The organism is Mucilaginibacter lacusdianchii (genome assembly GCF_009770985.1).
Lineage (GTDB): Bacteria > Bacteroidota > Bacteroidia > Sphingobacteriales > Sphingobacteriaceae > Mucilaginibacter > Mucilaginibacter lacusdianchii.
In genome coordinates, this window is the sequence record NZ_WSRW01000008.1 from 1 (window position 1) to 57671 (window position 57671).

At 41.7% G+C, this 57671-nt stretch carries 46 protein-coding genes (1 of these 46 running past the window's edge); 24 read left to right on the forward strand and 22 right to left on the reverse strand.

The features are described 5' to 3' along the window. The first annotated feature begins 529 nt into the window (after positions 1-529). The 7 genes from GPM24_RS20760 to GPM24_RS20790 all read left to right on the forward strand — a co-directional run bounded on the left by GPM24_RS20760 (position 530) and on the right by GPM24_RS20790 (position 8044). Positions 530-1465 carry an outer membrane protein assembly factor BamD gene (locus GPM24_RS20760; protein ID WP_158829419.1) on the forward strand — a complete coding sequence of 312 codons (936 nt, stop codon included), beginning with the start codon at positions 530-532 and terminating at the stop codon, positions 1463-1465. A 15-nt stretch (positions 1466-1480) separates the two neighbouring features. Beyond that, entirely contained in the window at positions 1481-1816 is a 336-nt protein-coding gene (locus GPM24_RS20765; RefSeq protein WP_158829421.1) for a DNA-directed RNA polymerase subunit omega, read from the forward strand. Positions 1817-1907: 91 nt separating this feature from the next. Continuing rightward, positions 1908-3107 carry a bifunctional phosphopantothenoylcysteine decarboxylase/phosphopantothenate--cysteine ligase CoaBC gene (coaBC, locus tag GPM24_RS20770; protein WP_158829423.1) on the forward strand — a complete coding sequence of 400 codons (1200 nt, stop codon included), beginning with the start codon at positions 1908-1910 and terminating at the stop codon, positions 3105-3107. Beyond that, complete coding sequence (gene porD / locus GPM24_RS20775; protein WP_233268922.1) at positions 3104-4000, forward strand: type IX secretion system protein PorD; 897 nt, start codon at positions 3104-3106, stop codon at positions 3998-4000. Before coaBC ends, porD begins: the two co-directional genes overlap by 4 nt. Before the next feature lie 190 nt (positions 4001-4190). Beyond that, positions 4191-5852, forward strand: coding sequence for a DNA repair protein RecN (gene recN / locus GPM24_RS20780; RefSeq protein WP_158829425.1), 1662 nt, complete (start codon positions 4191-4193; stop codon positions 5850-5852). Positions 5853-5931: 79 nt separating this feature from the next. Next, positions 5932-6747: an enoyl-ACP reductase FabI gene (locus GPM24_RS20785; protein ID WP_158829427.1), complete on the forward strand. Its 816-nt coding sequence runs from the start codon at positions 5932-5934 to the stop codon at positions 6745-6747. A 97-nt stretch (positions 6748-6844) separates the two neighbouring features. Beyond that, the gene (locus GPM24_RS20790; protein WP_158829429.1) at positions 6845-8044 is read left to right on the forward strand and encodes a carboxypeptidase-like regulatory domain-containing protein; all 1200 of its coding nucleotides are present in this window, start codon (positions 6845-6847) and stop codon (positions 8042-8044) included. Positions 8045-8090: 46 nt separating this feature from the next. Here GPM24_RS20790 and GPM24_RS20795 read toward each other — a convergent pair whose 3' ends face one another. After that, a complete protein-coding gene (locus GPM24_RS20795; protein WP_158829431.1) occupies positions 8091-10625 on the reverse strand; it encodes an ATP-dependent Clp protease ATP-binding subunit in 2535 nt (844 codons plus the stop codon). Positions 10626-11289: 664 nt separating this feature from the next. Between GPM24_RS20795 and GPM24_RS20800 the strand changes: the two genes are divergently transcribed. Then, entirely contained in the window at positions 11290-12489 is a 1200-nt protein-coding gene (locus tag GPM24_RS20800; protein ID WP_158829433.1) for a family 1 glycosylhydrolase, read from the forward strand. Positions 12490-12585: 96 nt separating this feature from the next. After that, positions 12586-14268 (forward strand): energy-dependent translational throttle protein EttA, encoded by a 1683-nt coding sequence (ettA, locus tag GPM24_RS20805; RefSeq protein ID WP_158829435.1) that lies wholly within the window; start codon positions 12586-12588, stop codon positions 14266-14268. A gap of 121 nt (positions 14269-14389) precedes the next feature. Here the strand turns inward: ettA and GPM24_RS20810 are convergent, their stop codons facing one another. Beyond that, positions 14390-16666, reverse strand: coding sequence for a M60 family metallopeptidase (locus tag GPM24_RS20810; protein WP_158829437.1), 2277 nt, complete (start codon positions 16664-16666; stop codon positions 14390-14392). A gap of 265 nt (positions 16667-16931) precedes the next feature. Here GPM24_RS20810 and GPM24_RS20815 point away from each other — a divergent pair, with 265 nt between their 5' ends. Beyond that, a complete protein-coding gene (locus tag GPM24_RS20815) occupies positions 16932-18140 on the forward strand; it encodes a peroxiredoxin family protein (protein WP_158829439.1) in 1209 nt (402 codons plus the stop codon). 164 nt (positions 18141-18304) lie between these two features. Here GPM24_RS20815 and GPM24_RS20820 read toward each other — a convergent pair whose 3' ends face one another. The 3 genes from GPM24_RS20820 to GPM24_RS20830 form a co-directional block, all read right to left on the reverse strand. After that, positions 18305-19117 (reverse strand): alpha/beta hydrolase, encoded by an 813-nt coding sequence (locus tag GPM24_RS20820; protein WP_158829441.1) that lies wholly within the window; start codon positions 19115-19117, stop codon positions 18305-18307. Positions 19118-19162: 45 nt separating this feature from the next. Next, positions 19163-20938: an amidohydrolase family protein gene (locus GPM24_RS20825; protein WP_158829443.1), complete on the reverse strand. Its 1776-nt coding sequence runs from the start codon at positions 20936-20938 to the stop codon at positions 19163-19165. A 153-nt stretch (positions 20939-21091) separates the two neighbouring features. Further along, positions 21092-23137: a M13 family metallopeptidase gene (locus tag GPM24_RS20830; protein WP_158829445.1), complete on the reverse strand. Its 2046-nt coding sequence runs from the start codon at positions 23135-23137 to the stop codon at positions 21092-21094. A gap of 218 nt (positions 23138-23355) precedes the next feature. On the opposite strand from GPM24_RS20830, the gene GPM24_RS20835 reads away from it, so the two are divergent. Both GPM24_RS20835 and GPM24_RS20840 read left to right on the forward strand, forming a co-directional pair. Next, positions 23356-23829, forward strand: a complete 474-nt coding sequence (locus GPM24_RS20835) for a ribonuclease H-like YkuK family protein (protein WP_158829447.1) — start codon at positions 23356-23358, stop codon at positions 23827-23829. A gap of 68 nt (positions 23830-23897) precedes the next feature. Then, positions 23898-24362 carry an SRPBCC family protein gene (locus GPM24_RS20840; RefSeq protein ID WP_233268923.1) on the forward strand — a complete coding sequence of 155 codons (465 nt, stop codon included), beginning with the start codon at positions 23898-23900 and terminating at the stop codon, positions 24360-24362. Here the strand turns inward: GPM24_RS20840 and GPM24_RS20845 are convergent. The 7 genes from GPM24_RS20845 to GPM24_RS20875 form a co-directional block, all read right to left on the reverse strand. Next, complete coding sequence (locus GPM24_RS20845) at positions 24352-25209, reverse strand: hypothetical protein (protein WP_158829449.1); 858 nt, start codon at positions 25207-25209, stop codon at positions 24352-24354. The genes GPM24_RS20840 and GPM24_RS20845 overlap by 11 nt on opposite strands. 26 nt (positions 25210-25235) lie before the next feature. Beyond that, the gene (locus tag GPM24_RS20850; protein ID WP_158829451.1) at positions 25236-26501 is read right to left on the reverse strand and encodes an acetylxylan esterase; all 1266 of its coding nucleotides are present in this window, start codon (positions 26499-26501) and stop codon (positions 25236-25238) included. 181 nt (positions 26502-26682) lie between these two features. Beyond that, positions 26683-28026: an acetylxylan esterase gene (locus tag GPM24_RS20855; RefSeq protein WP_158829453.1), complete on the reverse strand. Its 1344-nt coding sequence runs from the start codon at positions 28024-28026 to the stop codon at positions 26683-26685. Positions 28027-28048: 22 nt separating this feature from the next. After that, positions 28049-28870: a hypothetical protein gene (locus GPM24_RS20860; RefSeq protein WP_158829455.1), complete on the reverse strand. Its 822-nt coding sequence runs from the start codon at positions 28868-28870 to the stop codon at positions 28049-28051. A gap of 35 nt (positions 28871-28905) precedes the next feature. Beyond that, the gene (locus tag GPM24_RS20865) at positions 28906-30138 is read right to left on the reverse strand and encodes an acyltransferase family protein (RefSeq protein ID WP_158829457.1); all 1233 of its coding nucleotides are present in this window, start codon (positions 30136-30138) and stop codon (positions 28906-28908) included. Positions 30139-30201: 63 nt separating this feature from the next. Then, positions 30202-31155: a tRNA modification radical SAM protein MnmL/YtqA gene (gene mnmL, locus GPM24_RS20870; RefSeq protein ID WP_158829459.1), complete on the reverse strand. Its 954-nt coding sequence runs from the start codon at positions 31153-31155 to the stop codon at positions 30202-30204. 370 nt (positions 31156-31525) lie between these two features. Further along, entirely contained in the window at positions 31526-32545 is a 1020-nt protein-coding gene (locus tag GPM24_RS20875; RefSeq protein ID WP_158829461.1) for an aldo/keto reductase, read from the reverse strand. Between the two features lie 127 nt (positions 32546-32672). Between GPM24_RS20875 and GPM24_RS20880 the strand changes: the two genes are divergently transcribed. After that, positions 32673-33002: a hypothetical protein gene (locus GPM24_RS20880; RefSeq protein ID WP_158829463.1), complete on the forward strand. Its 330-nt coding sequence runs from the start codon at positions 32673-32675 to the stop codon at positions 33000-33002. Positions 33003-33112: 110 nt separating this feature from the next. Here GPM24_RS20880 and GPM24_RS20885 read toward each other — a convergent pair whose 3' ends face one another. Continuing rightward, the gene (locus GPM24_RS20885; protein ID WP_158829465.1) at positions 33113-34093 is read right to left on the reverse strand and encodes an acyl-ACP desaturase; all 981 of its coding nucleotides are present in this window, start codon (positions 34091-34093) and stop codon (positions 33113-33115) included. Positions 34094-34876: 783 nt separating this feature from the next. Between GPM24_RS20885 and GPM24_RS20890 the strand changes: the two genes are divergently transcribed. The 8 genes from GPM24_RS20890 (at position 34877) to GPM24_RS20925 (ending at position 46017) form a co-directional block, all read left to right on the forward strand. Further along, entirely contained in the window at positions 34877-36226 is a 1350-nt protein-coding gene (locus GPM24_RS20890; protein ID WP_158829467.1) for a sensor histidine kinase, read from the forward strand. A 21-nt stretch (positions 36227-36247) separates the two neighbouring features. Then, positions 36248-38332 (forward strand): cellulose biosynthesis cyclic di-GMP-binding regulatory protein BcsB, encoded by a 2085-nt coding sequence (locus GPM24_RS20895; protein ID WP_158829469.1) that lies wholly within the window; start codon positions 36248-36250, stop codon positions 38330-38332. Between the two features lie 94 nt (positions 38333-38426). Then, a complete protein-coding gene (locus GPM24_RS20900) occupies positions 38427-40334 on the forward strand; it encodes a glycosyltransferase (protein WP_233268924.1) in 1908 nt (635 codons plus the stop codon). Next, the gene (locus GPM24_RS20905) at positions 40331-41890 is read left to right on the forward strand and encodes a hypothetical protein (protein ID WP_158829471.1); all 1560 of its coding nucleotides are present in this window, start codon (positions 40331-40333) and stop codon (positions 41888-41890) included. Before GPM24_RS20900 ends, GPM24_RS20905 begins: the two co-directional genes overlap by 4 nt. Positions 41891-42014: 124 nt before the next feature. Beyond that, positions 42015-42596 carry a chemotaxis protein CheB gene (locus tag GPM24_RS20910; protein ID WP_158829473.1) on the forward strand — a complete coding sequence of 194 codons (582 nt, stop codon included), beginning with the start codon at positions 42015-42017 and terminating at the stop codon, positions 42594-42596. 113 nt (positions 42597-42709) lie between these two features. Next, complete coding sequence (locus GPM24_RS20915; RefSeq protein ID WP_158829475.1) at positions 42710-44065, forward strand: glutamine synthetase family protein; 1356 nt, start codon at positions 42710-42712, stop codon at positions 44063-44065. Between the two features lie 29 nt (positions 44066-44094). Further along, the gene (locus tag GPM24_RS20920; RefSeq protein ID WP_158829477.1) at positions 44095-45144 is read left to right on the forward strand and encodes a hypothetical protein; all 1050 of its coding nucleotides are present in this window, start codon (positions 44095-44097) and stop codon (positions 45142-45144) included. 21 nt (positions 45145-45165) lie between these two features. Then, a complete protein-coding gene (locus tag GPM24_RS20925) occupies positions 45166-46017 on the forward strand; it encodes a TIGR01459 family HAD-type hydrolase (protein WP_158829479.1) in 852 nt (283 codons plus the stop codon). Between the two features lie 64 nt (positions 46018-46081). On the opposite strand, the gene GPM24_RS20930 is transcribed toward GPM24_RS20925, so the two are convergent. After that, positions 46082-46642, reverse strand: coding sequence for a hypothetical protein (locus tag GPM24_RS20930; RefSeq protein WP_158829481.1), 561 nt, complete (start codon positions 46640-46642; stop codon positions 46082-46084). A 195-nt stretch (positions 46643-46837) separates the two neighbouring features. Here GPM24_RS20930 and GPM24_RS20935 point away from each other — a divergent pair, with 195 nt between their 5' ends. The 3 genes from GPM24_RS20935 (at position 46838) to GPM24_RS20945 (ending at position 51147) form a co-directional block, all read left to right on the forward strand. Next, positions 46838-47662, forward strand: a complete 825-nt coding sequence (locus tag GPM24_RS20935; RefSeq protein WP_158829483.1) for a phosphatase PAP2 family protein — start codon at positions 46838-46840, stop codon at positions 47660-47662. Positions 47663-47710: 48 nt separating this feature from the next. Next, positions 47711-50311: an MGH1-like glycoside hydrolase domain-containing protein gene (locus tag GPM24_RS20940; RefSeq protein WP_158829485.1), complete on the forward strand. Its 2601-nt coding sequence runs from the start codon at positions 47711-47713 to the stop codon at positions 50309-50311. A gap of 62 nt (positions 50312-50373) precedes the next feature. Then, entirely contained in the window at positions 50374-51147 is a 774-nt protein-coding gene (locus tag GPM24_RS20945; RefSeq protein WP_158829487.1) for an SDR family NAD(P)-dependent oxidoreductase, read from the forward strand. A 43-nt stretch (positions 51148-51190) separates the two neighbouring features. Here GPM24_RS20945 and GPM24_RS20950 read toward each other — a convergent pair whose 3' ends face one another. The 8 genes from GPM24_RS20950 to GPM24_RS20985 all read right to left on the reverse strand — a co-directional run. Next, positions 51191-51775, reverse strand: a complete 585-nt coding sequence (locus tag GPM24_RS20950) for a nucleotidyltransferase family protein (RefSeq protein ID WP_158829489.1) — start codon at positions 51773-51775, stop codon at positions 51191-51193. Further along, positions 51775-52938: an XdhC family protein gene (locus GPM24_RS20955; protein WP_158829491.1), complete on the reverse strand. Its 1164-nt coding sequence runs from the start codon at positions 52936-52938 to the stop codon at positions 51775-51777. The genes GPM24_RS20950 and GPM24_RS20955 overlap by 1 nt, the downstream gene beginning before the upstream one ends. 92 nt (positions 52939-53030) lie before the next feature. Continuing rightward, complete coding sequence (locus GPM24_RS20960) at positions 53031-54218, reverse strand: molybdopterin molybdotransferase MoeA (protein WP_158829493.1); 1188 nt, start codon at positions 54216-54218, stop codon at positions 53031-53033. 45 nt (positions 54219-54263) lie between these two features. Then, complete coding sequence (locus GPM24_RS20965) at positions 54264-55349, reverse strand: HesA/MoeB/ThiF family protein (RefSeq protein WP_158829495.1); 1086 nt, start codon at positions 55347-55349, stop codon at positions 54264-54266. 39 nt (positions 55350-55388) lie between these two features. Then, a complete protein-coding gene (gene moaA / locus GPM24_RS20970) occupies positions 55389-56384 on the reverse strand; it encodes a GTP 3',8-cyclase MoaA (protein ID WP_158829497.1) in 996 nt (331 codons plus the stop codon). A 6-nt stretch (positions 56385-56390) separates the two neighbouring features. Further along, entirely contained in the window at positions 56391-56801 is a 411-nt protein-coding gene (locus GPM24_RS20975; protein WP_158829499.1) for a molybdenum cofactor biosynthesis protein MoaE, read from the reverse strand. Between the two features lie 5 nt (positions 56802-56806). Continuing rightward, complete coding sequence (gene moaD, locus GPM24_RS20980; RefSeq protein ID WP_158829501.1) at positions 56807-57046, reverse strand: molybdopterin converting factor subunit 1; 240 nt, start codon at positions 57044-57046, stop codon at positions 56807-56809. Positions 57047-57123: 77 nt separating this feature from the next. Beyond that, a protein-coding gene (locus tag GPM24_RS20985; protein ID WP_158829503.1) for an ATP-binding cassette domain-containing protein crosses the window boundary here: on the reverse strand, positions 57124-57671 show its 3' portion. The gene runs 304 nt beyond the window's last position; the window shows 548 of its 852 coding nt (coding positions 305-852); the start codon falls outside the window, past its right edge — the gene reads right to left on this strand; it ends in the stop codon at positions 57124-57126.

Consider the following 57671-nt stretch of genomic DNA (forward strand, 5'->3'; position numbering starts at 1 on the left):
AATATTATTCATCATCCCAAACTATTTTCCCAATCGTTTGTATCAATACCCCTAACCCGCTTATAACTAGATACAAACCTTTTCTTAGTGTATTGCTTGAAGACTTCAAAGGCTCAAACACGTTGGCAACGTGGCCAATCTTCTGCATGATACGTTACTTTGGCAACCGGAGACCCACATTTAACAAATGTTATTTGTGGTAAGCGTATATATTAGAACTACACCTTTTCATGTCATTCAGTTATTGTCTACGACGGCAGAAAGGAATTTATAGGAGCCTATCTTTCAAATGAAACACTATCAAAATGATTTGCGGTAGCTAGGCGGTTATTTGTCTTCATTATTATATATATAAATGGATTTTTCACCTACATTACCAATGTGACATTTAACCCCATTCTAACATTAGATATCTTAATATACTTTAATAACATTTAACGCTATTTAACACTTACCTATATAATAACACTTTATTTTCGCGGTTAAATAAATAATTGATTGATTTACATTATATAATTATCTTTGCAGGATGTTTAAAAAGCACCGAACTGTTATTGCCGGTACATTAGTTAGCGTATTATTGATTGCGGGTGGCTGCAAAAGCAATTACGAAAAACTAAAAGCCAGCAATGATAATGCTAAAAAATACCAGGAAGGTATCAAATACTATAATAAAAAGGATTACTCCAAAGCTATTGAGTTATTTGACGACCTTACCCAGCGTTACCGTGGCCGGGAAGGAGCTGAGGATTTGTTTTATTACTACGCATACGCTAACTATAAACTAAAAGACTACACATCGGCTCGTTATCACTTTAAAAACTTTGCCGATATGTACCCTACCAGCCAGCGCGCTGAAGAGTGCCGGTATATGACAGCATATTGCTATTACCTGGACTCGCCGAACGCCACGCTTGATCAGGACAATACCACAAAAGCCATTGATGCGCTACAATTGTTCATTAACCTTTATCCTAAAAGCGAACGTGTAGCCGATGCCAGCAAGCTGATTCAAAATCTGCGCGACAAGTTGGAAACAAAGGCTTATCTGAATGCCAAGTTGTATCTGGATATTGGTGATTACTTGTCGGCAGTAATGGCTTTCAACAACGCACTGCGTGATTACCCGGACACTAAGTATGCTGAAGAGATGGAGTACCAGATTATTGAGGCACAATACTTGTACTCACATAACAGTACCGAATTGCGTCAGGATGAGCGGTATACACAAGCTGTTAGTTATGCAGATCAGTTTATCGAAAAGTATCCTAAAAGCAAATATCTTAGAGATGCAGAACGCCTGCGTAAAAACAGCCTGGACGGTGTTGAACATGCCAAAAGAGTGTTAGCAGCAGCAGCAAATGATAATAAGCTAGCTAAAAAATTAGCAAAAAAAGATACAACAGTTAACCAGCAACAATCAGAAGCTGGAAAACATGGAGAAAGAAGTCCGCAAAATCAATAAATATTAAGTAAAGACATGAGCAATAATAATACAAATAAACCGACAGTAGCCGGCAGCACTGTTACCCGTGACCTGCGCGAGCTGGACAAAACAACCGACAACATTTATGAGTCGCTGGTAATTATGGGGAAACGTGCCAACCAGGTATCAAATAATATCAAAGAAGAGCTGCACCAAAAACTTTCGGAGTTTGCTTCATCTAACGATAACCTGGAAGAGGTTTTTGAAAACCGCGAGCAGATTGAAATTTCTAAACATTATGAAAAGTTACCAAAACCGGTTTTAGTAGCTATTCAGGAGTTTTTAGATGGCAAGGTATATTACCGCAACCCATCTAAAGAACAACAATAATTTGCTAAAGATTAACAGATAATATAAAAAGGCCTTTCTTGCATAAAGAAGGGCCTTTTTATTGATGGCTCAAATTTGATACTTTTGCTAAATGCTTAATGGCAAAAAAATTATTTTAGGCGTATGCGGTAGCATTGCCGCTTACAAAACGGCCCCCTTGGTACGCTTACTCATCAAAGCAGGTGCCGAGGTGCAGGTATTGATGACCGCCGATGCGACCAACTTTATTACACCGCTTACACTGGCTACCTTATCTAAAAAGCCGGTATTGGTTCACTACTTCGAACCAACAACCGGTAGCTGGAATAACCATGTTGAATTAGGACTGTGGGCTGATTTAATGCTGATAGCACCGGCTAGCGCAAATACACTAGCCAAAATGGCAAACGGTTTATGTGATAACTTACTTTTGGCTACCTATCTTTCGGCCAAATGCCCGGTGTATTTTGCGCCGGCTATGGATTTAGATATGTGGAAACATCCGGCTACGCTAAATAATGTACATAAACTGCAAAGCTATGGCAATACGCTCATTCAACCTGGCAGCGGCGAACTGGCCAGCGGTTTGCACGGCGAGGGGCGGCTGGCAGAACCAGAGGAGATAGTAGATATATTAGAAAAAGCATTTGCTACTGGCTATCCGCTTAAAGGCCGCAAGGCTTTGGTTACTGCCGGGCCAACTTACGAGGCGATAGATCCGGTTCGGTTTATTGGCAACCACTCGTCGGGAAAAATGGGATTTGCTGTTGCTGACAGGTTAGCCGCCCTGGGTGCTGATGTTACCCTGATAACCGGCCCCACCGCACAAATTACTGTACAAGCAGCAATAAAGCGGGTTGATGCAACATCGGCTCAAGATATGTTGGATGCCTGTCTGCAAGTATTTGACACAGTTGATATTTGCGTAATGAGCGCCGCCGTGGCTGATTATACGCCTGTAACAGTAGCACCGCAGAAAATAAAGAAGCAAGCCACCGATTTAAATATTGAGCTAAAAAAAACGACTGATATTTTAAAAACTTTAGGCGAACGCAAACGTAAAAGCCAGCTATTGGTAGGCTTTGCGCTGGAAACAGAGAATGAGGAACAGAATGCCATTGAAAAGATCAGGAAAAAGAACCTTGATTTTATTGTACTAAATTCCTTAAACGACGCTGGCGCCGGTTTTAAAACCGATACCAACAAGATTACCATCATCGACCATAACCTGCAAAAAACTGTATTTACGTTAAAAAGCAAAACCGAGGCAGCTGCCGACATTTGCCAAAAAATTACTGAACTGATTGAATGATGAAAAAGTTGTGCCTTTACCTGGTATTTTGTTTATGCAGCTGTGCGGCCGTAGCGCAGGATTTGAATGCACGTGTACAGGTACTGTCGCCCAAAATACAAACTACCAACAAGCGCGTTTTCAAATCATTGGAAACGGCTATGCGCGATTTTTTGAACGGCAGAAAGTGGAGTGCCGATGCAATCCAGCCATCTGAAAAAATTGATTGCAGCTTTATTTTAAACATTACTGCCTGGGATAATGGCACCACATTTAGTGGCGAATTACAGGTGCAATCAACCCGGCCGGTTTATAATGCAGCTTATAATACCACCTTACTAAGCGTAAACGACCGCGACTTTGATTTTACTTATACCGAAGGACAAACCATCGATTTTAATAATCAAACTTTTCAGAGCAACCTGGCATCGGTAATGGCTTTTTATGCCTATATGATATTGGCGATGGATTATGACAGTTTTTCACGTTATGGCGGCACTGCATATTATGCCAATGCCCAAACCGTAGTTATTAACGCGCAAAGCAGCTCATACAAAGGCTGGAAAGCTTTTGACAATAACACCAACCGCTACTGGCTGTCAGAAAATACGATGAACAAAACCTACATTCCGCTACGTGGCTTTTTGTATGACTATCACCGCAACGGATTAGACGTTATGGCAGATAATGCTAATCAAGGTCGCAAAGCCATAACTGCTATTTTGCCTACCCTAACGCAATTAGACCGCCAGCGCGTGGGTGCCACTTGGCCTACCCTTTTCTTTTTGGCCAAACGTAATGAATTAGTGGCTTTATATAGTAAAGCCGATCCGCAGGAGAAACTACAAGCTATGAACATTTTAAGCCAGGCGGACCCAGCTAACGGAAACCTGTATCAAACCTTGCAACAGTAGTAAGTGTAGATCTTCTTATTTTAAGCAGACCCTTATTTGCAACGCCATTCTGACAAGGAGCACTGCTCAGATACTGCATTCTAAAAATATTAGCAAAAATTTGAGCTTTTTACACCTGACAGATGGTTAGATGATAAAGCTAGGCATTGATTTTGTAACTTAGTATCCTTAATAAAAAGGATACTTTTTCATGCTGCAACAGCTCACCATAAACAATTATACACTGATAGACAACCTGGATATCAGTTTTGATTCGGGTTTAAACATCATGACCGGCGAAACCGGTGCCGGTAAATCCATTATTCTGGGTGCCTTATCACTTATTTTAGGTCAAAGGGCCGAGAGTAAGTATTTTTTTAATCAGCAAAAGAAATGTGTGATTGAGGGTAGCTTTAAAATAGCTGGCTTTCACTTGAAATCTTTTTTTGAAGATAACGACCTGGATTATGAAGCCGATACCGTTTTACGACGTGAAATTTCGGCAGATGGTAAATCTCGTGCTTTTGTGAATGATACTCCAGTAAACCTGGCAACACTTAAGTTGTTGGGCGAGCAGTTAATTGACATCCACTCGCAGCATGCTACCCGTGAGCTGGCCGATCCGGAATTTCAATTGCTGATTGTTGATTCGGTAGCCAAGCATCAACCTTTGCTCAACGAATATCAAACCAACTATCGCGCCTACAAAAAGGCCACTAACCGTTTGCAGCAGCTAATTGCCGATAGTGACAAAGCAAAAGCTGATCTGGATTATTTTCAGTTTCAGTTTGACGAACTGGAAAAAGCCAACCTGGATGCTGATGAGCAAGAACTGTTAGAGCAGGAACTGTTTGCCTTAAACAACGCAGAAGAAATAAAGCGCCACTTAACCGGTGCTGTATACCTGTTGCAAGACAGCGAAACCGCCATTACCTTACAGTTGAAGGAAGCCGGTCAGCAATTAGCGGCAATTGAAAAGTACAATCCAGAAGTATCCGACCTACATCAGCGACTAAACAGTACATTGATTGAACTGAAAGATATTGCCTCGGAAATTGAACAACTGGAGCAGCGCACCCAAACTAACGAGGCTCGTGCCGATGAGGTAAATACGCGTTTAAGCCTGATTTATAATCTACAGAAAAAACACCGGGTAAGCAGCAATGCTGAATTGTTGCAAATTCAGGAAGATTTATCGAACAAGATACAGCAGGCACTATCAAGCGATGACGAGATTGAAGAATTGCGGCAGCAAATAGGGCTACAAAAAGAAGACTTGGAACGTTTGGCTGCACAACTGTCCGCAAACCGGCTAAAAGCTATTCCAGATATTGAGCAACAAGTGTTGGATACGCTATCTGAAATGGCAATGGGTAATTCACAGTTGAAGATAGAGCATCAACCAACGGCCAATAACGAATTGACCAAAAATGGTACTGACCAGATTCGTTTCTTGTTTACTGCAAACAAAGGCCATAACCTGGCCGAGATGAGTAAGGTAGCATCGGGAGGTGAGTTATCACGTTTGATGTTGAGTATTAAATCCATCATTGCTCGCTACACAGCCTTGCCTACCATTGTTTTTGACGAGATTGATACCGGTATTTCTGGCGAGGTAGCCAACAAGGCAGGCATTGTCATGGAACGCTTATCTAAAAACTTGCAGGTAATTACCATTACGCACTTACCGCAAATTGCCAGCAAAGGTGAAAACCATTATTTTGTGTATAAAAATAATGAGAAAGAAGTAACTTATACGCAAATACGCCAGCTTACAAATGATGAACGTGTAATAGAAATTGCCAAGATGCTGAGCGGCGATAAGCCTGGTGAAAGTGCGCTTCAGAATGCCAGAGAGTTATTGAATAGCTAACTTCACTGCATTTCAGTTGGATTCAAACTAACTGATAAATAATTTTTACCTTTACCACCCGATAAACAATTCGAATAGTATGGCTTATAATTTATTACAAGGTAAAAAGGGTATCATTTTTGGCGCCCTGGATGAAAAATCAATTGCCTGGAAAACTGCCCAGCGCTGTGCTGCCGAAGGCGCCCAACTGGTTTTAACCAATGCTCCTATTGCCCTGCGTATGGGTACTATCAATAAACTGGCCGAAGAAGTAAATGCTCCGGTTATCCCGGCCGACGTTACCAGCGAGGCTGACGTTGACAACCTGTTTGCCAAAACCATGGAACATTTTGGCGGCGGTGTTGATTTTGTGTTGCACTCAATCGGTATGAGCATCAACGTACGCAAAAACATTCCTTACACCGAAAACAACCTGGAATTTACCCACAAAGGTTTAGATATATCTGCTGTTAGTTTACACCGCGTACTGCAATCGGCCATGAAACACGATGCCATCAATGAATGGGGATCGGTAGTGGCTCTAACTTACATTGCCGCACAACGCGTGTTCCCTAACTATAATGATATGGCCGATGGTAAAGCTATGCTGGAAAGTATTGCCCGCAACTTTGGTTACTACTATGGCGTTAAGAAAAAAGTTCGTGTAAATACCATTTCGCAATCGCCTACCCTAACCACTGCGGGTTCGGGCGTTAAAGGTATCGACGGCTTTATCAATTTTGCCGAGAAGATGAGTCCGCTGGGCAATGCTACTGCCGACAATTGTGCTGATTACTGCGTAAGCTTGTTTTCAGATTATACCAAAATGGTAACTATGCAAAACCTTTTCCACGATGGCGGTTTCTCTTTCACTGGTGTTACGCAAGAAGTGATTGAGCAAATGACTAAAGAATAACATTCTTGTAAAAAAATAAAAGGAGACCATAACTTAATAAGTTATGGTTTTTTTATGCACCTCTTTTAATAACTAAATTATTAGTTATATTTGGTTCATGCTTAAGTATGTGCTTTTTTTATTACTATTTCCTTTATCAGCTATAGCTCAGTTCACCGTATCAGGCAATGTAATCAACTTATCCGATAAAAAACCCATTGCTAAGGCTAGCATATTTTTAAGCAACACCACAGTAGGCACCGCATCTGGAGATGATGGCAGCTACACCTTACGTAATGTAAAAATGGGGCAATACCAGTTAGTAGTAACCGCCGTAGGATACGAGTCTTACTATGCAACTATAACTGTGAGCCAAAACCTAAGCTTGCCAAATATAGAGATGGTTGTTAAAAGCATTGCTTTAAATGATGTAGTTATAAAGCCGGATGCTGATTGGGATAATAATTATGCAGCTTTTAAACAGGAGTTTTTTGGTCCTTCAGAGTTCGCTGCACAATGTAAAATCTTGAATCCCGAGATGCTGGACATCAGCTATAACAAAGCACAAAGAGTATTGTCGGCCACTTCTTATGATGATTTGATTATTGAGAACAAAGCATTAGGATATCGTTTACGCTATCATTTAAATCAATTTCAAAAAGAGTACCAGGCCGGCTACCTGTATTATGAAGGAACCGTACTGTTTGAGAATTTATCCGGTAGTAAATCACAATTAAAGCGGTGGCACAAAAATCGGCGCGAAGCATACTTTGGCTCTACGGAACACTATCTACGTTCAGTTATCAGCAAGCGAACAGAAGCAGACGGCTTTAAAACTTTGACACTCATTCGTAAACCAAATCCTAACCGACCGCCCGACAGTTTAATTAAGGCTAAGATAAAGCAGTTTACACCACGGTTAACAGCTAACCGAATGGTTATCAAAAAGAATGATTCGCTAGATTATTGGTTAGCTAAATCCAGATTACCTCAAATGGCTTCCTACCTGGTAAAGCAGCCACTCAAAGTAGACAGTTTGGTTAAAAAGACTGATCAGAAAGGAATACTTGCACTGGGCTACAATTATTACTTATATGTAATGTACACCAAGAAGCATGGTAACAATATAGCTAATTCAACATTAGATGCCCCAGATTATGCAACTACTATTGTAGGCATTACAGCACCATATGCTTTTTTTGATTACAACGGTGTAATTCTGAATCCGGCGGGCGTAATTTTTGAAGGCGAGTGGGGTATGCATCGTATTGCTAAACTACTACCGGTAGATTATGAACCAGACAATGAAAAGCCATAAAAAAAGCCCCTGATTACTCAGAGGCTTTATAATATCCGGTTAAAACTTATTCCTTCTCTTCAGTTTCAGGAGTTTTGTTTTCGCCTTTATGCTTGGCCGTAATTTTAATTTCGTTAGCTTCTTTGTCAAAGTCAACTTCCATTACGTCACCATCCTGCAATTCGCCCTTCAAAATTTCTTCTGCAATCGGATCTTCCAGATATTTCTGTATCGCACGTTTTAACGGACGGGCACCAAAGTTTTGGTCGTAACCGCGGTCGGCAATTACTTCCTTAGCATTATCAGTCAGCTCGATGTTATAACCCAAGCCGTTGATTCTGCCGAACAGAGAAGCCAATTCAATGTCGATGATTTTGAAGATGTCTTCTTTAGTTAAAGAGTTGAACACAATCACATCATCAATACGGTTTAGGAACTCAGGTGCAAAAGCACGTTTTAAAGCGTTTTCAATTACACCTCTTGAGTGAGCGTCAGCTTGATTTTGTTTAGCAGCCGTGCTGAAACCTACACCCTGACCGAAGTCTTTCAACTGACGGGCGCCAATGTTCGAGGTCATGATGATGATAGTGTTTCTAAAGTCTACCTTACGACCCAGTGAGTCGGTCAGCTGACCTTCATCCAACACTTGTAACAAGATGTTGAATACATCAGGGTGAGCTTTTTCAATCTCATCCAGTAACACTACTGCATATGGTTTACGACGAACTTTTTCAGTTAACTGTCCACCTTCTTCGTAACCTACGTAGCCCGGAGGCGCACCCACCAAACGAGACACGGCAAATTTTTCCATGTATTCGCTCATATCAATCTGAATCAAAGCATCCTCAGAGTCGAACATGAAACGGGCAAGCTCTTTAGCCAATTCGGTTTTACCTACACCAGTTGGACCTAAGAAGATAAAAGAACCGATTGGTTTTTTAGGATCTTTTAAACCGGCACGGGTACGCTGGATGGCTTTGGTTAATTTCTTAACCGCATCATCCTGACCAATGATTTTGCCCTGAATACTTGTAGTCATGTTCAACAGTTTTTGGCTGTCGCCCTGACCTACTTTCTGTACCGGGATACCGGTCATCATCGCTACAACTTCAGCAACGTTTTCTTCGCTTACAGTGTAACGTTTAGATTTGGTTTCAGCTTCCCAAGCTGCTTTAGCCTGATCCAGTTCTTCCAGTAAGTGTTTTTCAGTATCGCGCAGTTTAGCCGCCTCTTCATACTTTTGGCTGCGAACCACACGGTTCTTTTCAACTTTAATTTGCTCTATTTTCTGCTCAATATCCAGAATGTTTTGAGGCACGTGGATATTGGTTAAGTGCACGCGTGAACCGGCTTCATCTAAAGCATCAATAGCTTTATCTGGTAAAAAGCGGTCGGTAATATACCTTGAGGTCAACGCAACGCAGGCATTGATTGCCTCTGGCGTGTAAGTTACACCGTGGTGCTCTTCGTATTTGTCTTTGATACGGGTCAAAATTTCGATGGTCTCGTCAACCGAAGCCGGTTCAACCATTACTTTCTGAAAACGACGGTCTAACGCACCGTCCTTCTCAATGTATTGACGGTATTCATCCAGCGTGGTAGCACCGATGCATTGAATTTCGCCGCGGGCCAAAGCTGGTTTAAACATGTTTGAGGCATCCAGTGAACCAGAAGCGCCACCAGCACCCACAATGGTATGAATCTCGTCGATAAACAGAATTACATCTGGTGATTTTTCCAGCTCGTTCATCACCGCTTTCATACGCTCTTCAAACTGGCCGCGATACTTAGTACCAGCAACCAACGAAGCCAAGTCTAACGTAACTACACGTTTGTTGAATAACACACGTGATACTTTGCGTTGCACAATGCGCAAAGCCAAGCCTTCCGCAATGGCAGATTTACCTACACCAGGCTCACCAATTAAAATTGGGTTGTTCTTTTTACGGCGTGACAAAATTTGAGACACACGCTCAATCTCTTTTTCACGACCCACAATCGGATCCAAACGACCTTCTTCGGCAGCTTTAGTTAAATCACGGCCAAAGTTGTCTAATACTGGTGTTTTTGATTTAATGTCTGATACCTTTTTAGGTTGACTGAATGATTCTTCTTCTTTGAAATCATCATCGCCACCGGTAGATGAACCAGGCATTTCATCAGTAATGTTTTTGTGAGATTCTACTTCATTCTTGAAAATTTCGTAGTTCACATTAAACTGCATAAGCAGTTGTGAGGCAATATTATCTTCATCACGTAGAATAGATAACAGCAAATGTTCTGTACCTATAATATCGCTCTTAAATATTTTTGCTTCCAGATAAGTGATTTTTAATACTTTTTCTGCTTGTTTGGTTAACGGAATACTGCCGATATGCACATTAGTTCCGGTTGTACCTTTAACAGCATCTTCAACAGCGCGGCGTAATTTTGCTGTATCAACATTTAAGCCTTTCAGCAATTTTATGGCTATGCCGTCGCCGTCGCGAATTAGCCCAAGTAAAAGATGTTCTGTACCTATATAGTCATGCCCAAGGCGTAAGGCCTCTTCTCTGCTATAAGAGATAACATCTTTAACCCGCGGCGAAAATTTAGCTTCCATATAGTACCTTTCTATAGTTTTATTTGAATGTCCGGATGAATAGGTTTGTTACGCATACGGAGTTACCTATCATTATCAACAATGCTGCCAATGTTAATGCTTGGCATACTTAAATTGTTAATTAAATGTAATGTGTATAACTCATAAAACCCCGTCCGGGTTTTAGATGTGTTAAAGTAGATATAACGCTTAGTTTACGGTAAATTTCACTTGCAAGTTAGTATTTGATTTATTTAATGCAACTAGTATTAACATTTAATTTTTTGTACAATCTACTCCTTTTTTGCGAACGGCAATTCCGTCATAAACATGCCTAATTGACATGCTCTTATTCATCTGTAAGTATCTGTCACTTAAATAAAAAGCTAACATTGAGTTCAAGTTAAAAACACATTACAGCATCCTTTGGTTAATAAGCTAACTATGCAACTGACAAATAAAGTAGTACCGGCGCATATAGTTAATACACCTGTTAACGTTTTGCTAAAGCAACAAAGCATTTGGCCAGCTACTTATGTAACAGATTTATATAATAATGATAGCAAATTAACCATCGCTACACTCGCCTACAAATATGCGCAATGCTTAACCAAGCATAAAACTAATCTGCCTTATTACTGTAACATACAAAATTGATTTACCTGAAATGTATAATAGTTCGCTTATGAAAAGCAAGTTCATGTTCAGCACCGGGATAGAAAACAGCTACCCTACTATATTCGAAAACGGCAAAAAAATACGGATTGATGAAATGGAAAAATGCGGTCATTATGAGCGCTGGAAAGAAGATTTTGCTTTAGTGAAAGAAATGGGCATAGAGTTTTTGCGCTATGGCCCGCCTTATTATAAAGTACATGAAGGCCCCGGTAAATACGACTGGAGCTTTGTTGACGAAACCTTCCGGGAACTAAAACGCCTGGACATTACCCCCATAGTTGACTTATGCCACTTTGGTGTACCCGACTGGATAGGTGATTTTCAGAATGCAGACTGGCCTCATTATTTTGCTGAATTTGCCGGTGCCTTTGCACGTCGCTTTCCCGACCTGCATTTATATACACCTATAAACGAAATATTTATTGCTGCTATGTTTTCGGGCCAGTACGGCTGGTGGAATGAAAGTTTAAGCAGCGATAAAGCCTTTTTAAACGCACTGAAAATATTGTGCAAAGCCAATGCATTGGCCATGCAAGCTATTTTGGAAGTACAGCCCGAGGCTACTTTTATTCAAAGTGAATCATCAGAGTATTTTCACCCCGAAGATCCAAGTTGTCGCGATCTGGCCGATTTCCTAAACCGCAAGCGTTTCCTGTCGCTCGATTTTTGTTATAGCCATCCCGTAAGTGTAACCATGTACAAATGGTTGATGGACAACGGCATGACGGATAAAGAATACATGTGGTTTATGAACAATAAAGTGAAAGCCAAATGTATTATGGGTAATGATTATTATATCACCAACGAGCACTTGGTATTGCCTAACGGCTCCACCCAGGCATCGGGCGAGATATTTGGTTACTATGTAATCACCAAACAATATTATGACCGCTACCGCCTGCCGGTAATGCACACTGAAACCAACATCATCGAACCCAACTCTGAAATGTGGCTGCATAAAGAGTGGGCTAACTTATACCGCTTTAAGCAAGATGGTTTCCCGATTGTAGGCTTTACGTGGTACAGCTTAACCGACCAGATGGACTGGGACTCGGCCCTGCGACACAATGCTGGTAACGTTAACAAACTGGGCTTATATGATTTAGACCGTAAAATACGCCCGGTAGGTAAAGCTTACAAGCACCTGATTGAAGTTTGGAAACCGGTACTGGCCGATGAAAGCTTTGGCATCCAAACTTACATATAACACCAAACACTCAATTTATTTAAAGCCACGCCAGTGGCTTTTTTTGTATTCCGTACTTTTTTGGCTGATATTTGACTTATCAATAATCAAACTTAGATGGCCGACGAAAAAATTATATTCTCGATGGCGGGGGTTAACAAAATTTACCCGCCTCAAAAACAAGTGCTTAAAAATATATACCTGTCGTTTTTTTACGGTGCCAAAATTGGCGTAATCGGTTTAAACGGTTCGGGTAAATCATCATTGCTTAAAATCATCGCCGGGCTGGATAAGTCTTTCCAGGGCGAAGTAGTATTCTCGCCGGGCTACTCGGTGGGTTACTTAGCGCAAGAGCCTCAATTGGATCCGGAAAAAACCGTGCGCGAGGTAGTAGAAGAAGGCGTTGCTGAAATTACTTCCATCCTGAAAGAGTACGAAGACATTAACGAAAAATTTGGCTTGCCCGAATACTACGAAGATGCCGATGCCATGGATAAACTGATGGCACGCCAGGGAGAATTACAGGATAAAATTGATGCCGTAAACGCCTGGGAATTGGACTCCAAGCTGGAGCGCGCCATGGATGCCCTGCGTTGCCCCGACCCGGAAGCTAAAATTGGCGTACTATCCGGTGGTGAGCGCCGCCGTGTAGCGATGTGCCGTTTGCTATTGCAAGAACCGGATGTATTATTGCTGGATGAGCCAACCAACCACTTGGATGCAGAATCTATCGACTGGCTGGAACAACACTTGAAACAATATAAAGGAACTGTTATTGCTGTAACGCACGACCGTTACTTTTTAGATAATGTAGCCGGCTGGATTCTGGAACTTGACCGTGGCGAGGGTATTCCGTGGAAAGGCAATTACTCGAGCTGGCTGGATCAAAAAGCGAAGCGTTTGGCTCAGGAAGAAAAGACTGAAAGCAAACGTCAGAAAACCTTGGAACGCGAGTTGGAATGGGTACGCATGGCCCCTAAAGCCCGTCACGCTAAAGGCAAGGCCCGTTTGGCTAACTATGAAAAACTGGCTTCGGAAGAAGGCAAAGAACGCGAAGAAAAACTGGAGCTGTTCATTCCACCAGGCCCGCGTTTGGGTAATGTGGTGATTGAGGTGAACAACGTAACCAAAACTTATGGCGACCGTGTATTGTTCGAGAACTTAAATTTCTCGTTGCCTCCCGCGGGTATTGTAGGTATCATTGGCCCCAACGGTGCAGGTAAAACTACCTTGTTCCGCCTGATTACCGGGCAGGAGCAGCCGGATAATGGTACCTTCCGCGTGGGCGAAACGGTAGCCTTGGGTTATGTTGACCAGATGCACGACGACCTGGATGCCAGCAAATCGGTTTGGGAAAACATTACCAATGGACAGGAAACTATTTTGCTGGGTAACCGCCCGATAAACTCTCGAGCCTATGTATCCAAGTTTAACTTTAACGGCGGCGATCAACAGAAAAAAATTGATGTGCTGTCGGGCGGTGAGCGCAACAGGGTGCATTTAGCCATTACGCTAAAAAAAGGGTCGAATGTGCTACTACTGGATGAGCCGACTAACGATATTGACGTGAACACCTTGCGTGCATTGGAAGAAGCACTGGAAAACTTTGCCGGCTGCGCCGTAATCATCAGTCACGACCGTTGGTTTTTGGACCGCATCTGTACCCACATCCTTGCCTTTGAAGGCGACTCGCAAGTTTACTTCTTTGAAGGCAACTACAGCGACTACGAAGAAAATCGCAAAAAACGCCTGGGCGATGTAGCGCCTAAGCGCATTAAGTATAAAAAGCTGGTAGGGTAAGAACTGTAAAAACAGAATTCAAGACGCTTTTATATAATAAACCCCCAATCATTAAATTCTAATTTAGGATTTAATGATTGGGAGTTTTAGTTGGTGTTTATTTAATAAAGTATTTTTTTCGCTATCGTAATTCGGCAGGTAGCCATGTAGGGTATTGTCTAACAGCCTGTTTAGCGGTTGTTGATATTGGCACTTGCCATTTATCAAAAAAAGATGATAAATCTTTTTTTGATAAATGGCACATACAGGTAAACCAATAATCTCGTCTAGCTTCTAGAGTTGCGGGATATTGTTGCTCGGGTAATGCACGAAATGTTTTAAACACTTGCTCAATAAGTTGCCAGCCAAAGTCCTGAATAACCTGAATATACATTTTCAGAGCCAGAAACGGATCCTGACCAAATTTTTCGAAACTGGGCTTACCAGCCATATATTTTTTTATACTATCCGTTACTGCCTGTTTAGATGAAATGTTTTCGTGATTGTAAATGCCTTTGTGCAATACTTGGTCATATACGTACATAGTATATAGGTTCACAGTCACTTCGCTCAGCTCCTTGTAATCAATTCCCCAAAACTGATGCCGGTGCCCCAACTCATGAAAATGCCCCCATGATCCTTTGCTACGCAATAAACTTTCGTTCAACATCAATTCGCAACTTTCGTCATCAGGCGCTACAATTCTGTTATCAACAGTGAACATATAACCGTACGCCACCTGCCGGTCAATAATAATGCGTTCAGGGTGTTTCCGTGTAGGTGATATCTGGGCTAAGCGGGCATCAGCATCCATTACTTCGTCCCAAAACTTCATGAGCTTTTCAGGATCATCCAAATTGCGGATGCGGTAGGATGGTACGGTTAATATAATCTTATCGGTAGCTAGTTCCGCCCATGGTGCCGGATAATTGCGTATGGTTTGATTCCAATTAGCCAGGGTAGTTTGACCTAATTTAAAAAACGGACTTTTTACTGCGCTGTTTACCTGTAAATTAATAGCTTTTAAAGTTGAGGTATCCGGAATGTTAATAAGCAACAATCCGCCAAAGGGTGAGTAAATTTCAGTTGTTACTTTATCCAGCTCAAAAGTTTTGGTGAGTGCGACTGCCGACCGCGTAAAGTAAGGCATGTGTTGCAAGGCATCATCATGCACGCCTATTTGCGCTTTTAGGTGTTGGGGTAAGTATGCTACAGGAATGGTAACAGTTACCTTTTCACCTGCGGGCACATATAAGCCTGTACTGTGCCAACGGTAATATACCGGATGTGGCTCCAACAAACCCTGAGTGCCTACTTTAACCGGAATAGTAATCTGTTCGTTGACCCGAGCTGCGCTGGCATCTACCTGTCCCGGAAATTCTTTACTATCCGGATCTACGTAGTTTGCCAAAGGGTGCCGCGTTTGCTGCTGTGCGGCCAAAAATTTTTGTGTCTTATAGGTAAAATAGGTTTTAGTATCGCTCTGCGAAACAGGGTGTGCCAATGAAGGTACAATGAGCGGCTGCCGGGGCGGACTAAACCAATCCGCTATGGAACGGCTCAGGGTTGTAGTATCACTATTATTGTTTAAATAATTGGCGATAGTTGATGCGTATATACCATCCAGTACAAACCCGGGCTTTTTAACTTGTGCTAGTGTGGGCACAATGTGAAGATATGGCGGTAGATGGTGCATGTTTAAATCGTTATTACTCCCATCTGGTGTAACAAACATGGACAAGTGATATAAACCTGCTTTCATGAAAAGCTGATTAAGATTGGCATCATAATAATCAAGTTTATACTGCTGCATTTGATCGGCTACCGGCGACCCAAAAATTAGCGTACCACCCTTACGGATAAAGGCTTCCAAACTATTTCTTTTCACCGAATCCATTACATCCTGCGTTAATATAATCACATCGGCATCACTACTGATGTTTGCGGAATCTAAAATGGTTTTAACGCGTGCCTGCTTCAGAAACATAACCAAATCGGGATTATTGCTTACAAGCTGTACTTGCTTTTTGCTGGCATGATGAGCCCATATCAAAGTATTTTGAAGTAATTTCTGAACATTTTGATTGTTCAGTAATGGCTTTTGCAAGTATTGGTTAGAGCCTATAATCATGATCTTTCCCTTATCTAACCGCGAGGTTAGGATAACACTAAGCTGCTGGTTATACTCCCGAATAGTTCCAGCTGCTATAGTTTGTGAGCGCTCATCCAAAGGCAAAGTGGCACACACACGATGCGGTGTATCAGGAAATGGAATTTGATTGATGTTTTTTAAAAGTACTGTGCTATCCGGATACTGGGCCAGCACCCGGCTACTTAATAGTAATAAACCAAAAAACAAAAGGTTGGTAATTTTAGTGCATAATGAAAGCCATTTGACGCCGGGTTGATTTGTGATCATATAAAGGTATAAGGTTGAAGCTGATAAAGTTCAGTTTTCTTACTAAGTAAGTGCTTCTTCAGCAAGAATGCAAGACAATACTAACATGCCAATAGCAAAATACTTGCGGAGTAAAAAATTTTGAGCTTTAGTATAGGTTACTCATTGGTCGTTTACTGGCGCAGGCATTAAAGGGTCTATCAAAAGTCTTCAATATTATAATTAATCATTATTCGAATCAGGTAATGATTAATTATAATATATATTTGTTTATCAACCTGCTTACATGTCAACCTTAAAACCTGTCTTCATTTCTGTCATCCTGTGCCTCATCTTTACAACTGGGTATTCGCAACCTCATTACAAAAGCACATACTCTCTGAAAGGCTATATTAATCTTACTATAGATATTTCAGCTCTTAAAGATACAGTAGGAGTATTTGATATCCGCATAGGCGGCGGAACCCAGCATTTAAAAAGAAAGAACAATCAACTGTTCGTTAAATATTACATGGATGAACCTCGACGAGCGCACCTGATGTTCTACCCCCGAGATACCATCAAGAAGTACCCGAACAAATCCTTAAACTACATTCCTGCTAGGTTCAACGACTATTTTGAATTCTTAGCACATCCGGGTATAGTTAATATTGTTGCTAAAGGTAATATACACAGCAGCCAAATCATCAACGCCAGTCAGCCACAAAAAGACTACACTGCTCTAATACAAAAACAACAGAATTTTGAAAAAAGCTTTGCGCAGGAAAACAATGCGCTAATCCAGCAAATAAAAGTTGTGCGTAATAAGAAAACTAAAGACTCATTACTGGCTATTTGCTACAAAACAGGTAATTTAGCATACCAGAAGTACAACAACGATGTGGTATTAAATTACATCAAACGCAATCCGGATTCGCCAACTGCATTGCAACAACTTGAAGAATATTCTTATTCTAATTTCGTCAAATTTGATGCACTGGCATCTTTATACAAGAATTTTACAGATAGAATAAAAGCGCTACCAACAGCAAAGCGGATTTACAACCAAATTGATAATCATCAGTTTTTTGAGAACAATCTCGTTGGAAAAGCAGCTCCGGACTTTACGTTAAAGGATGTATCGGGCAAAGATGTTTCCTTACATGATTTTAAAGGCCATGTTACTTTGTTGGAGTTTTGGGCAAGCTGGTGTGGCCCATGCAGGGAAAACAATCCTGATTTGGTTAAAATCTATCAAAAGTATAAAGCAAAAGATTTTAAAATCATTGCGGTATCATTAGATTTCAAGAAGGAACCGTGGCTCGAGGCCATAGTCAAAGATAGACTTACCTGGACGCATGTATCCGAGTTTAAGGGCTTTGATGGTAAAGTGAGCAACCAGTATCACGTTTTTGGAATTCCGGGCAATTATTTGATCGACGCAAATGGAAAAGTCTTAGCAAAAGATCTGGAAGAAAAACAATTAGACGAACACTTGTCTAAATTATATCATTAATAAGTTTTATAATAGGCAACAATTAAGTAACTCGAGACGCATTGATTTGCCCAAAACAATAAACCGATTTTTACACATACCACATTAAGCCGGTCGAGTTAGGTATTGCAATAAATAACAGTGCGTTTAATAGCATATACTACACAGTTTGATTTATTTAGTCCCTATTTCCCCATAATATCCTTCACCCTCGCCCGCACTTCTTTAATTAACAGCGGAAAAGCAGGTTCGGCCATGCCGCCGTGGTCAAACCCTTGCAATTCGAACAGGCGGGTTTGTTTGTGGCCGGTCAGTTTCATCATGCGCAGCATATAGGCATTTTCTTCGTAGCGGCCCAGTAGCTCCATTTCGCGGTCGCCGGTGATGAGCAACATGGGTGGGGCGTCGGCACGTACATGATACAAGGGTGCGTATTCGTCTATGATGGGTTGGGTATCTTTTATGCCCCGCTCCTGCCGCACGGTAAAGTGGGTAATGCACTGCCCGCTAAAGGGTACTAGCTCGGCAATGCGGTTGGCATCTATGTTATATTTTTGCAAATACTTTTTATCCAGCGTAGCCATCATGCCCAAATAACCACCGGCCGAGTGGCCTGTTACAATAACCAGTTTATTATCACCGCCATACTCGGCAATGTGCTGAAATACCCAGGCAATAGCCGCCGCCGCATCTTCAATATAAGCAGGTGCTTTGGCTTGCGGCGATAAGCGGTAGCCTACACCCACCACGGCAAAACCTTTTTCGGTTAAAGCTTTCGGAATTTCTTTGTTGCCGCCGGTGATACCGCCGCCGTGAAACCACACTACAGTAGCAAAGTTTTTTACGCCTACAGGGTAGTAAATATCCAATTTGCAACGCTCGGTGCGGTAGGCATCGCCAGCATTGTCAGCGTAATAAGCTACATCTTTTTTGGTAGTATATTTTTGAGCCAGTGCTGCGTTACCAATCAACAGCAAAATTACCAACAGCTTTTTCATGCAGGCAAAGTAAAAATTATTAACCGGATATTGGAGATTGCTTTTTTATTCGAGCGTATCATTTCTGTTGCTTTTAACAACCAATGTACCTTTAATTACCGTATGAATAGCTTTCAGATTACTGATATTTTGCAATGGATTGCTATTTAAAATGAGAATATCAGCTTGCTTTCCGGCTTGCAGGCTACCACTTTGCACATCCATCCTCATTACTTTGGCCGGTACTATGGTGGCCGTTTGCAGTGCTTGCAACGGGGTTAAACCAGCCTGCACATATAATTGCAGTTCATCGGCAACAGTACCTTCATTATCTGTACCGGCAACTACAGGAATGCCTCCCTTATAAAACATCCGCAGCAGGTTTTTATAGGTATTCAGTTTGGTATCGCCGATGAGTGAATAAACATTTAAGGTGGGATCTATATAAACGCCATTTCGCTTAAGCATGGCTATCAGATCTTGGTTATTATCTTCGAGCGTGCCTTGCTTACCAAATTTAACAGCATTCATAAAGTAATGTATATGACTAATGCTTTTAACGCCCTGCTCAATAAAATGCTTGGCGGTAATACCCACCGGCAAATGCCCTACTACATCCATATTATACTTACGGGCTTCCTGCACAATGTTTTGCACATATTTAGGTTTAACCGAACTGTAAACTTTGATTTGCTGAAAACCGGCGTCATGATACTTTTTTACATTAGCTTTGATCTCGTCGTCGCTGGTAGCCAGCATGGTTCCCAACGTTTGGTCCGATTTTCCGTCTAATACCCCCGCACTCAAAATATGTGGCGCTAAAAACCCGGCTTCCGCCGTTTTGGATTTTAAAAGATTGATCAGGTCAAACTCATTAGCCATATCCCGCACTGTGGTTACGCCCGATAGCAGCTCGGTACGCAGATTATCGGGATGAAACAGGTGCACATGCATATTCCACAAACCCGGTGATATAAACTTACCTTTCGCATCTATCACCTGCGCATTAGCCGGGATGCTTTGCCCTTCGGCCTTACCTGTGTACACGATCTTACCGTTTTCTATCAGAAGCAAGGCGTTGGGCATTATGGCACCGGTATGTACATCAATTAGGCTGCCGCCGGTAATCGCCAGTTTATTATATGTTTTACCTAAGCTATTATATTCCTGACGGTAGGCATCAACTAAGTAGGTGTTTGATTTTTGATTGAACTGCAGAAAAAAGCTTTGGTACTTATCATTCAATACCTCGCGGCGGTCCCCCTCTGTATCGCAGGTCACCAAAAATATAGCATTAAACTGCTTATCCATCCATAGCAGCTCGGGTTTACTGCTGATGCCTTTAATTTGGTAAACTGTAAGCAGCTGGTTACTGATTATACTACTATCGGTGCCCAAAATTTTGATGCTAACAGGCCGATGCGTTAATGCCGTCTCCATTTGTACCGGGCGATTAGCCATCGTCCAACCCAAAATTAGCATTTGTTTTATGGCGATAGATCCGTTATCGCTAACCGGAGCCATCTGATCCAATTTCAATACCGTATCTATTTTTTCTAACTTAAAGCGTGAGGTGTTACCCACCGATCGGTAAACAATCTTACCATCACGTGCGCTAATGGCGGCATCCAGTTTTAAGGCATAGCCTCTATCGTTAGTATTGACATGAACGTCGTAAGCTAAATCTTCACCCAGTTTACCTTGTACTTGGCAAACTTCGGTACCGATTTTCTTTTCGAGCTTATAAACGGAATAAGTTTCGTTGACTTGGGCATATACTATACATGGCATCACACCCAGCAAAGCCAGTGGATATAACAGGTAGTGGATAAAGGTTTTCAAGGTTGTGATTTAATGAATAATGCCGATAAAATACTAGTTAAATAATAAAATTCAACATAGAATTTTATTATTTAACAATCGGCTTTTTCTGCAGACAATTTCCGTAAAACAAAAAAGGCCGATCTTTTCAGATCGGCCTTTGCAAAAATTTATTTACCAAATGCGTATACGCTGGTTTTCGGGTTTGTACAGCTTAGCGCCGGGTTGTATGTTGAATGCTTTGTAAAAAGCATCCATATTAAATACCGGCCCGTTTACACGGTAACGTTCCGGCGAGTGCGGATCGGTATTGATGCGCATGCGCAGGGTTTCATCACGATCTTTAATGCGCCATACCTGTGCAAACGATAGGAAAAAACGCTGATCGGGCGTTAAGCCATCAATCTTTTTATCGCTTTTGCCTTGTTCGGTATTTTTAAAGGCTTGATATGCAATTGCTAAACCACCAATATCGGCAATATTTTCGCCCAATGTGAGTTTGCCATTTACGTGCATGTTGTTCAGTACTGTAAAGCCATTGTATAAATCAACTACCTGCTGGGTTTTGGCTTTAAACTTGGCTGCATCGGCAGGGGTCCACCATACTTTCAGGTTACCGTCTTTATCGTACTGGCTGCCCTGATCGTCAAAACCGTGTGTCATTTCGTGACCAATTACGGCACCAATAGCGCCATAATTAATTGCATCATCTGCATTCTTATCAAAGAAAGGGAATTGCAAAATACCGGCCGGAAATACAATTTCATTGAAGCTTGGGTTGTAGTAGGCATTTACCGTTGGCGGCGTCATCCCCCACTCGGTTTTATCTACTTTTTTATCAACCTTGGCAATCATCTCTTTATAGTTATGCTTGCTTACTGATTGCATGTTTTTATAGAAGGCGTTGCGATCTATCTCCACATCATCATACTTTTTCCATTTATCTGGGTAACCAATTTTTTTGATGAAGGCGTTTAACTTACCAGTAGCTTTTTGCTTGGTTTCGGTACCCATCCAATCCAATTTCTGAATGCGCTCGCGGTAAACGCTTTGCAAGTTATTTACCAGTGCAAGCATACGGTCTTTCGCTTCCGAGGTAAAATATTTTTCGGCATACAATTGGCCCAGTAGTTCGCCCAAGCCGCCATCTGTGGTAGATACCATTTGCTTCCATCTTTCGGTAGGCTGTTTCTGACCATTCAGCGTTTTACCAAAAAATTCAAATCGAGCATCGCGGAAAGGTTTGCTCAAGTATCGCGAAGCATCATTCATAGCCACAAACTGCAATTTGCTTTTCCAAAAGTCAATTGGCTGTGATTTTAGCAAATCATTCAGTGCCTTGTAGTAAGCCGGCTGCCCTACCAGTATAGTATCAGTTTTAACGTCCATACGGCTCAGCAAATCTTTCAGGTCCAAATCGGGCACCTGTTTTTGCATATCGCCAACAGCAAACTTATGGTAATTTTTAACCGGATCGCGCAATTCAACCGGGGTAGAGTGTGATTGAGCTAGTGCGGTTTCCAACTTTAGGATGTTATCGGCATTTTTAGATGCGGTTGCCGCATCGGCACCGGTAAGGGTAAACAGTTTGGCAATGTATTTTACATAAGCTGCCCGTATGTTTTTCGTAGCCGAATCGGTATTAAAATAATAATCGCGGTTAGGCAACCCTAAACCCGACTGATCAAAATGTACTACGTTTTTAGCGCTGTTCCGATCATCGGGGCTTACATAAAAGCCTAGTAAAAAGCCATCACCATCTTTATAACTGTCGGCAGCAAATTGGATCAGTTCTTTATAATCTTTTAAGCCGTTAATTTTAGCCAATAAAGGTTTTATAGGCTCATAGCCTTGTTTATCAATAGCCACGGTGTCCATACCACTCGCGTATAAATCGCCTACCTTTTGCGCATTGCTGCCTTTGTCATTTTCTTTACCTGATACTTCCTGTAGTATCGTTCTCAGGTTTTTCTGGTTATCATCATACAGCGTATAAAATGATCCCCAACCAGTTTCGGATGCAGGGATCTCCGTCTTTTTATACCAGGCTCCACTAGCGTACTGAAAAAAGTCGTCGCCGGGTTTTACGGTGGTGTCCATACCTGTTTTATCAAAAAAAACGGTACGTTTCGGCGCTTCAGATACCTCTCCCGACTTTTGGTTACATGCGGTTACAGCTAATACCGGCGCTGCCAATATTAGCCACTTCATATATTTCATGGTTATAATTTTTGTTAAATATGACGAACGAAGGGTAATTAAGCAAATGCCTCTTTAATTTGTTACACAGCATTACTCTTAAAACAACTATAAATTGTTGATAACCAACTTAATGTTAACAAATAAATCATCTGTGCGTTACGTTTATATCATTATGTATCACTTACTTTTATAGACCCTTAAAAGGTCAATTAAAATCTAACTAAAAAACATTTTTTATGACCTGGAGAAAATTTAGCGGCGAAGTGCTGCGTACCCCCATCCTTGAAGAAGTAGAACACACTATTGAGCGCGAAACCACCCTGGGCAACAAACTGAAAGTTTGCATTGGTACCGACTCGCAAGTAAAAGGCACCGTAACAGATTTTGCTACCGTAATTGTTTTTTTACGCGAGCAGCGCGGCGGGTTTATGTACATCCATCAGGAACGCACTTCGCAAAAAATGAGCATCAAAGAACGTATGCTGAGCGAGGTGCAAAAATCAATTGACATTGCGTATAAACTATGCGACCTGCTGGATTTGTACGATGTTGACTTGGAAGTACATGCCGATATTAACACCAACCCCATGTTCAAATCAAACCAGGCCCTGCACGAGGCTATGGGTTACATCCTCAGCATGGGCTTTGTGTTTAAGGCCAAGCCCGAGGCGTTTGCCAGCTCGTATTGTGCCAATAAAATGGTGCAGTAAGGTTGTTGGGTATGGCTTTAAAACTACATACTTAAAACCGTTTGCTCGTTCTATGCGTATCATTAATTGTGAAAACTTACGAAAAACGCTGGGAGCAGTTTATGCCGATTAGCTTAGACAAAGCCTGGGACTTTTTTTCGTCGCCGTTGAATTTGTCGAAAATAACGCCGGCCGACATGCGATTTACTGTAACCTCTAATTATACCGAGGATACTAAGATGTATGCCGGTATGATTATTACCTACAAGGTATCGCCGTTATTTGGCATTAAAATGAACTGGATGACGGAGATTACTCACGTGGTAGATAAGCAGTATTTTGTAGATGAGCAACGCTTTGGCCCGTATGCCTTATGGCACCACCAGCACCACTTTAAAGAGGTGCCCGGCGGTGTTATGATGACCGATATTTTACACTATGCCATACCATATAGCGTAGCAGGCACATTGGCTAATAAACTGCTGGTAAACCGCAAAATAAATCAAATATTTAAGTACAGGGAAAAAGCTATTAATCAGTTTTTTAATAGTTAAGCTTTTTGTCGAAGATATTATCCAGCTTAAATATCATTGATGCAGTTGCAGTAGTACCGATGCCCGTATTTTGCCCAACTATAAACTGGCCTAAACTTAAAAACAAGGCCGTTTTGGTATTGAACGAATGTCCGTAACTTAAACTTACCTGTGTGTAGGCAAAATCGCGAGTGGTGTAAATATTTTGAGTATAAGTTTTGATGCTACTGGCCGAAATTAGTCCGGATGCGCCCAACGTAATCTGGTCGTGAAATTTACGATCGAGCGTTAAACCAAAGGATGCACTGAAGCGGTCTTGTATAGGACCATTACTGCCAAGGTATTGACGTAAGCCGTTTTCTAAACTTAGTGAATAAAATTTACTGCCTATTTTACCAGCACCCGAAAAGCCCAGCCTCAGTTCGCCGCCTTTTTGCCCGTACCCTAAGCTTTGGCTGGCACTGTAAAGCGGTACAATAGCCGTTCCCTGCAAGGTAAAATAATATTTGTAGCCAATATTGGCCAAATAATATTTCAGTCCTGCTTCCATATCACCCACGCCTGATACAGAGGAAGTTCCATACACTGCGTCTTTAAGCGAATAATTAATGTAAGGCACTGATGCAGTTAACGCCAACCGGCGTGATATGCCATACTCGCCATATAAATAAAAGCTGGTTGAGGTAAACGTACCAGCATTAGCCCGGGGCACTTTGTTGCCGTTACGGTCCCAGTCGGATGTTGACCGGAAATAGCTTATGGATGGTGAAACGATGAGCCTGTGCGGGCGTGTAGGCCAACCGCAATAAGCTTTAAAGCTGATTAATAAACATATAACCAGCGTTAATACAGATATTTTATTACCCAATGAATGTCAGTATTAGTTATAATAAATTAAAACAAGCCAAAAGTATCACGCATCCATCGGCCCTCATATTCTTTATAATAGAGTGCCACCTCATGCCCTAAATCCCTAAAAATAATCATATGCTTTTTTACGTTCAGGCTGTTGTAGGCTGCATATTCATTATCCGGCGGCGCTAAATGATCCAGCAACCCAATGCCTACCAGCGTAGGGCACTTAATGTTACTGGCAAAATTTTTTGTATCAAAGTAAGATAGATTGTTCAGTATCTTATCCATATTCAATCCGCGTTGCATACGGATGTAGCGGTTAAAATCTTTTAAAGGCCAATCTACCTTGCCGGGCAAGTTCTTTACATCGCACAAAATTGGATTTTGCGCTGAACAGAGCTTTACCCGATGATCAACCCCTGCTGTAGCAATAGACAAAAAGCCGCCCATACTACCACCTGATACCATAATGTTATCGTGATCCAGTTCTTCGCGTGAGAAGATAAAATCAATCATGCGTACGCAATCCATAATGGCACCACGCATAACGTAACGGTTTTTATCTTCCAGGTTATAGAAAATATAATCGTCGCGCAGTGTACGGATGCGGTCGCGGCTGTTGCCTTGCCCACGTACATTAAGTACAATGATAGCCAAATCCTCATCCGACCCAAACATAGGCTTAAGGTTCACCTGGTAACCAGGTAAGCCCAGCAATACAGGGAACTTTTTACGATGATTGGATGTTTTTGGAATAGTCATCCATCCCCTAACGGTAATACCGCCCAATGATTTCATTTCTATACCATAAACACGACGGTTATCGCGGGATGAATCTGGATATTCGGTCACTTTAAATTCGGGATTCACCTGAGCTAGCTCGTCTTTCGCTTTTTGCCAAAAGGCATCAAAATCTGCCGGCTTGGCGTGCTCTGAACGAATGACTTCGGGGGCCACACCAAACACGCGCTTGATGGTATCGTCATAGTCAGACAGGTTGACCATAATGCTGATCTTATAAAAACCGGAAGCCTGACCTGGTATAGTAAGACTAACCGTACGCTTACTTTTTTTGCCCAGTGACACATTAACGGAGCGATTGGTAAGCGGCTTGTTGCTAAGAGATGATATTTGATAACTGACTGTTCCGGATTGAATGGTATTGTACTTATTATCTAAATCAACTTTATACTGAATAGAACTGTTAGCGCTAAATATGGCGTCTTTTTTTTGTGGCTGGGCAGCAATCACCACCTCGCCCTCGTCTTCCTCGGCCTGCGCTTTAGCTGTTTTTATATCCAACATAAAAGCAATTGCCAAAAACAGAACTAAAAAAAACCTAAAAGTATTTTTCATCAAATGGAATATAAATCTGCCCTTGTTAAGGCAGCTGCATTGTTTACTACTTTTTGAAACACATACGTATTTGGCCTTCAAAGGTTACCGTTAACCCAAATTAACCAGCTGGAAACTAAATTTTAAGCCCTTAATTTGGCACGCGCAGCGACTCTTTCAACCAAAGCAGCTGAAACATAAAATAATCAAAATTCATTTCATGGGCTTTATCTGGCGCTACACGAAATTCTTTCTGATAGGTGGTTAGTTTGTTATACATACCAAAGCTGCAACGTGGCGGGCAGAACTCATCAAGCAAACCTACCCCCATCAATACAGGACACTCTATTTTACTCACAAAGTTTTGCGGATCATAGTAATCCCACACCCCTAAAAATTTTGCTTCAGTAAAGGTACGGTGTACCTTTAAGTAATCCTGAAAGCGGTTAACCGGCCATGTAGTTTGCGGAAACGAAGTTCCAATGTGATAGGCATCATGCATATCAGCATAAAGCGGTAATTCAAACGTACAGGCGGTTACGCGTTTGTCTAAAGCTGCTACCACAATAGCTAATGTAGCGCCTTGGCTCCCCCCTAATACAGCCACTTTATCAGTATTTAACCCCAGATTGGCATGCGCCATAACAAAATCAAGCCCGCGTATACAATCCATGTAAACGCCACGGTATATGTACCGGTCGCGGGTTTCAATGTTGGTTACGTTATATTTATCGGCCTGTGGTGCTACAAAATCACGGCTCATACCGTTACCACGCACATCTATAGCAAATACGGCAAAGTCGGGCTTATCCGTTTCGGGTTTCATGGGTATGTTGTAACCCGGCAACTTGTAAATCACCGGCCAGTTTTTACCTTCAGTAGGTACGGTCAGCCATCCCTTAATTTTTACTTTATCCAGCGAACGCATTTCAACCTTATACACTTTTACATAGCGGGTTGACTGCGTTGCATCTTCGGTTACTTTATACTCGGGCTGCACTTTGGCTAGTTCGTCTTTAGCTTTTGCCCAGAAACCGTCAAAATCGGCAGGTTTGTGCAATTCGGTTACAATACGCTCGGGCGCTACCACAGCCACCCGCTTAACGGTGTCATCGTAATAAGACAAGTTAAATGCAAAATGTATGCGATAAACCCCCGGCTTTTGATGCGGCATCTTAATGCTGTACGTTTCTGCCCCGTGCTTACCTAAACGTACAGATGTACTGCCCGACCATACTTTTTTCCAATCATCGGTCAGCAAATCGTAAGTTAATTTACCGTCCTGACGCACGTTATAAGTACTTTTTACTTTTAGTTTGTAAGCAATCATGCCGTCCTCATCAAACACGGCATTTTTGTGCCCTGGCCTAGCATTGATAGTTATCTCGCCTTTTGGATCGTCACCTTCGTCTTGGGCCAGCGCCTTATTCGAACCCCAAAATGTAAGTAAGCAGCTAATAAAAATAAATATCCTGAAAACCCTGTATGCAGACATGGTATTACTGATTAAACAACAATTAAAATTTATAGATCATAAACAAAGTACCACCTGTGCCGATAGAGGCATTACGACCGGCAAGCGTATAAAATCCGCTGGCAAAAACAGAAACCTTGTTGGTAAACTGATGCCCGAAGCTGGCCGTACCTTTTACATAATAGCCATCGTACACCAAATTGGGATTACGACTTATGAGTACTTTGTTAGAACTAAAGGAAGTAAGGCCGCCTATATCAAAAGTAACCTGATTTTTTTTGCGTTCATCCAGCGGTGTACCTACTGTAACATCATATACAATCTGGTTGGGTCCCTTGTCGTCCAGGTACCGGCGATAACCAGCCTCGGCATTGAAGTAAGAATTTTTCACAAAGGCACCGCTAAACATAAGTTTACCCTCGGCTCCTAAAGTGCCGTAACCCAAGGGCACGCCTGTTGATGTTACCGTATACAAAGGCGCAATTACACTGCCTTGTACTGATATAAAGCGTTTGTATTTAAATGCAACAATATTGTAGCTTAAACCCAATGTAGCATCGCCCAGGCCTGATTCGGTTTGCCGGCCGCCCACGTACTTATTTTGCAGCGAAGTGAAGGGCAGGCTGATATATAAATCGGTTCGGCGGGTTAAGCCATAACCGGCCGTAACGCCAATTGAAACTGAACTAAAGCGGTTGCCGGCACCGGCTTCAACCTTAGTACCGTTAGCATCCCAGTAGTTTTTAGATGTGTAATAAGTAATGGAAGGTGCAATAACATGCCGGTATTTACCAATAGGCCAACCTGCGTGGGCGTTAATGGTACACACCAACAACAATACGTTTAAAAAGTATATTCTTTTCATCCAGTGATATTAATGATACGAGATACAGGAAGCATTTAACTTTTTACCGGTAGGGTAGCTTCTTTAACCGGTTTGTTGTTTTTTATCAAGAAATCCGAATTGCGGATGTAATGATTAAGCGGCTCTTCAATAGTTTTGAACAGCAGTATGGATAAGGCATTGAGCAATACAAACTGCAATACCATGTTTATAATATCATTTTCAAAAGGCGAATGCCAATCCAGGCCTTTCACATCGTACCATTCAAATATACGGTCGTTCAGCCAGTTCATACCATCGTTAATGTAGTTGCGGATGTAACCTAAATGGATCAGATAAAAGATATAAGAACTTTTGCCCAACAGTTCTACAAACGGGTTAGATAGCACCTTTTTCATAATAGTGCCTTCAGTAACCAAGCCGTAAAAAAACAAGGCAATAGAGATAGCTAATAGATAGTTGTTGGTTACAATACCCATCGGATTGTGTAACCCTGCCGACCATCCTTTTGGTATAGGCAACGTAGACATGATACCCACACAAACAAAAATCAGCAAAAAGCCTATGTAGGTATATTTGAAATTATTAGTGCGGTTTACACCTTTCTTAAGCAATATCAAAGCTAATTGTATCCCTACAAAAAACTCAAAGCAACGCCCAAAAAAGGTATGGATCATCATAAAAGTAAAGTTTCCGAAAAAGCCATACCAGTTAAAATGGCTAAACAGCAGCACCAGCAGGGCGCCGAAACAGGTGATGATTACCGGCTGGATATAAAATTTTTTATAATTTTTTGCGATGAGGAAAATGAAAGGTGCCGAAAAGTAAAAGCACTCTTCAACTGTTAATGACCAGCCCTGGGCGATGCCTGTGAACTTTAAATCGTCAAAAAAGCCGCGCACAAAAGTCACGTTCATCAACAGGATACCTGTTGCCGATGGAAAACTGCCGGTTACACCTTTATCACCCGAATAGTAGTAATAAATGAAAGCTCCCAGCGTAAGCAGCAGGTACATTGGGTAGATACGTGCAATACGATTTTTGAGATATTGCTTAAACCAGTTTTTAGTCAGATAAAAATTATCGTAATAACGATACGCAATTAAAAACCCAGATAATACAAAGAATATGGTTACCCCAATGTGAAATTCTTGTAGAAATCTTTGCACATAATGAGGAAAGTTTCCGTCAAAAATATACTCATAGTGTGAAATAAATACCAGGTAAGCGGCTAATGCCCGCACGCCTGTTAGCGCTGGAATATACTTGGGCAGGGATTTTTGCAACACAATAGTTAAAATTAAACTGGGAATTAACGATGTATTATTTACAAAGAAAATACCAATTCAACCTTACACTAACGCCGATCCTTGTATTACACCGCGACTTATTATTTTTTGATCAATATAATGCTGTATTTCAGATTTTTTAAGATTCCAGTTGGGCGCAATCAGCAACTCCCAATCGGATATGCCGAACAGCCGCTGCACCACCACATCCGGGCGTACCAGCGGCAACAACTCGCATAAAAACTCGGCATATTCGTCGAGCGTAAATAGCTTAAACGGTTCGCGTTTATATTTAACGCCCATTACCGAACCTTCTACAATATGCAGGTGATGAAATTTTACAAACTTGATTTGCTTGAAGCGATTGATCTCATCAGCATAGCGTAACATCATCTCTTTGGTTTCCCACGGAAATCCGAAGATCGTGTGCACGCATATATCCAGTTTGCTATTCTCGGTTAGCTTTAAAGCTTTTATCAGATCCTCATGCGTACAGCCGCGGTTTATTTGCACAAGGGTATCATTGTAGATAGATTCCATACCCATTTCCAAATCCACATCAAATCTATCGGTATAGCTTTCAAGCAGGGCTATTTTTTCGGCATCGATACAATCCGGGCGTGTACCTACTGATAGGCCTACAATGTCTTCAGTATTGATGCTTAATGCTTCATCGTACAGCATTTTCAGGTAATGCGTTGGCGCATAAGTATTGGTATTGGGCTGAAAGTAAATGATAAACTTATCGGCCTTGTTGCCTTTACGTGCACGTTCCATACCCTGAATAACCTGTTCGCGCAGTGACGGGTTTTTGCGGGATACCGATGGAGTAAACGAATCGACATTACAGTATGTGCAGCCACCATAGCCCTTAGAACCATCGCGATTAGGACAGGTAAACCCGCCATCCACAATTACTTTAAATACCCGTTGCCCTTCATATTTTTTACGCAGCCAGGCTCCGTAATTGTTATATCCTTTAAACCCTTGTGTAACTGTAGCTTCTGTAACTTGCATGTTATGCAAAGATACAGTTTTTGGTTTGGGATTGTAGAAAGTTGATTTTGGGATTTACAAGGAGGTGATAAATAGAGAGAGTTACTATGATGCTTTATCTATGCTTTTTATTTGTTTATGCTGTTAGTTTAACATCCTTTAGTGCTATTGAACTTACTTCGTCTGCTCATTGCCGCAGGGGCTAGTTCTTTTGTCATAGCTACAAAAGAACCAAAAAAGCCTAGCTGTTGCGATCACCTAACTACCCACACGCCCAACGCTGGCCCGGGCGCAACAGCGGGCCTTTGCGCTTTTTGTCTTAAACCTAAATTTCATTCCCTCACCGCACCTGTTTGCAATCCTTGTCCGTTGCAGACAATACTTAACCTTTCTATCGCTTCTCTACTTTATCATAAAACCCACCGAACGAATTCATTTTTACGGCATCTTCGCGGAAGAAGTCGCCGGGGAAACCCAATGGTATTTGGCTGACCTCATCCAGGCGTTTTAAATGCTCATTGCTAAGCACTACATCTATTGATTTTAGGTTTTCCTGCAATTGCTCAATTTTAGTAGCGCCAACAATAGGAATGCACGAAAAACCTTGCTGAACCGTCCATGCCAGGGCTACGTGCGATGCTGATACGTTCAGCTCATCGGCTATAGCTACTACTTCACGTGTTATGCGTTCGCTGTTTTCATTCAGGCGGTTGCTTTCGGGTTTAATGCGGCCTTTATCGCCACGTAAATATTTACCGGTGAGCGCACCGCCACCCAGCGGAGCCCATGGGGTTACCGTCATACCAAAGTGTTTAGCCATAGGTATCAGTTCGCGTTCGGGTGTGCGTTGTATCAGGCTATACTCTACCTGTAAGGCAATTAGTTGACTCCAGCCCATTAATTCGGCCAGCGTGTTGCCTTTGGCTACTACCCAGGCTGGCGTATCGCTGATAGCAGCGTAATTCACTTTACCTTGCCTGATCAGATCGTCCAAGCCGCGCAACACTTCATCAATGGGTGTAATATTATCCCAAATGTGCAGGTACAGCACGTCAATAAAATCGGTTTTTAAGCGCTTTAAACTGTCTTCCACACTACGCATCATGTTTTTGCGGTTATTGCCAGATGCATTGGGATTGGTTTGATTATCTTTCAGCGTATATTTAGTAGCCAGCACAAAGTAATCGCGGTCATGGTTTTGCAGGTATTCGCCGATAATCTTTTCACTGGTGCCTAGCTTATATACATTGGCTGTATCTAAAAAATTACCGCCGGCATTGGCAAAGGCGTCCATAATAGCGAAACTGGTATCTTTATCAGCACCCCAGCCCCCTTCGGTGCCAAAGCCCATAGTGCCCAAACAAAGTTGTGATACTTTAAGGCCCGACCGGCCCAGTAATTTGTAATTCATAATACAAGCGGATGATTTTGCAATGCAAGTATAACAAAAAAGCGGCTCTGAGGTTCTGGGGCTTTAGTACCTCCGCACAAACAATAATAAAGCTGTGTTGTAGATTACAACATACCGTCCGTTAGATATGAAAATCATTGAAACCAAAACACCGGTTAATCTTGCCGAACTAACCGCTTTTTTGAGCAGCAAACTTGTACCTGCTTTTAAAGAGCGCCGCCAAACCGACATTGGCCTGCAGGTAACGCAAAACGGCAACACTGTTACCGTTGCCGCACCAAATTTATATGATAGCTTTTTGTTTCAGATAGAAGATCTGGGAACTGAACTTCATATCATTAAATCAGAGCACTATACGGATGATGTAAATGTATTAACGCTGGAAGATATATTGAACAGCACCCTGCTGGAATATCCAGGCCGAGATAATATTAATTTTATTGCTGAGGAATCTTAACCTTTTACTGAGAATAAAAGTTTTATATAACATGGGCCTAATAAACAAAAATGTCATCTCAAACTATCGTTCGAGATGACATTTTCTTTTTTACTTTCTTGCAAGATTTTTTATCCGTGTATCCAGCTGAATTTATATTCCAGCATAGGGTTTTTCATGCGCTCGGCAACACGCAGTAAGCGATTAGGCAAACTAGTGATATAATCGCGTGCTTTTTCGCCAGCCTCGTTAAGCTCGGTACGGCTTTCAATTTGCCAGTCTTCTATCAGGTCTTTCAAAATATCAACGTAATCGACAGCCGTATAAATTCCCAAACGCTGTGCTGCATCCGTAAAGTGACCAAAAGTTTGACCTACTTTTAAACCAACCTCGCGCAGGAAGTGAGCTGGCATCACAATCTTTTTGCGCATCATATCTTCAAACGCAATCATGGCCTCGCTGGCATCCACTTCAAATATTTTACTGATAAAGTGTTTATATGCTTTGGCATGGCGGGCTTCATCAGATGCAATAACGCCGCACATTTTTGACAGCAAGGTATCACCGTCCTTTTTTGCCTGTGAAGCTACACGACGGTGTGACACATTAGTAGCCAGTTCTTGAAAAGAGGTATAAATAAAGTTACGGTACGGATCGGTACCGGTGCCTATATCAAAACCGTCAGCAATCAGGTACTGGGTAGAAACTTCCATGGCACGCATGTTTACACGGCCAGAAAGGTATAAGTATTTGTTCAGCAAATCGCCGTGGCGGTTTTCTTCGGCAGTCCAATGGCGGGTCCAGGTCATCCAGCCGCTATGTTCATCTTTATCCACACCCTCTACCATTGATAACCACGACTCATAGGTAGGCAGTGCCTCTTCGGTAATGGTATCACCAATTAAAACAGCTACCAAATCGTAAGATAAACCCTTCGCACTTTCCTGCAATTCTTTAATCTCAGAAAAAAAGGTATCACGGGTAGAATCAGGCAATAAATCAGATGGTTGCCAGATCTGATCAATTGGCTTTAAAAATTCATGCATTTTTTCAAGCATGTATTTTTCTATATGTTTCATCACCTCACGGCGCTTTTCTTCAAAAAATCTCATAATCGTAGTCAGTAGGCAAAGTTAAGCATAATTGCCGGGTTAATAGTTATGTATTAATTATTTTAACGGCACAAAGGATGCCTTGTTTCAAAGTGACGAATTAAATAGTGATATATGAGACGAAATTTATGATGGTTCGTTTAATGTCCATTCTATTATTTTAACACACGGACTATTTGCCTGAAGAATATTGTGCTAAAATGCAAGTGGTGATTGTTAAACCCTCCCTCAATACAAAATCTGTTCATAGGAATTTTTTCCACAGTTTCGGGAAAACAAGCCCCGTGTGTGACACCTCTATTGCAAAATTCTCATTATCGTCATTAGTATAAATCAAATTGTTTGTTCAGATTAATCCATTTTCAAACAGCTGTTTTGTACTTTGTGAGAATATAATTGAGAAGTTAAATGGTCACTTAAATATTTAAAAGCGCTGAGAGGTTATCACATCAAAACAAGCCTTTTTTAAGTATTAGTAAATTAAATGAGCCTGATCTAAGTCTATTAACTTATCAAGACATAGCTTTTTTAACATTAGCCTATGGCATCTCATCCATAAATAAACGCATCTAGTTAAAGGCGTTGTAAGTTAATAATGCAGGTAATTGGTTTGCTTTTTGCAGATTGGGGGTAGGTAAAATACCGATCGGTTATAAAACTTTACAAACTGTTGATGCGTAACAGGCTTTTTAACTATCGCTTTACTATTGATTAAACATATTGTTATTTTAACAACCAAAACTATTTCGGTTGATTTGAACTGTTAATACCCTAATTAATTCGATGATTGCGCAAATCAGCAAAGAAGAGTACCAAAAAGAACTTGGCAAAAAAGCATGGTTTCAAACCAATAATATCATCTGGACGATAATATTTTTATATCCGCTGCTGAGCATTATTGATTTTGTATATGCTACCGATGTATGGGTAGAATTTTTACTTGTACGTGTAATAACCGTAGCCGTTGTTTATGGCTTGTATTTATTTTTCCAAAAAAGCAAAGCCGATTACCGTACCCTTTTACATATTGCTTTCATCATGTTGTCTGCCAGCATGGCTGTATTATGCAATATTGTTGATATTGAAAATTTAACGGTTTACTACCTGGCTTATTCTCTCATTATTCTATTTTTCAATCTCCAGGTTTTCTGGGAACCGGTAAACTCATTTATCCAATCACTTATCGCTATCATCCTGCTCATTATTTTTTATAAAGCTTTAAATGAATACAGTATTGACCTGGTTATTGAAAACGGCGGTCAGTATTTTTTCATTATTGCGCTTTTATCATGCCTTATTCCCATATCGCGTTATAAAGTAATCAGACGTGAGGTAAGCCAGCAATTGCAGATTGAACATTCAAACGCACAATTAAAAACGCAAAACCGGGATATTGTTGAAAAAAACAGCATCATTGATGCCCAGTATGAAAAGCTGCGCAGGCTGGACGAGCAAAAGAACAGCTTTATTAATATTGCCGGCCATGATTTAAAAAACCTTATTGGTTCTATTGTAATGAGTAACAACATGATTTTGGAAGAAGAGTATCGGCTGAGCTCTGACCAGAAAGAGTTTGCACATTACATTGCCGAATCGGCCGACAAGATGCAATACCTGCTTAAAACGTTGATGGATGTTAAAGAAATCGAATCGACCGAAATTAAGTTTAATATGGAAACCTTTGATGCCAACCAAGTGGTTCGTCAGGTTTACAAAGGCTTGATTGATACGGCATCCATGAAAAACGTGCACCTGGTTGATAACATTTTAAAGCTGCCGCTCAATGTTCGGTTAGACCGGGTATTTGCCGGCCAGGTATTCCAGAATTTGTTATCAAACGCTATTAAATTTTCACAAACCAATAACAACATTCGGGTAGTAACCAGCTTACAACGCCAAAAATTTGTTTTTGAGGTAATTGACGAAGGTGTTGCCATTGGGCAGCAAGAACTTGACGTGATGTTTAACCGCTTAAAAACACTAAGCGATGCATCGGGCTCTCCTGCCGAAAGCCGGCTGGGTTTAGGCCTTTCTATTGCCAAACTAATGACACAAGAGATGGGCGGTGAACTGACATACCGCAGCGACGATAACGGAAACTATTTCAAGGTAGAATTTTACGCCACTAATTAATACAACAACGCTCTATTTAAAATGAATAAACTATTTACCCGACTAATTTTACTATTGATTTTGTTTGCCGGGAGAAACGCCCTAGCACAAACCAACATTACATTCAAAACGCTTGGACACGATGATGACGTGATTACCGGTGCAAGCGGGGCTACATCATTCTACTTTAAAATTGACCCGTTAGTTGATATTAATAACAGTAAGCTGGTTATTTATTACGAGCCATCACAGGCGTTAATTAAAGACCTGTCTTACATTAACATATTGGTTGCCGACCAGCCAGTGTACAGCGGTAAACTAACCCGCGATTCGATTCAAAGATTAGTGTTGCCCCTAAATAGCAACTCTTTGACCGAAAATCATCAATACCTAAAAATTCAAATCAAAACTTTGTTGACCATTTCGGATAATAAATGTAAAGATTTGGATAACCCTGCCATGTGGCTAAAAGTAAAAGGTTACAGCTTTTTGTCATTAGCGCAAGGTAGCCGTGCCGCTTATAAAAATATCTCCATCAGTAACAGTTTCGATACTAAAACGGCTATCGTATACCCATCATCAACCAGCCTGAAAGATTTAAAAGCAATTGCCTGGGCTTACTCTCGCATTAAAAAATCAGTAAATACTGGCAACATCAGAATGTACGACTATAACCACGTGCCTGCTGATGTAAAAAATTATGTAATGGTAGGGGATATTGAAAATATCCCGGCCGATAAACGCAAACTGGTTGCGGTAACACCACAAGGCGGCCAGGGGCTTATTTATTTATATAAAGGTCCGGCTGTAACGGATACCACTGCTAATCGCAATGCGTTCGTATCCACAGCTAACGGTGCCCGCCAGGCTTTTGCCAACAACGAAATTTTATTTATTACCGGTGCCGACGAAAGTGGTTATGATAAAGCTATTGCAGCACTAGCTAATCCTAACGTAGTTAATACAGCCTATGGCGATTACCTGGTAGTAAATACTGCCGCTACTGAATTGGCTAAAGGCATCGATCAAAACCGCTCTCGGTTAACTTTCAGACAAGTAGGTGGCGTAAACAACTTTTTGTCGGGCGTTGGTTCATTAAGAAGCGTTTATAATTTCCGCAATAGTGATTTCAGCTTTACACCTAAAGAAATTGAGATCAGATTTGTGGCTAACTACAGCGGCTTAAACGCCGGCGACCGTGGCTTTTTTAACGTATACCTGAATGGTATGCTTATTAGCAGTGAAAAATTGAATGCATCGGGCAAGCTAAATACTTCGGTAAACATTAACCGCTATCAGCACCGTAAATATAATTCACTTACTACCGAATTTCGCTTTTTCCCGAACAGCGGTAACTGTCAGAATGCGTTCCTGAACTTCTTCGCCGAAATTGATGTTGACCGATCTTACCTTGAATCTAAAAACCCGGTTGTTAACAATACATTGAGCTTTTATCAATATCCAGAAGCATTTACATCAGGTTCAACCCGTATTGTGGTAAGCAAGAATTACGCTAAGTATGCAGCTAGTGCAGTAGGCGAGGTTTTGTATGAACTGAATAATAACATTACTTCTAACAACTATCCGGAGTTTAGCTATGCCGATGATATAAGCGATGCAGATTTGAAAAAATCACACATTATTGCTTTACTAAGCAAAGATGATCAGCTGATGGACAAATTTCCGGATGCACCTATCAAATTTAACCATGCTTTCCGCATTTTAAACAATGAAGATAACAAGCCGGTATATGCTTTATCCGACTCGGTATCTAACGGTTTAGCCCAGATATTTTATGGTCGTGGCAGTAACAATGCAGTATTGATTATTACGGCAACCGGCGCACATATGGGTGATGCGTTCTTATCGGCAGCTAAAGCTATTACCGAACAGCTTTCAACACTAAACAGCAATGTTTGTATTGCCGATGTAAACAGCAACAAATACCTGTTTAACATTGAAAAAACAGGTGATAACGTAGAATACACCGATGGTAAAAGCGGGCTAGCCTTATTTTGGGAAAACTATAACCTTTATGTATTGCTTGGCGTATTGGTATTGATATTATTAGGTTTCTTGTACGTACGCAACAAAGTACAAAAATCACAAGAAATTATTAACGACTAAGCTGCTGCTTGCCGTATACAGATAAAAGCAGGGCCTATATTGTTTGCCCTGCTTTTTTATTACTTGAACAAACAAATCAACTTATTTATTTATAATGAGTGCTTTTATTTCGGAAGATTTAATGAACGATACTGTTGCCCAGCCTTACAGTAACGCCCGCGATTCTGAAATTTCCAAAATACTTATCGGAGATCACTTTTTAGCCGAAACTGATTTTGAGAAAATAGATAAGGTATATGCCGAAACAGGCGCATCGTTTGTAAAAATCATCCTCACCTTCGGTTTTATTTCGCGCAAAAACTATGAACGGTCTTTAACCCAAGCCGGTTATACGTTTGAGCAAATACGCGAGCAGCCGTTTGATGATGCTGTGCTGGATAAAATTGACCTAAAATTTGCGAACGAACGTTTAGCGTTACCACTACGCGTTGAAAATGCTAAAGTGGTATGCCTGATGGCAGATCCGACCGACCAGCTTTTTATTGATTTTGTACGGATGACGTACGGCTCGGATCCGCACATAATTGTAGCATCCGATTTGGATATTACCTGGCTAAGCCATAAACTGCTAGGTAACAAATACGTTAAATCGGCCGTTTTTGAATTACTGAACGAAGACCCGGACAATTCAGCGCTGACTACCTTTACTGATAAACAGCTCATTTTTATATTCTCATTCATTGGCTTGCTGGCAGCAGGTTTTGTATTAAGCTTTAAGCTTACGGCTACGGTGCTTAATATTTTCATGAGCGTGTTTTTTTTGATTACTATTTCATTCAAGCTGTTTCTGTCGTTGGTGGGTTCTAAGTTTGAACTATTTCAGGCCGTAACCAAAAGTGAAGTTAAAGCCGTTAATAATGATGAACTGCCGGTTTACACCATTCACCTGCCGGTTTATAAAGAAGATAAACTGATTAAAAAGCTGATATGGAACCTGCAAAGCATCGACTACCCGCGCGAAAAGCTGGATATTAAGTTATTGATTGAAGAGGATGATGATAAAACCCTGAATGCCGTACGCAACCTGGACTTTCCGGCCATTTTTGAGGTAATTGTAGTGCCTTTTCACATGCCTAAAACCAAGCCTAAAGCTTGCAACTACGGCCTGCATTTTTCAAGAGGCGAATATCTGACTATTTACGATGCCGAAGACATTCCGGATACCGACCAACTGAAAAAGGTGGTGGCAATGTTCAATAAACTGCCCGAAAATTACATATGCGTACAGTGTGCTTTAAACTACTTTAACCGTAACGAGAACTTCCTGACCCGTATGTTTACGCTGGAATACTCATATTGGTTTGACTATGTATTGCCGGGTTTAGATACACTGGATATTCCTATTCCATTGGGTGGTACCAGCAACCACTTTAAATTAGCCAACCTGGTTGATTTGGGTGCCTGGGACCCGTTTAACGTGACCGAAGATGCCGATTTAGGCGTACGTGCTTATGCTAAAGGTTACAAAATTGCGGTGTTGAATTCTACCACTTACGAAGAAGCAAACAACGACTTTTTTAACTGGATCCGTCAACGCTCGCGCTGGATTAAAGGCTATATGCAAACCTATCTGGTGCACATGCGCAAGCCATCAGCGTTAATTAAAAAAATTGGTATCAAAGGCTTTTTAGGCTTCACCTTCTTTGTGGGCGCTACGCCAATTATGTTTCTCATTAATCCTATACTCATCGTCATTTTTGCCGCTTACGTCATATTTGATTTGGACATCATCAGAACCTTGTTTCCTGACTGGGTGCTGTTTATTTCTATTTTTAACCTGATGGTGGGTAACATCCTGATGATTTACGTGAACATGATGGCCGTGTTTAAACGCCGCTTTTATGAACTCATTCTGTTTGCCATTGCCAATCCTATTTATTGGCTTATGCACTCTATAGCTGCTTACAAAGGCTTGTACCAACTTATTGTAAAACCTTTTTACTGGGAAAAAACCAATCACGGTTTAAGTAAATCTCATACGCAAACAAACGCTGTTAAATGAAACGCTTTAAAACAGTATATCTGGTTGTTATTACCGTTTTGCTGGCAGCCTACTATTTAATGGTAGGTATATACCTTAACAAACACGGATACAGTAACCAGGAATCGTTATTTTATATAGAAAAAGTTCAGATAATTTTTAGCGGCGAGGGTGATAAGCTACGTATTATGGGCTTAACTTCTCCTATTCTGCCTTTTTACATTGTAGTATTCTTCTCGTTGTTTAGCAGTGCACTGGCGCCGGTACTGGCCTCGGCTATGGGTACAGCCTTGCTTTTCTACATCATGGCATCATCCATGATGAAGCGTAACAAGGATAACTTTTACTTCTATCTGCTGACAGGCATTTTTGTACTGCATCCGGGTATACTTTACACGGCTTGCTCGGGCAAATCCATTTACCTGGATTTGATATTGTTTTTCCTGTTCTTCTTGAACTTATTAAAGTATTACAACTCCAACACTACTTACCACATATCGGTAGCCAGCTTGTTTTTTGTGATGCTGATTTTTACTGATTACAAGTTGATATGGCTTAGCTTATTCTTTGTACCACTGGTATTGTCTATATCGTTGCACAGTTTAAATCTGGGCGAAAAAGAATCGCTGTTCAGGCTGTTCATGAGCTTTAACAGTTCATCTCTGCGTCGTAAGTTGATCAACAAAACGTTTTCTATTTATACCATCATCTTTTTGTTGCCCATTGCATCAATCTTAATTTATAAGATGCTAAACCTTACGCATGCTGATGATTTGAACTACTTTATTGACAGTCCTTACGCCACCTGGAACATTATTACCGATAAGTTGGAATATACGGTTACACAAACCATGGGGCAGTATGATATCTCAGAGCTTTCTATCCTGGTGTCTTTCAAAGCGCTTATTTTTTGCCCATTAATTATATTGGCAATATACCTTTTCAAACAGCATACTTACCAAGTACTTACTTTATTAACCCCCTTTGGTTTGATAGAATTTCTAAAAGTAAAGTATGAAAAGGTAAATCTAACTTATGAATACTATCTGCTGTTTTTAATACTGGCTTTACTTTGCATCATTTTTAGAATACGGTTTATTAAAAATCAGAGTTCGCTAAAAATTTGCCTGGTAGCGGTGATTGCTGTGCAATGTTATATCGGCTACGTATTTCTGAACAAATCGGCTATTAAGGAAGAAAGGAACTTTGCACAGGCTGTTGTGCATAAAGATACCGCCCCAAGAATAGAGCAAGAAAGTTATGATTTGGCCGGCTATATTAAACATATGCCCGAAGGCACACACATACTGGCCGACGACGCGGTAGCCTATGCTATAGTAGGTTATACCAACGATATTCACCGTTTTACTATTCCATTCCAGTCAGAGTACCTGAGTGCAGTAGAGGCACCCGATAAATACAATGGTTATGTATTAATTGCCAATACCGCCAACCCCATGCTGGGTTACACACAGCTTACGGAAGCTTACCTGGAAAGCATCCAAACCAAAAACTCTGCCCTGAGGCTTACTAAAGTTTACATTACAGATAACTGGACATTATACAAGATTATGTAATTGGCCATAATGCAAGCCCTGCTTAATCAGCGGGGCTTGTTTGTTTAATTAAGTATTAAACAATCTTCTCAACCAACAAACTTTTGATGCGTTAAATAGATTATACAACATATTTGATGCTCTTATGGACTATGGTTTTAATGTAATCAGTATTGGCTCTTCGGCAGGCGGCTTATCACCTTTAAAAGAAATTTTATCAAGGTTGCCTGTAAATCTAAATGCAGCTGTTGTGCTGATACCGCATTTGGCTACTCATTTTGAAAGCCGGCTAGACCATATATTGTCGGGTATTACCAATTTGCCGGTAACTAAGGTTACACAAGATGTACAATTAGAACGCAGCAAGATATATGTGATGCCTGAAGGTAAAATGATGTCTGTAGAAAACGGTTATTTAAAACTTCGCGACCGGCTGCCATCCGAAAAAGTAAACAAAGCCATCGATATATTTTTCAAATCATTAGCTATTGATGCTGGTAACAAGAGTATCGGCATTATTTTGTCGGGTGCCGGTTATGATGGGATTGAAGGCGCAAAGAAGATTGAAGATGAAAACGGAATTGTAATAGTGCAGGACCCTTTAACGGCCGAGTTCCCGCTTATGCCGAGTGCTTTGATTGCCAATGATCATCCTGACTATGTGCTGACACCTATCGAAATTGTAAATAAGGTGGTTGACCGGGTTAATTATAGAGTAAGCTTTTAAAGTAATCCGAGATTTTATGCTTGGTTAACAGCTTCTTTCCCTTCACATCTTTTTTGGCAATATCATTACCTATTGCCTAACTTGCGCTTTCCCGTTAACCAGGCCACCTAAGTATGAACCAACAACAAATTCTGGACTATCTGGCGCAGAAGGATATCAGGCACATTAAATTTGCCTTTGCCGATATTGACGGCATTTTGCGCGGCAAGGTAATTCATGCCCAAAAGTTTATAGACGGGTTGGAGCAGGGCTACGGCTTTTGCGATGTTGTATTTGGATGGGACAGCAGCGACATGGCTTATGATAATGTAGATGTTACCGGCTGGCACACCGGCTACCCCGACAAGTCCTGCCGCATTGATTTAAGCACTTTCAGAACCATCCCATGGCAAAATAATATCCCGTTTTTTATGGCCGATTTTAGCGGCGAAGGTAACGAGGGAGTACCTTGCCCGCGTACTTTGCTTAAAAACATTGCGCAGCAATGTGCCGATATGGGCTATCATCCTGAATTTGCGCAGGAGTTTGAATGGTTTAACTTTTCGGAAACACCAAAATCGTTGGCGCAAAAATCTTACGTCAACCCCGAGCCGCTTACACCGGGAATGTTTGGTTATTCTATTCTGCGCTCGTCGCAACAAAGTGAGTTTTATTATGACTTGCTCAATTTGCTCGAACAGTTTAATATTCCGCTGGAAGGACTGCATACCGAAACCGGACCGGGTGTGTATGAGGCAGCCATCATTCATGATTATGCACTGGCTGCAGCCGATAAGGCTGCCCTGCTTAAAAATGCAGTTAAAGAAATTGCATCCAAACACGGCATTACGGCCTCATTTATGGCTAAATGGACAGAAACACTACCCGGTTGCAGCGGTCACGTGCATCAAAGTTTATGGAGCCTCGATAAAAGCACCAACCTGTTTTATGATGAGAACAATGCCCTGCACATGAGCGACTTGATGAAGCACTATTTGGCCGGACAGCTTTATTGCCTGCCACACATACTGCCCCTGTATGCACCAACCATCAATAGCTATAAGCGCTTAGTTGAGGGTGCATGGGCGCCAACCACTATTACCTGGGGCATTGATAACCGAACCACTGCCCTACGCGTATTAAACTCATCGCACAAAAGCACTCGAATTGAAACCCGTATACCAGGGGCCGATACTAACCCTTACTTAGCTATATCCGCCGCACTGGCCTCTGGCTTGTATGGTATTAAAAATAAATTACCTTTAAACATTCAGCCGGTTAAAGGCAACGGTTATTTGGATAAAAGTAACGGCAGTTTAGCGCCTAATTTGCTGGAAGCTGCCAACACCATGAAAGCTTCGCCTATTGCCAACGAGCTGTTTGGAGAAAGCTTTACCCAACATTTTGCCAACACTCGTATTTGGGAATGGCGTCAGTTTAGCAAACAAATTACCGACTGGGAACTGAAACGATATTTTGAAATAATTTAACCCCCGACCAATGGGTTAAACCACTAATTATGGACCAAGAATTAAGTTCGCTGGTTATCCGGAAAGCCTGGGAGGGGTATGATGCCTCCAAAGTTATCCGCAGTATTGAAGATATCAGCGCTAATGTATCAACCAACTTCGTTTTTCGGATTACGTTCGAAGATGATGACATCATTATAGCCAAACTATCCAACTTTGGCAAATACGAGTACTTTAAGGAAGATCACCGTATTATCCACAGCTTATCTAATAATTTGCTGTACCCCTACGAAAACTTTTTGGCTAAATCATTGCTCAAGAACAACCGGGTGTACATATACCGTTACAAGCAGGGTAAAACAGAAGCTTGGGTAGTGTTTTACAACCCTACCCGTATCCAAGAGCGTTTGCCCCGGCGGCTAGACGAACACCACATCCGTAAAATTGCGCAGCAGCTGGCCAAGTTTCATAAAGCCTGTTCAAGGGTAAGCAAGGTGTTGCCCAAATCGTCAAAAACCATGCGTACGGATATCAACATACTGTTGGAACAAATGGAGCAGGATGAAACCCAGTTTGGCACCCGCGCACAGGCCGATTTGGTTAAGTATCATTGCAGTCAGTTTGTAAAGAACCGCACGCAGTACAATAGAGTAACTTTTGAAAACATCCCGGTTTTTATTGACTGGAACATAGGCAATTTTTCGGTAACTAACCGGCTGGAACTGTATTCGCGCTGGGATTATGACTGGTTTAGAATGAGCACCCGTATGCTCGATTTTTATTTTTTTAGTCGTGTAGTATCAAACGCGGGTGACCGTACGGTGTTCAGTTACCTGATTACTACCATGATGGAAGATCGGTTTATCCTCTTTTTGCAGGAATATCATAAGATCAATCCACTAACCGTAAACGAAATTAAATTTTTAAAAGAGGCTTATCGCTTTTTTATTTTAAATTATGTGATTAAAGATGGTAAACACTTTTTTCATGAACAATATGCTGTAAAATTGCAGCAGGAAGCATACGATATTTATCTGCCATCGGTAGATCGCGACTTTAATGCACAGGTATTGATCGATGCCTTAAAATTGAATAATTAAAAGCTTTTCCTCACTTATACGATGATAGAAACTGTTGATTTTAAAAGCGTAATTGACCAATATAAGGTTATATTTTTCGACTCGTTTGGTGTCATAAAAAACTACAAAGGTTTGGTACCAGGTATTGAAGAAACCTTTGCTTACCTGGAGGCTAATCAAAAAGACTATTACATTGTAACTAACGATGCCTCCCGTAGTCCGCTGCAACTGGCCGAATCATTTAGTAAACTTGGTTTGGATATTATTACGCCAGATAAAATTATATCATCGGGCATGCTGGCTAAAGAATACCTGGATCTGAAAGTACCTGACGGCATTGTAGCTTATTTGGGCACCAATGATTCAGCTCATTATTTAGACAGCTCGGGCCTGCACGTATTACCCTTACGAGACATTAACGAGGATAACGTTGAGAGGGTAAATGCCCTGGTTTTTTTAGATGACGAAGGTTTTGACTGGTATCAGGACCTAAACAAAGCCGTAAACCTGTTGCGCCGCCGTAATATTCCGGCAATTGTAGCTAACACCGATGATGCTTATCCGCTCAACAAACAAGAAATTGCCATTGCCATTGGAGCCCTGGCAGGTATGATTGAAAAGATTACCGGAAAAAAATTTATCCGCTTTGGCAAACCCGATTCACAGATGTTCACTTTTGCTTATGACATGGTTCGCGAAAATAAATCGCTCAACAAAAAAGACATTTTAATGGTGGGCGACACCCTGCATACCGACATTTTAGGGGGCAATAAATTTGGCTTGGATACCGTATTGGTATTTACAGGTAACACCTTACAGCAAAATGCCGAAACCCGAATTAATGCTACGGGTATATTGCCAACTTATATTTGTCAGGCTGCTGTTTTATCCTGAGTATTCAATGCCTCTAGAATAAAAAAGCCCTATGTAATTAGGGCTTTTTTATTTCAGTAAACTATCATGCATTTTCTATCGTTTCTAAAACTTTATAAAATGCATGATATACTGCCCGCAATGATGCAGGATCGGTAATACCTTCATTGATATTTAGCTCGAGTACGGGTTGCTCGGCATTACTTTCGCCTAATTTTTGGTGATGTATAACTAAGTCAAAATCTTCCAGTCGCGCAAAAAGTTCTCTCACATCGGCATCCTCAAAAATGCGGTGCACTTTTTCTTCATTGTTAGATTTAATTACCACATTTTTATCTAAATCGGTATAGCCTGTTTCTACATCCTCCATACCAAAAAACTTACCTATCTCGTCTATAAAATCCTCATCATGTACAGCAAACCGAAAGTCAGATACCAATGATAACGGTGCACGCAGTTCGGTGGTTTCAAAACCTCCCTCAAAACCGCCTCCCGGATCTATATCTACGGTTAGTTGTACTTGTTTGCCACTTTGTTTAATCACTACATCATAATTCAACACATCATCTTCAGCGGTTAAATCTGCTTCTATATTTTGCCAAACATCTTGTTCAGAACTGCCTGAAATTACTTTGATATCTTCCATAACCGGTGCTTTTTTTTGTATAACAACCTGTACTCACATTATGTTTAATGTTTCCTGAAACTGCAGAATTTAACTTTTGTAAAACATATTTTACCTAACTGCATTCATATATATTGCTACGGGCTGATTAACATGATCTTAACAATAATATAATAGCCTGTTACTGAATACACAAGATTTGTTAACTATACTAAAATGGCTTTGAAGAATCTGTTACTTATTTGCTTTATTAATCTGCTTATCTTATTTACCTGCTTAAACGTTTCTGCACAGGTAGATACAACCAAGAAGCTTGATTCTGCCCGACTGGATTCAACAGAACACATTTTAGAGGTACCGGATACTGTTAAAAAACTGGAAAGTAAGTTTGTATCATTTATACCACCGGCTGTATTTGTAGGTTATGGGTTTGGCAGTTTTGTAATACGGCCATTACGCCGTGTAGATTATAGCGTGTACAATGACATGCAAAAAGACCATCCAAACTTTTCATCTAAGTTTGATAATTACTTTCAATATGTTCCGGTAGTAACCGTTTACGCGCTTAACTTAGCCGGTGTAGCAGGTAAAAACCGGTTTATTGACCGTACCATACTCTATGCCATGTCTGAAGCGATACGGGCCGGTACGGTAAGCGTGCTTAAACATGCCACCCATCGCACACGCCCCGATCCTTATGATCGGTTATCTTTTCCATCCGGCCATAGCAGTACGGCTTTTGCCGCTGCCGAATTTATGGCGCAAGAATATGGTGACCTTTCGCCCTGGTACGGTATTTACGCCTACACCTTTGCTACGGCTACAGCAGTACTGCGCGTATACAACAACAACCACTGGTTTAGTGATATCATTGCTGGTGCTGGCTTTGGTATATTATCAACCAAGGCGGCTTACTTGCTTTATCCGCTGTTTCGTAACAAGCTTTTTCACGATAAAGACAAAGACGATAAAAAAGCCACTATATTACTGCCCAGTTATAACAATGGTGTAGCCAGCTTAAGCTTTATCAAAACATTTTAGCCATTTACACAATTATCGCTTACTTTAACATCCGCATACTTTTACTTTATGGATGTTGAACAACTACGCCTGCAACAACACTATGCCAAGCAGGTTAACTGGCTTAAATGGGGGCCCTATCTTTCTGAACGCCAATGGGGAACAGTTAGAGAAGATTATAGTGCCGATGGTGATGCCTGGAACTTTATTTCGCACGATGCGGCCCGCAGCAAAACCTACCGCTGGGGCGAAGAAGGCATAGCCGGCTTTAGCGACGAAAAACAAAACCTATGTTTTAGCCTGGCCTTATGGAACGGCAAAGACCCCATTATTAAGGAACGGTTATTTGGTTTAACCAATGCCGAGGGCAACCATGGCGAAGACGTTAAAGAACTTTATTACTATCTGGATAGCACACCTACACACAGCTATTGCAAGATGCTGTATAAGTACCCGCAGCAACCCTATCCGTATCAGCAGCTGATTGAAGAAAACAAGCGCCGGGGCAAGCTTGATCCGGAATTTGAACTGATTGATACCGGCTTGTTTGATAAAGACGAATACTTTGATGTATTTGCCGAATATGCTAAGCAAAACGAAGAAGATATACTTATCCATTACACGATTTGCAACCGTAGCAGTGCGGATGCTCCTTTACATATTTTGCCTCATTTTTGGTTTCGTAACAACTGGCTTGCAGGCGATACAAAACCGCTGATATTTTACCAAGGCGACGGTTGTATCAGACTACACTCGGCACAATTAGGCACCTATTATGTCTACGCAGATGGCACTCCGGAAGTGTTGTTTACGGATAACGAAACGAACAACCAACGACTTTACCATTCATCCAACACGGCAGCATATGTAAAAGATGGCATCAATAATTATCTTGTTCAGCAGGATAAGAATGCCGTAAACCCTAATCATGAAGGCACCAAAATGACTTTTTGGTATTCATTAACAGTTCCTGCCAAAAGTACAATCAGCATAAAACTGCGCCTGGTTAATAAAAAGCTCTCTTCACCCTTTGCTGATTTTGATGCAGTGTTTGGGCAACGGCAAACCGAAGCCGACTTGTTTTATGCTGAAAAGCAAAAAGAAGTGACCAACCCAGACGAACGCCTAGTGCAACGCCAGGCTTGGGCAGGCTTATTATGGAGTAAACAATATTATAACTACAATATTAAGAATTGGCTCGATGGCGACACTGGCGAGCCACCACCACCGGCAAACCGCCGCACTGGTCGTAATAACCACTGGATACATTTTGTAGCCGAAGATATATTATCGATGCCCGACAAGTGGGAATATCCTTGGTTTGCCGCCTGGGACTTGGCTTTTCATTGCATGGCCTTTGCCCCTATTGATGCCGAGTTTGCTAAAAGACAGTTGCGGTTGTTGGTAAGTTCCAATTATATACATCCTAACGGGCAGTTGCCTGCTTACGAGTGGGATTTTGGTGATGTTAATCCGCCTGTACATGCATTGGCCGCCTGGCGGGTGTACAAAATAGATTGTAAGGCTACCGGCAAAAATGACACTGTTTTTCTGGAAGAAGTTTTTCAGAAGCTGCTGCTCAACTTTACCTGGTGGGTAAATCGCAAAGACAGCGAAGGCAACAACATTTTTGAAGGTGGCTTTTTGGGACTGGACAACATTGGCATTTTTAACCGTAGCGCACCCGTTCCGGGTGGTGGGGTGCTTGAACAAGCCGACGGTACCAGCTGGATGGCGATGTACGCCCTTAATATGATGCGTATTGCGATGGAACTAAGCTTGAGCAATCCGGCTTATGAGAGCATGGCTATAAAATTTGCCGAGCACTTTTTATATATAGCCGGCTCATTGGCCAGTTTAGGCAACTCACTGGGCTTATGGGATGATGAAGATGGTTTTTATTACGATCTTTTACGACGGCCCGACTGCACCAGCGACCGCCTCCGGGTACGTACCATGGTGGGCCTTATTCCCATGTTTGCTACCATTGTGTTTGATGAAGCCAAATGGAAAAGCCTGCCTAATTTAATTGAGCGGCTGGATTGGTTTATGCAGCAGCGCCCGGATTTGGTACAACTGGTAAGCCGCTGGAAAGATACCCAAGGTGACGAACAGCACTTATTTTCATTGCTACGCGGCCATCGTATGAAACTGCTTTTACGACGCATGCTTGATTCCAATGAGTTCCTGTCCGATTTCGGCATCCGTTCTGTATCTAAAATTTATGAACAGCATCCTTACCAATATCGGCTTAATGGCAATGAGTATTCCGTTAAATACACCCCTGCCGAAAGCGATTCGGGTATGTTTGGCGGTAATAGCAATTGGCGCGGCCCTATCTGGATGCCGCTGAACTACTTGCTTATCGAATCGCTTTACCGTTTTCACGAATATTATACCGACGATTTTAAGGTTGAATACCCAACGGGGTCAGGTCAGTATTCTACCTTAGCTGAAATTGCCGATGCGTTAGGCTGTCGTTTAAAAAACATATTTTTACGCAATGAGCAGAATGAACGGCCAGTGTTTGGCGGTCATCCTAAACTGAATCACGATAAACATTTCCGGGATTACATTATGTTTCATGAATACTTTCATGGCGATACCGGCAAAGGATTGGGTGCCAGCCACCAAACCGGTTGGACAGCGTTGGTAGCCTTACTTAAATAAATTTTCAAAATTCACAAACCTATAGGTTGTATAGTGTTTAATTGTTAACAGAACAACAAACTATGAATCGTTTCGAAAACAAAGTGGCTTTAGTAACCGGTAGCACCCAAGGTATTGGTGCAGCTTGCGCATTACGTTTGGCAGCGGATGGCGCTGACATTATCCTGAACGGGCACTCGCCTAAAGATGAGCGTAGCGAAAAACTAATTCAGCAAATTGAAGGCATGGGCAGACGGGCTGCTTTTATACAGGCAGATGTAGGCAAAGTAGCCGATGTAACCAAACTGATTAACGATGCTGTAAGCACTTTCGGGCAGTTAGATATATTAGTTAATAACGCCGGTGTAGAAAAGAACCACGATTTTTGGGACGTAACCGAAGAGGATTATGATTATGTAATGGACACCAATCTGAAAGGGGTATTTTTCGGCATTCAGGCTTTTGTTAAATATTGTATGAGTACAAACCGTGGTGGGGTAGTTATTAACATGAGCTCGGTGCATGAAGAAATCATCTTCCCTCACTTTGCAGCTTATTGTACCAGTAAAGGCGGATTAAAGATGTTAACCCGCAACTTGGCAACCGAACTAGCTCCATTAAACATACGGGTGAACAACGTGGCCCCAGGTGCAATTGCTACCCCTATCAACAAAAAACTGGAAGAAACACCTAAGTTGATGGAAAACGTATTGAAAAACATCCCAATGAAAAGGATGGGTAAGCCAGAAGATGTAGCCGCATTGGTAGCATTTTTAGCTTCGGACGATGCTACTTACGTAACCGGTTCTACTTACTTTGTAGATGGTGGTTTAACCTACCATTACGAAGAGCAATAATATTATGAACGCAGTGTAGAGACACAAAACCTTGTGTCTCTACTTATAAATCTTTCAGATTTTCATAATCGTCGGGCGTGTCAATATCGATACTACCTTTTGGAAATGGTATAGCTATCACCTGATCTTCATATTTGTAAAGCAGCTTTTTAGCCCCTTCCTGCCCTTTTAGGGTAAGCAGTTCATCAAAATATCTTTGATCGAACAGTACAGGTGCGCCAATGGTGTCTTGATAAGTACAGGCAACAATTGCAGCTGCCTTTTCTGCCTTAACTTGTATAAGTTGGTTCAATACGCTTTCGCTTACAAAAGGCTGGTCGCAAAGCATTAATATAGCACCTTCTGTTTTTACCGACTCATTCAGTAGCACTCTTATGCCAGCCGCTATTGAGGTAGACATCCCTTGCTGCCAATCAGCATTAAACACGAATTGTACCTGCTCATTGGCAATATGCGGTTTGATGAGTTCTTCTTTAGCCCCTAAAACGACAACAACCCTACTTGCTATGCTGCTCACGGCCGATTGAATAGCGCGCTGTATCAATGTTCTCTCTTCGAAAACTAATTGCTGTTTAGGTTGCCCCATACGCGATGACGATCCGGCTGCCAAAATGATAATGCCTGTCATTATCTGCTTGGGCTGATAGCTCCTAATTCCTGAACCGTTTCGGGCACGCGGTTGTGTATTACCGCATCCCGGTTACGTAATGATGATCCTGCTTTTTGCTGCAGCACGGCCTGTATTTCGGACAATATGGATAATGCAATTTCTTCTGACGTTTCGGCACCTATATCCAAGCCTGTTGGACCGTAAATACTTTGCAACTGTTTATCGGTAATTGGTATGCCTTCGTCATGTAACTCGTCCAGTATACGCTGTAGTTTCTTTTTAGGGCCCAGGCTGCCTACATAGGTTAACTCTAAGGGCAATAACTGACGCAACATAGCCAAATCGTAATTATAGTTATGTGTCATCAGCACCACAGCAGTACGTTCATCCGGCTTTACCTGTGCCAGTGCCTGATCCGGCTTGGCGAGCAATACGTTTTTGGCCAAAGGGAAACGACTGGCAACTGCATAATTAGTACGGCCGTCTATAACCGTACAATGCCAACCCAATACCGCGGCCATTTGTACTAATGGAATAGCATCATTACCGGCACCAAATACCAGAAGTGATACAGCAGGCTTTAATATTTCCACAAAGCCGGTGAGTTCCCTGGTGCCCATATAGGTTTTATTGATTGATCGTCCTGCTAATAAAACGCTATGTGCATCTTCCAAGATGGTATCTTGTAAATCAATAATATCACATTGGTTAAGCTGCTCATCATCCGACAAAAACAAGCAAGTACCCGGCTGAATACCTTTGCGGTCGGCTAATGAAAATAAGGTTACTACAACCGCGTTTTGCCGCTTGCTTAAAAACTTTTTAAAAAGGCTAATTGGGTTATTCAACTTATCAGCAAAAATGGGCTCAATTAAAATGTGAATAATGCCGTTACAACCTAACCCCACACCTAATTTGGCATCATCATCGTCGGTAGTATCATACGTTACTAACATGGGCTGCTGTTGTGCCATTACCAATCTTGCCTTCCGCAGCGCATCCCCTTCTAAACACCCTCCGCTAATTGCACCGGTTAGCTCGCCATCTTCGGTAACCAGCATACGGGCACCGGCCCGCCGATAAGACGAGCCTTCTACCTGCACTACAGTAGCCAGCGCCGTTTGCTTACCTTGCTGTTGCGCAATGTCAAAAGCTTGTACAATATCTTCTAATTCTTTCATGAAGGAGATGTAAGTGTTACAATAACAGGAATACGAATGTATAGTTTATTGAGGAGAAAGATTTGATGTTCAGTATAATAGATATACAAAATTTAAAATAGCTGTACATCCCAAACCGAACCTTCGGCAAAGGTATCCTCATCAGCCGGCAAACTTAATACCCCTTCTGCTTGCATTAAACTTACCATATCACCCGAGGTAGAAACATCCACCGGCTCGGCAATGATGCTACAGTTTTCTGCGTGCAGTTTAACTAGCAAATGATGGGTTAGGGCTGGTTTAAATGTTATAGCTTTTGATAAAGATGCTTTTGTGACAGGCAATGCTAAACCTAAGCTTTGATACAACCAAGCCCGGAAATACAGCTGATAACATACCCAGGTAGACACCGGATTACCCGGAAAACCAAATATGAGCGCACCATTTTCAAACTTGCCAAACAAAAATGGTTTGCCGGGGCGTTGCGCAATGCTATGAAAAATGGTTTGCATTTGTAACTGCTCCAAAACCTGTGGCAAAAAATCATATTTTCCTTTAGATACAGCACCCGAAAACAGGATGGCATCGTAGTGATTAACTATAACAGCTAATTGCGTACCCATAGCTTCCGGATCATCGGGCAAATGGTATTTGGGGGCGCTGACACCCTCCTGCTCGAGTGCAGCCAATAGCATGTAATTGTTAGATTGCCGTATTTGATGCGATTGTGGCTGCTGATGAATATCTACTAACTCATCACCGGTTGAACATACGGCAACTGAAGGCAGCCGGTAAACCGATACGTTTGATAAACCTACTGATGCCATAATGGCTATGATAGCTGGTGTTACTTTTGTTCCTTCTGCAACCAAAACGTTACCAGCCTGCTCATCTGTTCCTTGTAAATGAACATTTTGGAGCTTAGTGACTTCTTCTATGTTAATTTTAGCCACCCGTTCCGTAATCACCACGTCTTCGTAACGGATAACGGCATCTGTATTGGCTGGCAATACGGCGCCCGTCATAACTTCTAAACAATTTTGGGGATGTACCAACTGCTTTTGCGGCTGCCCTGCAGGCTGTATATCTTCAATATGGAACAACTGGGTGCCATTCTGGAAAGCTGTGCTGTTGATGGCAATGCCGTCCATAGTAGCGCGATGAAACGGCGGAAAATCACGATCGGCTACGACAGGCTGCGCCAGTATACGACCATTGGCTTTTAATAAGTCAACCAGTTCGGTACCAAAATTCTTTTTTTGAGATAAAATAAGTTGAAGCGCTTCCTGAACGGCAATCATGGGTAAAAGGTGTAGTGTAGTTTAAATGCGTTTTTGTTATATAGTTTACTGGTGAACGATGTATTCTTCTTCGAATTCATCCTGCCAGTAATCCATACCGCCCAGTACGCTATAAACAACGGCCTGCGGATATTGTTGCTGTAATGCTTGCGCAGCCTTGTTGCTACGGGCTCCCTTTTGGCAAAATGTAACGATAGGCATATCGCCGTTTACATCGATAACACCGGGATTGAAAGCAGACAATGGTGCAGATATAGCACCGTGCAGACGTTCTTCAGCAAACTCATCCGGCTCACGTACGTCAATTAATTTAAAAGGCTTGCCGGCCTCAAACCAGTCGTGCAACTCTTCAACCGAAAGCAGGGCTACGGTATTACAAACCGGTGCATCATAGCTGCTTTGCAAAGCTTTTATATCCTTATTTTCCGGTTTGGCTTTCAGTTTTATTTTGTATTGATCGTCGTTCAAAAAATCGAATATCTGCAAATAGCCCGAGAGCGTATTACCCACACCTGTAATTACCTTAACGGCCTGTAAAGCCTGCTGGCAACCTACAATACCCGGTACCACACCCAGCACACCCGCTGCATTACAATCCGGTATTTCGCCTGCTGCCGGTGGCTTAGGATATAAGCAGCGATATGTAGGTCCGTTTTGATAATTAAACACACTGACATGCCCTTCATACTGTTGTACAGCCCCATATATGTAAGGTTTAGTCAACATTACGCAAGCATCATTGAGTAAGTAACGAGTACTGAAATTATCAGTAGCATCAATTACTAAATCATACTGCCTTATGATCTGCAAGGCATTTTGTGGGGTAATAGCATCGTTAATTACCCGCAGATTTACGTCTGCATTTAATTCGGACAATTTCTTAGCGGCAGTTTGTACTTTGCTTTGCCCAACTTCATCCTCGGCATATAATACTTGCCGGTGCAAATTGGTTAGGCTAATGGTATCATTATCGGCCAAGCCAATAGTACCTACACCCATACCAGTTAAGTATTGCAATACGGGTACGCCCAGTCCTCCGGTCCCTACTACCAATACCTTGGCCTGCTGCAATTTTTGCTGTGCGGCGGATCCAAAATTGCTTAATTGCGTTTGGCGTGAATATCTATTCATTGGCTGCTTTATATAGCGTAAACGAATGTTATATAATGGTTATCCACCTAAGGCCGACATAGAGGTATGCACCGAACTATTACTCAATGCTTCAGCAGCATAGCCATCCCGTTCGCGTTGGGCTACGGCAGCCAGTATTTCGTGCTCTACATCAACTATTGAGGCTCCTTTACGCAACAAATTACGCAAATTGGCTACTGGTGGGCCATATAAACAGGTGCGCAATTCGCCCGTGGCCGATAAGCGGATACGATTACAGGTACCGCAAAAAGTACGGCTAAAAGATGGTATAATGCCGAAGCTACCTTTGTAGCCGGATATTTTGTAATTCACGGAAGTGGAATTAGCATCGCTGATTAGACGATTTATATCGGTATAATGCTGACCGATATATTCGTATATCTTTTTATAATCCCAATCAGACAATACTTGTGAACCATCGCTGCCATTAAAAGGCATTTCTTCCAGAAAACGCACCGACAACGAATAATTTTTGGTAAGCTCTATAAAAGGAATTATATCTTGAATGTTTTTATTGTTGGCTACTACACAATTCAGCTTTACATCAAACCCAGCATCCAGCAATTGAAATATGCCGGCATACACCTCGTTAAAACTATCCCGGCGGGTGATGTGATGAAAGCGATGACGATCGAGCGAATCCAAACTGATGTTAATTTTACGGATGCCCATGTCCAGTAGTTCGGCCCGGTATTTATTGGAAAGGGTACCATTGCTGGTAACCGTTATTTCCTGCAGCCCTTCTACATTACTAAGCTTGCTCAAAAACGGCATAATGCCATTGCGAACAAACGGCTCGCCGCCAGTAATGCGGATTTTGGAGATACCCAGGTTACAAAATATAGTAGATAACTGCAACATTTCGTCAAAAGTCATCAAATCTTTGCGCGAGGCAAAGTCGATACCTTCTTCGGGCATGCAGTAATAGCACCTGAAGTTACAGCGGTCGGTTACCGAAAGCCGCAGGTAGTTCAGCTCTCTACCATATTTATCTATCAACAAACTCTCTTTCATCCTCATTTACGGGTGGGCATTTACCCAAACGCTGTTATCTTCGTAAAACTCCTTTTTCCAAATCGGCACCGTCTTTTTAAGCTCATCAATCAAAAACCGGCAGGCCTCAAATGATGCATCACGGTGCGCTGATGAAACGCCAACTACAACAACCGGATCGCCGGGACTTTTAGCGCCAACAGCGTGGATCATCACCAGTTTACATAGCGGCCATTTGCTTTGTGCAGCATTAGCTACGTGTTGCATCTGATGCAGTGCCATTGCCTCATAAGCTTCAAAATCCAGATGGACAACCTCTTTACCTTTTGAATGATTGCGCACAGTACCCACAAAAAGGTTTACGGCACCAGCCTCGGGCGTATGCAGGTTTGCATAAGCCTCATTCAAATCTATATGTTCAACAATTTTGATCAGCATAGTTATTATCCACCGCTCACCGGCGGAATAAGTGCAATTTCATTATCTCCATTCAATACATCCTCATCCTGTGCATACTCGCTATCTACCGCCACCGCCAATGACGACAGTGTTTGTATGGCTGGGTACTGTTGCCCAAGCCAGGTTTTAAGAGATTTAACGGTTGTTATATTTTGGTTTGTGGGTACGGCCAGCTTTGTTTTGCCAACAATTTCGCGCGCAATCCCAAACAACAGTATTTCCATAGATATCAATAAAAACAACATTGCTGCCGTTTGCTTTACTTAACAGCACCGACAGTATATAGTTTATAAGTATAAAGTTAAGAAAGCTTTTTTAAAGTGAGGTTGGTTGCATGACAGCTCACTGTCACTTTATCACCGGCCTTTATCAATTCACTGGTTTTAATGCTAATAATATTATTTTCGATAAGTACATCTGCAATATCCTCATGAAGAGTTACAACCTCGCCAACCAGGGTAATGGTGTTAGTATTGTGATGCAGCCCGAATAAATCGACAGGTGCACCTGAGTTTGTCAATTGCCCTTCATTAATTTGTAATACCCAATCTACCAATCGGTAAATTTCGGGCAAATGGTGGCTGACCATGATGGTGGTTAGCTGGTAGTCTTTATGCAGGCGTTGTAATTCATATTGCAAACTTACCCGCATTTCATGGTCGAGGGCCGACAAGGGTTCATCCAGCAAAAGAAGTTGTGGTTTGCGTACCAAAGCCCGTATCAAGGCAATGCGCTGCTTTTGCCCACCCGATAATGTATCCGGCTTCCGGTTTTCAAAACCTTCCATAGATACGGACAATAGTAAGCTTTGTAACAGGTGCTCGTCTTTTCGATTGGGCAGTGCATAGC

Bases quoted from the DNA above. Each gene is read 5' to 3' on its own strand.
- GPM24_RS20760 (WP_158829419.1), top strand. From the start codon at position 530: ATGTTTAAAAAGCACCGAACTGTTATTGCCGGTACATTAGTTAGCGTA.
- GPM24_RS20765 (WP_158829421.1), top strand. From the start codon at position 1,481: ATGAGCAATAATAATACAAATAAACCGACAGTAGCCGGCAGCACTGTT.
- coaBC (WP_158829423.1), top strand. From the start codon at position 1,908: ATGCTTAATGGCAAAAAAATTATTTTAGGCGTATGCGGTAGCATTGCC.
- porD (WP_233268922.1), top strand. From the start codon at position 3,104: ATGATGAAAAAGTTGTGCCTTTACCTGGTATTTTGTTTATGCAGCTGT.
- recN (WP_158829425.1), top strand. From the start codon at position 4,191: ATGCTGCAACAGCTCACCATAAACAATTATACACTGATAGACAACCTG.
- GPM24_RS20785 (WP_158829427.1), top strand. From the start codon at position 5,932: ATGGCTTATAATTTATTACAAGGTAAAAAGGGTATCATTTTTGGCGCC.
- GPM24_RS20790 (WP_158829429.1), top strand. From the start codon at position 6,845: ATGCTTAAGTATGTGCTTTTTTTATTACTATTTCCTTTATCAGCTATA.
- GPM24_RS20795 (WP_158829431.1), bottom strand. From the start codon at position 10,625: ATGGAAGCTAAATTTTCGCCGCGGGTTAAAGATGTTATCTCTTATAGC.
- GPM24_RS20800 (WP_158829433.1), top strand. From the start codon at position 11,290: ATGAAAAGCAAGTTCATGTTCAGCACCGGGATAGAAAACAGCTACCCT.
- ettA (WP_158829435.1), top strand. From the start codon at position 12,586: ATGGCCGACGAAAAAATTATATTCTCGATGGCGGGGGTTAACAAAATT.
- GPM24_RS20810 (WP_158829437.1), bottom strand. From the start codon at position 16,666: ATGATCACAAATCAACCCGGCGTCAAATGGCTTTCATTATGCACTAAA.
- GPM24_RS20815 (WP_158829439.1), top strand. From the start codon at position 16,932: ATGTCAACCTTAAAACCTGTCTTCATTTCTGTCATCCTGTGCCTCATC.
- GPM24_RS20820 (WP_158829441.1), bottom strand. From the start codon at position 19,117: ATGAAAAAGCTGTTGGTAATTTTGCTGTTGATTGGTAACGCAGCACTG.
- GPM24_RS20830 (WP_158829445.1), bottom strand. From the start codon at position 23,137: ATGAAATATATGAAGTGGCTAATATTGGCAGCGCCGGTATTAGCTGTA.
- GPM24_RS20835 (WP_158829447.1), top strand. From the start codon at position 23,356: ATGACCTGGAGAAAATTTAGCGGCGAAGTGCTGCGTACCCCCATCCTT.
- GPM24_RS20850 (WP_158829451.1), bottom strand. From the start codon at position 26,501: ATGTTGGATATAAAAACAGCTAAAGCGCAGGCCGAGGAAGACGAGGGC.
- GPM24_RS20855 (WP_158829453.1), bottom strand. From the start codon at position 28,026: ATGTCTGCATACAGGGTTTTCAGGATATTTATTTTTATTAGCTGCTTA.
- GPM24_RS20860 (WP_158829455.1), bottom strand. From the start codon at position 28,870: ATGAAAAGAATATACTTTTTAAACGTATTGTTGTTGGTGTGTACCATT.
- mnmL (WP_158829459.1), bottom strand. From the start codon at position 31,155: ATGCAAGTTACAGAAGCTACAGTTACACAAGGGTTTAAAGGATATAAC.
- GPM24_RS20875 (WP_158829461.1), bottom strand. From the start codon at position 32,545: ATGAATTACAAATTACTGGGCCGGTCGGGCCTTAAAGTATCACAACTT.
- GPM24_RS20880 (WP_158829463.1), top strand. From the start codon at position 32,673: ATGAAAATCATTGAAACCAAAACACCGGTTAATCTTGCCGAACTAACC.
- GPM24_RS20885 (WP_158829465.1), bottom strand. From the start codon at position 34,093: ATGAGATTTTTTGAAGAAAAGCGCCGTGAGGTGATGAAACATATAGAA.
- GPM24_RS20890 (WP_158829467.1), top strand. From the start codon at position 34,877: ATGATTGCGCAAATCAGCAAAGAAGAGTACCAAAAAGAACTTGGCAAA.
- GPM24_RS20895 (WP_158829469.1), top strand. From the start codon at position 36,248: ATGAATAAACTATTTACCCGACTAATTTTACTATTGATTTTGTTTGCC.
- GPM24_RS20900 (WP_233268924.1), top strand. From the start codon at position 38,427: ATGAGTGCTTTTATTTCGGAAGATTTAATGAACGATACTGTTGCCCAG.
- GPM24_RS20905 (WP_158829471.1), top strand. From the start codon at position 40,331: ATGAAACGCTTTAAAACAGTATATCTGGTTGTTATTACCGTTTTGCTG.
- GPM24_RS20910 (WP_158829473.1), top strand. From the start codon at position 42,015: ATGGACTATGGTTTTAATGTAATCAGTATTGGCTCTTCGGCAGGCGGC.
- GPM24_RS20915 (WP_158829475.1), top strand. From the start codon at position 42,710: ATGAACCAACAACAAATTCTGGACTATCTGGCGCAGAAGGATATCAGG.
- GPM24_RS20920 (WP_158829477.1), top strand. From the start codon at position 44,095: ATGGACCAAGAATTAAGTTCGCTGGTTATCCGGAAAGCCTGGGAGGGG.
- GPM24_RS20925 (WP_158829479.1), top strand. From the start codon at position 45,166: ATGATAGAAACTGTTGATTTTAAAAGCGTAATTGACCAATATAAGGTT.
- GPM24_RS20930 (WP_158829481.1), bottom strand. From the start codon at position 46,642: ATGGAAGATATCAAAGTAATTTCAGGCAGTTCTGAACAAGATGTTTGG.
- GPM24_RS20935 (WP_158829483.1), top strand. From the start codon at position 46,838: ATGGCTTTGAAGAATCTGTTACTTATTTGCTTTATTAATCTGCTTATC.
- GPM24_RS20940 (WP_158829485.1), top strand. From the start codon at position 47,711: ATGGATGTTGAACAACTACGCCTGCAACAACACTATGCCAAGCAGGTT.
- GPM24_RS20945 (WP_158829487.1), top strand. From the start codon at position 50,374: ATGAATCGTTTCGAAAACAAAGTGGCTTTAGTAACCGGTAGCACCCAA.
- GPM24_RS20950 (WP_158829489.1), bottom strand. From the start codon at position 51,775: ATGACAGGCATTATCATTTTGGCAGCCGGATCGTCATCGCGTATGGGG.
- GPM24_RS20955 (WP_158829491.1), bottom strand. From the start codon at position 52,938: ATGAAAGAATTAGAAGATATTGTACAAGCTTTTGACATTGCGCAACAG.
- GPM24_RS20960 (WP_158829493.1), bottom strand. From the start codon at position 54,218: ATGATTGCCGTTCAGGAAGCGCTTCAACTTATTTTATCTCAAAAAAAG.
- GPM24_RS20965 (WP_158829495.1), bottom strand. From the start codon at position 55,349: ATGAATAGATATTCACGCCAAACGCAATTAAGCAATTTTGGATCCGCC.
- moaA (WP_158829497.1), bottom strand. From the start codon at position 56,384: ATGAAAGAGAGTTTGTTGATAGATAAATATGGTAGAGAGCTGAACTAC.
- GPM24_RS20975 (WP_158829499.1), bottom strand. From the start codon at position 56,801: ATGCTGATCAAAATTGTTGAACATATAGATTTGAATGAGGCTTATGCA.
- moaD (WP_158829501.1), bottom strand. From the start codon at position 57,046: ATGGAAATACTGTTGTTTGGGATTGCGCGCGAAATTGTTGGCAAAACA.